General features: G+C 59.8%; 51 protein-coding genes, 1 tRNA gene and 1 pseudogene (2 of these 53 running past the window's edge). 33 read left to right on the top strand and 20 right to left on the bottom strand.

Translation table 11 applies throughout. From position 1 onward, the window contains the following. Window positions 1-1278, top strand: the 3' portion of a protein-coding gene (locus tag CX511_RS05970; protein ID WP_045185626.1) for a tripartite tricarboxylate transporter permease. The gene continues 237 nt to the left of window position 1, outside the view; only the last 1278 of its 1515 coding nucleotides appear in the window; its start codon lies beyond the left edge, outside the window; the stop codon is at window positions 1276-1278. After that, the gene (locus CX511_RS05965; RefSeq protein WP_101293716.1) at window positions 1271-2332 is read left to right on the top strand and encodes an AbrB family transcriptional regulator; all 1062 of its coding nucleotides are present in this window, start codon (window positions 1271-1273) and stop codon (window positions 2330-2332) included. The genes CX511_RS05970 and CX511_RS05965 overlap by 8 nt, the downstream gene beginning before the upstream one ends. Before the next feature lie 18 nt (window positions 2333-2350). Here the strand turns inward: CX511_RS05965 and ung are convergent, their stop codons facing one another. After that, entirely contained in the window at window positions 2351-3043 is a 693-nt protein-coding gene (gene ung, locus CX511_RS05960; RefSeq protein WP_045185622.1) for a uracil-DNA glycosylase, read from the bottom strand. Window positions 3044-3170: 127 nt separating this feature from the next. Between ung and dspII the strand changes: the two genes are divergently transcribed. Continuing rightward, window positions 3171-4277 carry an enoyl-CoA hydratase/isomerase DspII gene (gene dspII / locus CX511_RS05955; protein WP_045185621.1) on the top strand — a complete coding sequence of 369 codons (1107 nt, stop codon included), beginning with the start codon at window positions 3171-3173 and terminating at the stop codon, window positions 4275-4277. A 5-nt stretch (window positions 4278-4282) separates the two neighbouring features. On the opposite strand, the gene CX511_RS05950 is transcribed toward dspII, so the two are convergent. Further along, window positions 4283-4684 (bottom strand): hypothetical protein, encoded by a 402-nt coding sequence (locus CX511_RS05950; RefSeq protein WP_045185619.1) that lies wholly within the window; start codon window positions 4682-4684, stop codon window positions 4283-4285. 216 nt (window positions 4685-4900) lie between these two features. On the opposite strand from CX511_RS05950, the gene CX511_RS05945 reads away from it, so the two are divergent. The 9 genes from CX511_RS05945 to CX511_RS05905 all read left to right on the top strand — a co-directional run bounded on the left by CX511_RS05945 (window position 4901) and on the right by CX511_RS05905 (window position 13304). Then, window positions 4901-6391, top strand: coding sequence for a sensor domain-containing diguanylate cyclase (locus CX511_RS05945; protein ID WP_045185867.1), 1491 nt, complete (start codon window positions 4901-4903; stop codon window positions 6389-6391). Beyond that, the gene (locus CX511_RS05940; protein ID WP_045185615.1) at window positions 6384-6605 is read left to right on the top strand and encodes a cysteine-rich CWC family protein; all 222 of its coding nucleotides are present in this window, start codon (window positions 6384-6386) and stop codon (window positions 6603-6605) included. Before CX511_RS05945 ends, CX511_RS05940 begins: the two co-directional genes overlap by 8 nt. Before the next feature lie 27 nt (window positions 6606-6632). Further along, entirely contained in the window at window positions 6633-7325 is a 693-nt protein-coding gene (locus CX511_RS05935) for a pseudouridine synthase (protein WP_045185612.1), read from the top strand. Window positions 7326-7647: 322 nt separating this feature from the next. Next, window positions 7648-8532 (top strand): alpha/beta fold hydrolase, encoded by an 885-nt coding sequence (locus CX511_RS05930; protein ID WP_045185609.1) that lies wholly within the window; start codon window positions 7648-7650, stop codon window positions 8530-8532. 156 nt (window positions 8533-8688) lie between these two features. Beyond that, window positions 8689-8762, top strand: a tRNA-Gly gene (locus CX511_RS05925). Window positions 8763-9138: 376 nt separating this feature from the next. Continuing rightward, window positions 9139-9627, top strand: coding sequence for an Hcp family type VI secretion system effector (locus CX511_RS05920; RefSeq protein ID WP_101293717.1), 489 nt, complete (start codon window positions 9139-9141; stop codon window positions 9625-9627). A gap of 11 nt (window positions 9628-9638) precedes the next feature. Then, on the top strand, window positions 9639-10610 hold the full coding sequence (locus tag CX511_RS05915) for a hypothetical protein (protein ID WP_101293718.1): 972 nt from the start codon (window positions 9639-9641) through the stop codon (window positions 10608-10610). Window positions 10611-11070: 460 nt separating this feature from the next. Continuing rightward, on the top strand, window positions 11071-11463 hold the full coding sequence (locus CX511_RS05910) for a hypothetical protein (RefSeq protein WP_143527792.1): 393 nt from the start codon (window positions 11071-11073) through the stop codon (window positions 11461-11463). Window positions 11464-11597: 134 nt separating this feature from the next. Further along, the gene (locus CX511_RS05905) at window positions 11598-13304 is read left to right on the top strand and encodes a SulP family inorganic anion transporter (RefSeq protein WP_045185604.1); all 1707 of its coding nucleotides are present in this window, start codon (window positions 11598-11600) and stop codon (window positions 13302-13304) included. 195 nt (window positions 13305-13499) lie between these two features. Here the strand turns inward: CX511_RS05905 and CX511_RS05900 are convergent, their stop codons facing one another. After that, window positions 13500-14135 (bottom strand): LysE family translocator, encoded by a 636-nt coding sequence (locus CX511_RS05900; RefSeq protein ID WP_045185602.1) that lies wholly within the window; start codon window positions 14133-14135, stop codon window positions 13500-13502. Window positions 14136-14204: 69 nt separating this feature from the next. Continuing rightward, window positions 14205-15272, bottom strand: coding sequence for a glycerophosphodiester phosphodiesterase (locus tag CX511_RS05895; protein ID WP_082071364.1), 1068 nt, complete (start codon window positions 15270-15272; stop codon window positions 14205-14207). A 113-nt stretch (window positions 15273-15385) separates the two neighbouring features. Here CX511_RS05895 and CX511_RS05890 point away from each other — a divergent pair, with 113 nt between their 5' ends. The 5 genes from CX511_RS05890 to CX511_RS05870 all read left to right on the top strand — a co-directional run bounded on the left by CX511_RS05890 (window position 15386) and on the right by CX511_RS05870 (window position 21657). Beyond that, window positions 15386-16408 (top strand): DUF4917 family protein, encoded by a 1023-nt coding sequence (locus CX511_RS05890; RefSeq protein WP_045185599.1) that lies wholly within the window; start codon window positions 15386-15388, stop codon window positions 16406-16408. Between the two features lie 86 nt (window positions 16409-16494). Next, window positions 16495-17034: an RNA polymerase sigma factor gene (locus CX511_RS05885; RefSeq protein WP_045185596.1), complete on the top strand. Its 540-nt coding sequence runs from the start codon at window positions 16495-16497 to the stop codon at window positions 17032-17034. After that, complete coding sequence (locus CX511_RS05880; RefSeq protein ID WP_101293720.1) at window positions 17031-17981, top strand: FecR family protein; 951 nt, start codon at window positions 17031-17033, stop codon at window positions 17979-17981. The genes CX511_RS05885 and CX511_RS05880 overlap by 4 nt, the downstream gene beginning before the upstream one ends. A 117-nt stretch (window positions 17982-18098) precedes the next feature. Continuing rightward, window positions 18099-20651 carry a TonB-dependent receptor gene (locus CX511_RS05875; RefSeq protein WP_101293721.1) on the top strand — a complete coding sequence of 851 codons (2553 nt, stop codon included), beginning with the start codon at window positions 18099-18101 and terminating at the stop codon, window positions 20649-20651. Between the two features lie 106 nt (window positions 20652-20757). After that, window positions 20758-21657 (top strand): DMT family transporter, encoded by a 900-nt coding sequence (locus CX511_RS05870; RefSeq protein WP_101293722.1) that lies wholly within the window; start codon window positions 20758-20760, stop codon window positions 21655-21657. 74 nt (window positions 21658-21731) lie between these two features. On the opposite strand, the gene CX511_RS05865 is transcribed toward CX511_RS05870, so the two are convergent. The 4 genes from CX511_RS05865 to CX511_RS05850 all read right to left on the bottom strand — a co-directional run bounded on the left by CX511_RS05865 (window position 21732) and on the right by CX511_RS05850 (window position 25079). Beyond that, window positions 21732-22979 carry a class I SAM-dependent methyltransferase gene (locus CX511_RS05865; protein ID WP_045185589.1) on the bottom strand — a complete coding sequence of 416 codons (1248 nt, stop codon included), beginning with the start codon at window positions 22977-22979 and terminating at the stop codon, window positions 21732-21734. A 106-nt stretch (window positions 22980-23085) separates the two neighbouring features. After that, on the bottom strand, window positions 23086-23703 hold the full coding sequence (locus CX511_RS05860) for a TPM domain-containing protein (protein WP_045185586.1): 618 nt from the start codon (window positions 23701-23703) through the stop codon (window positions 23086-23088). Window positions 23704-23730: 27 nt separating this feature from the next. Beyond that, window positions 23731-24477: a TPM domain-containing protein gene (locus CX511_RS05855; protein ID WP_045185583.1), complete on the bottom strand. Its 747-nt coding sequence runs from the start codon at window positions 24475-24477 to the stop codon at window positions 23731-23733. Then, entirely contained in the window at window positions 24477-25079 is a 603-nt protein-coding gene (locus CX511_RS05850) for a LemA family protein (RefSeq protein ID WP_045185579.1), read from the bottom strand. The genes CX511_RS05855 and CX511_RS05850 overlap by 1 nt, the downstream gene beginning before the upstream one ends. 184 nt (window positions 25080-25263) lie before the next feature. Between CX511_RS05850 and bglX the strand changes: the two genes are divergently transcribed. The 6 genes and pseudogenes from bglX (at window position 25264) to CX511_RS05820 (ending at window position 33483) form a co-directional block, all read left to right on the top strand. Continuing rightward, window positions 25264-27555: a beta-glucosidase BglX gene (bglX, locus tag CX511_RS05845; protein WP_101293723.1), complete on the top strand. Its 2292-nt coding sequence runs from the start codon at window positions 25264-25266 to the stop codon at window positions 27553-27555. A gap of 60 nt (window positions 27556-27615) precedes the next feature. Further along, entirely contained in the window at window positions 27616-29367 is a 1752-nt protein-coding gene (locus CX511_RS05840) for a sensor histidine kinase (RefSeq protein ID WP_045185574.1), read from the top strand. Next, a complete protein-coding gene (gene mifR / locus CX511_RS05835) occupies window positions 29367-30710 on the top strand; it encodes a two-component system response regulator MifR (RefSeq protein WP_045185571.1) in 1344 nt (447 codons plus the stop codon). Before CX511_RS05840 ends, mifR begins: the two co-directional genes overlap by 1 nt. A gap of 164 nt (window positions 30711-30874) precedes the next feature. After that, complete coding sequence (locus CX511_RS05830) at window positions 30875-32194, top strand: MFS transporter (protein ID WP_045185568.1); 1320 nt, start codon at window positions 30875-30877, stop codon at window positions 32192-32194. A 354-nt stretch (window positions 32195-32548) separates the two neighbouring features. Then, window positions 32549-32755: pseudogene (locus CX511_RS05825) on the top strand (heme utilization protein); the annotation flags it as partial. 116 nt (window positions 32756-32871) lie between these two features. Further along, window positions 32872-33483, top strand: a complete 612-nt coding sequence (locus CX511_RS05820) for a flavin reductase family protein (protein WP_045185861.1) — start codon at window positions 32872-32874, stop codon at window positions 33481-33483. Window position 33484: 1 nt separating this feature from the next. On the opposite strand, the gene CX511_RS05815 is transcribed toward CX511_RS05820, so the two are convergent. After that, a complete protein-coding gene (locus CX511_RS05815; RefSeq protein ID WP_045185562.1) occupies window positions 33485-33715 on the bottom strand; it encodes a hypothetical protein in 231 nt (76 codons plus the stop codon). Window positions 33716-33753: 38 nt separating this feature from the next. Continuing rightward, window positions 33754-34062 (bottom strand): antibiotic biosynthesis monooxygenase family protein, encoded by a 309-nt coding sequence (locus CX511_RS05810; RefSeq protein ID WP_101293725.1) that lies wholly within the window; start codon window positions 34060-34062, stop codon window positions 33754-33756. A 202-nt stretch (window positions 34063-34264) separates the two neighbouring features. On the opposite strand from CX511_RS05810, the gene CX511_RS05805 reads away from it, so the two are divergent. Continuing rightward, window positions 34265-35194 (top strand): AraC family transcriptional regulator, encoded by a 930-nt coding sequence (locus CX511_RS05805; RefSeq protein WP_101293726.1) that lies wholly within the window; start codon window positions 34265-34267, stop codon window positions 35192-35194. Between the two features lie 75 nt (window positions 35195-35269). Here CX511_RS05805 and CX511_RS05800 read toward each other — a convergent pair whose 3' ends face one another. Next, window positions 35270-36709 carry an aldehyde dehydrogenase family protein gene (locus CX511_RS05800; protein ID WP_101293727.1) on the bottom strand — a complete coding sequence of 480 codons (1440 nt, stop codon included), beginning with the start codon at window positions 36707-36709 and terminating at the stop codon, window positions 35270-35272. Continuing rightward, on the bottom strand, window positions 36706-38343 hold the full coding sequence (locus CX511_RS05795) for a 5-guanidino-2-oxopentanoate decarboxylase (protein ID WP_045185549.1): 1638 nt from the start codon (window positions 38341-38343) through the stop codon (window positions 36706-36708). The genes CX511_RS05800 and CX511_RS05795 overlap by 4 nt, the downstream gene beginning before the upstream one ends. A 114-nt stretch (window positions 38344-38457) precedes the next feature. Between CX511_RS05795 and CX511_RS05790 the strand changes: the two genes are divergently transcribed. After that, complete coding sequence (locus tag CX511_RS05790; RefSeq protein WP_101293728.1) at window positions 38458-39345, top strand: LysR substrate-binding domain-containing protein; 888 nt, start codon at window positions 38458-38460, stop codon at window positions 39343-39345. On the opposite strand, the gene CX511_RS05785 is transcribed toward CX511_RS05790, so the two are convergent. Together CX511_RS05785 and CX511_RS05780 are read right to left on the bottom strand one after the other, a co-directional pair. Then, window positions 39339-39953, bottom strand: coding sequence for an NAD(P)-dependent oxidoreductase (locus CX511_RS05785; RefSeq protein ID WP_045185544.1), 615 nt, complete (start codon window positions 39951-39953; stop codon window positions 39339-39341). The genes CX511_RS05790 and CX511_RS05785 overlap by 7 nt on opposite strands. Before the next feature lie 30 nt (window positions 39954-39983). Beyond that, complete coding sequence (locus tag CX511_RS05780; protein WP_045185541.1) at window positions 39984-40868, bottom strand: MBL fold metallo-hydrolase; 885 nt, start codon at window positions 40866-40868, stop codon at window positions 39984-39986. A 105-nt stretch (window positions 40869-40973) separates the two neighbouring features. Here CX511_RS05780 and CX511_RS05775 point away from each other — a divergent pair, with 105 nt between their 5' ends. The 3 genes from CX511_RS05775 (at window position 40974) to CX511_RS05765 (ending at window position 43703) form a co-directional block, all read left to right on the top strand. After that, complete coding sequence (locus tag CX511_RS05775; protein WP_045185538.1) at window positions 40974-41882, top strand: LysR family transcriptional regulator; 909 nt, start codon at window positions 40974-40976, stop codon at window positions 41880-41882. Window positions 41883-41952: 70 nt separating this feature from the next. After that, complete coding sequence (locus CX511_RS05770) at window positions 41953-42126, top strand: hypothetical protein (protein ID WP_177327794.1); 174 nt, start codon at window positions 41953-41955, stop codon at window positions 42124-42126. A gap of 122 nt (window positions 42127-42248) precedes the next feature. After that, the gene (locus CX511_RS05765) at window positions 42249-43703 is read left to right on the top strand and encodes an MDR family MFS transporter (RefSeq protein WP_269216851.1); all 1455 of its coding nucleotides are present in this window, start codon (window positions 42249-42251) and stop codon (window positions 43701-43703) included. 53 nt (window positions 43704-43756) lie between these two features. Here CX511_RS05765 and CX511_RS05760 read toward each other — a convergent pair whose 3' ends face one another. Next, window positions 43757-44389 (bottom strand): TetR family transcriptional regulator, encoded by a 633-nt coding sequence (locus tag CX511_RS05760; protein ID WP_045185535.1) that lies wholly within the window; start codon window positions 44387-44389, stop codon window positions 43757-43759. Window positions 44390-44650: 261 nt separating this feature from the next. Between CX511_RS05760 and CX511_RS05755 the strand changes: the two genes are divergently transcribed. The 4 genes from CX511_RS05755 to CX511_RS05740 all read left to right on the top strand — a co-directional run bounded on the left by CX511_RS05755 (window position 44651) and on the right by CX511_RS05740 (window position 52023). Next, complete coding sequence (locus CX511_RS05755; protein ID WP_101293729.1) at window positions 44651-45802, top strand: efflux RND transporter periplasmic adaptor subunit; 1152 nt, start codon at window positions 44651-44653, stop codon at window positions 45800-45802. A gap of 3 nt (window positions 45803-45805) precedes the next feature. Further along, the gene (locus CX511_RS05750) at window positions 45806-48961 is read left to right on the top strand and encodes an efflux RND transporter permease subunit (RefSeq protein ID WP_045185529.1); all 3156 of its coding nucleotides are present in this window, start codon (window positions 45806-45808) and stop codon (window positions 48959-48961) included. Then, complete coding sequence (locus CX511_RS05745) at window positions 48958-50412, top strand: AdeC/AdeK/OprM family multidrug efflux complex outer membrane factor (protein ID WP_045185527.1); 1455 nt, start codon at window positions 48958-48960, stop codon at window positions 50410-50412. Before CX511_RS05750 ends, CX511_RS05745 begins: the two co-directional genes overlap by 4 nt. Before the next feature lie 363 nt (window positions 50413-50775). After that, complete coding sequence (locus tag CX511_RS05740) at window positions 50776-52023, top strand: OprD family porin (RefSeq protein WP_045185525.1); 1248 nt, start codon at window positions 50776-50778, stop codon at window positions 52021-52023. Here CX511_RS05740 and CX511_RS05735 read toward each other — a convergent pair. Beyond that, entirely contained in the window at window positions 52020-52718 is a 699-nt protein-coding gene (locus CX511_RS05735; RefSeq protein WP_101293730.1) for a Crp/Fnr family transcriptional regulator, read from the bottom strand. The genes CX511_RS05740 and CX511_RS05735 overlap by 4 nt on opposite strands. Before the next feature lie 91 nt (window positions 52719-52809). Between CX511_RS05735 and CX511_RS05730 the strand changes: the two genes are divergently transcribed. Next, window positions 52810-53334: an Mpo1 family 2-hydroxy fatty acid dioxygenase gene (locus CX511_RS05730; protein WP_045185521.1), complete on the top strand. Its 525-nt coding sequence runs from the start codon at window positions 52810-52812 to the stop codon at window positions 53332-53334. A 68-nt stretch (window positions 53335-53402) separates the two neighbouring features. Here CX511_RS05730 and pcaC read toward each other — a convergent pair whose 3' ends face one another. The 4 genes in view from pcaC to CX511_RS05710 are tightly spaced (at most 19 nt apart) and all read right to left on the bottom strand, a layout consistent with a single transcriptional unit that may run on beyond the window. Beyond that, on the bottom strand, window positions 53403-53795 hold the full coding sequence (gene pcaC / locus CX511_RS05725) for a 4-carboxymuconolactone decarboxylase (RefSeq protein ID WP_101293731.1): 393 nt from the start codon (window positions 53793-53795) through the stop codon (window positions 53403-53405). Between the two features lie 10 nt (window positions 53796-53805). After that, window positions 53806-54597, bottom strand: coding sequence for a 3-oxoadipate enol-lactonase (pcaD, locus tag CX511_RS05720; RefSeq protein WP_045185516.1), 792 nt, complete (start codon window positions 54595-54597; stop codon window positions 53806-53808). Between the two features lie 10 nt (window positions 54598-54607). After that, the gene (locus CX511_RS05715) at window positions 54608-55972 is read right to left on the bottom strand and encodes a 3-carboxy-cis,cis-muconate cycloisomerase (RefSeq protein WP_101293732.1); all 1365 of its coding nucleotides are present in this window, start codon (window positions 55970-55972) and stop codon (window positions 54608-54610) included. Between the two features lie 19 nt (window positions 55973-55991). Further along, a protein-coding gene (locus tag CX511_RS05710; RefSeq protein ID WP_045185510.1) for an MFS family transporter crosses the window boundary here: on the bottom strand, window positions 55992-56798 show its 3' portion. 483 nt of this gene lie beyond the right edge of the window; only the last 807 of its 1290 coding nucleotides appear in the window; its start codon lies off the right edge, out of view; its stop codon occupies window positions 55992-55994.

The following is a 56798-nucleotide window of genomic DNA, read 5'->3' as shown; positions in this document are numbered from 1 at the left end:
AGCTCGATCCTGTTGAATATTCCCGGTGAAGCGTCCACCGTCATGACCACTCTCGACGGATACCCCATGGCGCGCCAGGGCCTGGCCGGTGTAGCGCTGTCGTTGTCGGCATGGAGTTCGTTCATCGGCGCGTTCATCGCCACCTGTGGCATGGTGCTGTTTGCCCCGCTGCTGGCCAAATGGGCGATTGCCTTCGGGCCCGCTGAGTATTTCGTGCTGATGGTCTTCGCGATTGTCTGCCTGGGTGGCATGGCCGGCGACCGACCGCTCAAGACCTTCATCGCGGCACTGATCGGCCTGTTCCTCTCCAGCATCGGCATCGACGCCAACAGCGGCGTGTACCGTTTCACCGGTGACAGCGTGCACTTGGCCGACGGTATTCAGTTCGTGGTCTTGGTGCTGGGCCTATTCTCCATCAGCGAAATCCTCCTGCTGCTGGAAAAGACCCACCATGGCCACGCCGCAGTGAAAGCGACCGGACGCATGTTGTTCAACTTCAAGGAAGCCGCTTCAGTATTCGTGGTGAACATTCGCTGTGGTGTGCTCGGTTTCATCATGGGCGTGCTGCCTGGTGCCGGCGCAACCCTGGCCAGCGCCGTGGCCTACATGACCGAGAAGCGCATCGCCGGTGCCAGCGGCACCTTTGGCAAGGGTGACAAACGCGGCTTGGCCGCGCCAGAAACCGCGATTGGCGCTTCCTGCTGCGGCGCTCTGGTGCCCATGCTGACCCTGGGCGTGCCGGGGTCGGGAACCACCGCCGTGATGATCGGCGCGCTGACCTTGTACAACATCACCCCGGGGCCAATGCTGTTCGCACAACAACCCGACATCGTCTGGGGGCTGATCGCCTCGTTGTTCATCGCCAACATCATGTTGGTGATCCTCAACATCCCGATGATCCGCCTGTTCACCCGAATCCTCGCTGTACCTAACTGGGCCCTGGTGCCGGTGATCGCGATCATCACCGCAATCGGCGTCTATGCCGTGCATGCCACCACTTTCGACCTGTTTCTGATGATCGGCATCGGCATCTTCGGCTACATCCTGCGCAAGCTGGACTTCCCGCTGTCGCCCATCCTCCTCGGCTTCATCCTTGGCGGTTTGATGGAGCAAAACCTGCGCCGAGCGTTGTCGATCTCCAACGGTGCCCTGGACATCCTCTGGTCCAGCCCGATCAGCCTGAGTGTCTGGGGCCTGACCCTGGCCATGATGGTGCTGCCACTGCTACGCATCTGGCGCAAGCGCGCTATCCAGCGTCGTGCCCTGGCTGATGTCTGATCGGCCTTTGCAGCTGTGTTGGGCCACTGGGCTGGTCGGTCTGGCGGGCGGTTACCTCGCCAGCCTGGTCGGCTGGCCGCTGCCATGGATGGTCGGCTCATTGCTGGCGATCATCCTGGTACGCTGCCTGACGCCCTGGCAATTGAGCGAAATCCCCGGCGGGCGCAAATGCGGCCAGTGGATCATCGGCATTGGTATTGGCCTGCACTTCACCCCTGCGGTGGTGGAACAGGTGGCCAGCAACTTCGGTTTGATCTTTTGTGGTGCGCTGATCACCAGCGTCTCCAGCGTGGTCGGCATCTGGCTGTTACGCCGCACCGGTGAAGACCGCGCCACCGCATTCTTTTCCAGCATGCCGGGCGGCTCCGGAGAGATGGTCAACCTCGGCGCGCGCAATGGCGCGGTGCTCAGCCAGGTCGCTGCCGCACAGAGCCTGCGGGTGCTGGCGGTGGTGCTGTGTGTACCGGCGCTGTTCAAGTACCTGCTCGGTGACGGGGTGGCAATCACCCATGCCGGCAGTGTCAGCTGGCGCTGGCTGGCGCTGATCTGCCCACTGGGGATTGCCATGGCCTGGCTGTGGCAACGCTTCAAGCAACCCAACCCCTGGCTGTTTGGGCCGCTGTTGGTGGCAGCCATCGCCAGTGTTGGCGCCGATTTGCAAATAGCCCTGCCCGACGGCGCCAGCCAGATCGGCCAATGGCTGATCGGCAGTGGCCTGGGTTGCCACTTCAATCGAGCGTTCTTTCGCCGGGCGCCGTCTTTTTTGGGGCGCACCTTGGTCGCGACGGCGCTAAGCATGCTGATTGCCGCCGCGGCTGCCTGGACCTTGAGCCACCTGACCCAATTGGACCTACGCTCCTTGACCCTGGGCATGATGCCCGGCGGCATTGCTGAAATGAGCCTGACCGCCGAGACCCTTCAGTTGTCAGTACCGCTGGTGACCGCGTTGCAAGTGATGCGCTTACTGTTTGTGCTGTTTCTGGCTGAACCGCTGTTCCGTCACTGGATTGGCGAACATCAAGCAGCCGGGCCAGACAGTAAAAAAGGAAGCTAAGGCTTCCTTTTTTTGCTCTTACAACGGCGGCAAGGCCCATTCCACAGGCGTCAGTCCGTGCTGTTCGAGGAATTTGTTGGTGCGGCTGAAATGCCCACAACCCAGGAACCCACGATAGGCAGACAAGGGCGACGGGTGCACTGACTTGAGGACCAGATGCTTGGTCCCGTCGATCAGCTTCTGTTTGCTTTGCGCATGGGCGCCCCAGAGCAGGAATACCGTGTTGGGCTGGTGCTCACTGACCACTTCAATGACCCGGTCAGTGAAAAACTCCCACCCCTTCTTGGCATGCGAGGCGGCATTTGCGCGCTCCACGGTCATGGTGGTGTTGAGCAGCAACACCCCCTGATCGGCCCAATGCTGCAGGCAGCCATGTTTGGGAATCTCGATGTTCAGGTCGCGGTGTAACTCCTTGTAGATATTGACCAGCGATGGCGGCGTCGGGATCCCCGGCTGTACCGAAAAGCACAGGCCATGGGCCTGACCGGGGCCGTGATACGGATCCTGGCCGAGGATCACTACTTTCACCTGGCCCAGCGGCGTGGAGTTGAGCGCATTGAAAATCAACGGCCCCGGCGGGTAGATCTCTTTGCCCGCCGCATGTTCCTCGCGCAGGAACTCACGCAATTGCTGCATGTAGGGCTGCTCGAATTCGGCGCGCAGCGCTTCTTTCCAGCTCGGTTCAAGTTTGATGCGATCGTCGTCAGTCATGAGGCCATCCGTAAACAATGGCGCGACACTAGGAAAGCTGTCGGTACTTGTCAATCGATCCGACCAGCGACCGGCAGTTTCACCGACACCGACCATACTTGTCCGGATCAGACGAATGAGGTCGCCCATGGCCGTACAGTGCGAAGAACTCACCGGCGTCGATGGCGCCCGCATCGGCATCGCCACCCTGGATGCTGCCAAGACGCTCAATGCCTTGTCGTTACCGATGATCGAAGTGCTCGACCAGCAACTGGCTGAGTGGGCAGACAACCCGGAGGTTGTCTGCGTGCTGCTACGCGGGGCTGGCGCCAAAGCGTTTTGTGCCGGGGGTGATGTACGCAGCCTGGTCCAGGCCTGTCGCGATCATCCCGGGGAAGTACCGCCATTGGCCGCGCGCTTCTTCGCAGACGAGTATCGCCTGGACTACCGCCTGCACACCTACCCCAAGCCGCTGCTGTGCTGGGGCCACGGTCATGTGCTCGGTGGCGGCATGGGTTTGCTGCAAGGGGCCAACGTGCGCATCGTTACCCCAAGCAGCCGCCTGGCCATGCCCGAAATCAGCATCGGTCTGTATCCGGATGTAGGTGCCAGTTGGTTTCTTGCCCGTCTGCCGGGAAAACTCGGGCTGTTTCTAGGGATGACCGGCGCCGGTATCAATGCTCGCGATGCCTTGGATCTGGACCTGGCAGATCGCCTGTTGGGGGAAAACCAGCAAGAAGAACTGATCGACGACCTGTTGCAGCTGAACTGGCAAGAACAGACGGCACTGCAATTGAACAGCCTACTCAAGGCCCAGCAACATCGAACCCAAGTCGAAATGCCGCAAGCCCAATGGCTGCCACGCCGCCAACAGATCGATGCACTGCTCGATGTCAGCGATCCGGTCTGCGCCTGGCGTGCGATAGCCACCCTGCGTAACCACCCCGACACCTTACTGGCCAATGCCGCGCACACCATGCTCGAAGGTTGCCCGCTGACTGCGCACTTGGTCTGGCAGCAGATCCGACGGGCGCGGTACTTGTCATTGGTGCAAGTATTCCAGATGGAATACGCCATGAGCCTCAATTGTTGCCGACACCCGGAGTTCAGTGAAGGTGTACGGGCCCGTTTAATCGACAAAGACCAAAAACCACGCTGGCACTGGGCGGATATCGCCCAGGTGCCAGACGCTGTGATCAATGCGCATTTTTCCAAGGTATGGGAAGGCCGCCATCCCTTGGCGGACCTGGCCTGAAAGGCTCAACGCTGCCAACTGCCCTCTACGCGACCGCCACCGCGGCGATCGTAGCGGTCCTGACGTGAGGACCCTTGGCGGTAGCGCTCCTGCCCCCGCCCGGGATAGGCCTTGTAGTAACGGTCCGGTGCCGAGCGGTAATAATGCGGTGTTGAGCGATAGTAGTGGGGAGCGGGACGGTAGTAATGAGGTGCTGGACGATAGTGATTCGGTGGCGGCGAGTAGTAGCGTGGTTGTGGCGCCACATAGTAGCCACGGTTGTTGGGATAGACAGGCCGGTAATAGCCAGGATAGCCATAGCGATCAGCGGTATAGACTTCGCTTCGGTAGTACCCGTTATCTCCGTAAGGAACGCACGCGGTGGTCAGCAAACTCAGCACTGCAACAAGCAAAAGTCGGCGATACATAGCGGCCTCCTGGACCGCGAAACTGCCCATCCCAGCGGCGCTGGTCGGCGTCGATCAGCAAAGCGCAATCGGCATCAATTAAGACCATCCAAAGCACATCCGGTGCCATTGCAGCAATAATTTGAAACAACGCCAATACCCTTGATATTTGTCCAGTTATTTTCCGGCCGTCGCACTAGAATGAACGCCATTGGCCTATATCAAGGGACTGTCATATTGCCTCGCTCCGCCCTGTTTTCGCAGCGTTCGCTGATTCTGACCTTGCTCTTGCTGCTCGGCTGCGGCTTTCTCGCCACATCGCTGCTGAGTTATTTCGCCTCGCGCAGTTCGATCCGCGACAACATCGTCAATACCGAGCTGCCCCTGACCTCTGACACGGTCTACTCGGAAATCCAGAAGGATCTGGTGCGACCGATCCTGATCTCCTCGATGATGGCTCACGACACCTTCCTGCGGGACTGGGCGCTAGCCGGCGAGCGTGACCCGACGCAGCTCTCCCGCTATCTCAATGAAGTCATGGCGCAGTACCACGCCTACACGGCTTATTTCGTCTCCAGCGCCAGCGGCAACTATTACCAGGCACAAAAGGGTGTGCTCAAGCAGATCAACCCGCAGGAACCACGCGATGCCTGGTACTTTCGCGTGTTGGAAATGGAGGCGCCGTACGAAATCAACGTCGACCTGGACATGGCCAACCAGGACAAGCTCACGGTATTCATCAACTATCGCGTACACGACTACCATGGCAAATTTATCGGCGTTACCGGTATCGGCCTGAGCGTCGAAGCCGTGGTGCGGCTGATCGATGATTACCAACAACGCTACCAGCGCCAGGTGTACTTCGTTGATCGGCAAGGACAGGTGGTCCTGACCGGCTCCAAGGGTGGGGCTCATGGTGCCCGCACCGGCCAGGCGCTGCGCGAGCTGGACGGGGTACGCGAACTGCTCAAGCAGATGCCCACACCGGTCAGCGGTAGCTATGAGTACCTGAGCCGCAACGGTCACAGCCACTTTCTCAATGTACGTCTGGTGCCGGAACTGAACTGGTACCTGTTCGTCGACAAGCGTGAAGACGGCGCCCTGGACAACATCCGCCAGTCGCTGTACCTGAACCTGGCGATCTGCACCATTATCGGACTCGTCGTGCTGTCACTGCTCAATGCCATGGTCAAACGCCACCAGGACAACATTGAAACCCTGGCCACCCTCGACAGCCTCACCGGCCTGCCCAACCGTCGCGGCTTCGACTTGCTGGCCGCGCAGGCCCTGAACGAGGCCCTGCGTGAGCCCAAGCGCCTGGTTGCCTTACTGATCGACCTGGATCACTTCAAGCAGCTCAACGATACCCATGGCCATCTGGCCGGCGACGAAGTGCTGCGCCAGTTCGCCCATGTACTGGAAAACTGCTTGCGCCAGGCGGATATTATCTGTCGTTGGGGTGGTGAGGAATTCATCGTGCTGCTCAAAGACACCGACGCTACCCATGCCCAAGAAGTGGCCGAAAAAATCCGCCTGCACACTGAACAAAGGGCGTTCAACTTCGCCGACACAGTGATCCACTTGACCACCAGCATCGGCTTGAGCAGCCTGCAACCTGACGATACCCTGCACAGCCTGATCGCCCGCGCCGATCATGCGCTGTACCGTGCCAAGCAAAGCGGCCGCAATCGCGTCTGCGTAGAGATGTCCAGGTCCGACTATGAATGACCCGCAATGCTGTCCCGCCTGTGGCGCCAGCAACCGTTGCAGCCTTGCCGACCCGCGCACTGCGGCCCAGGCGTGCTGGTGCTACAGCGTCAGCATCGCCCCCGAAGTACTTGAGACATTGCCTGCCGAACAGCGCAACAAGGCCTGCCTGTGCCCGGCCTGCGCCCAGGTGCTGGAGCAACTGCAAGCGGCAAACAGCGTAAGCGCCGGTTAAACTGCAACGCCCAGCGTCTGGCCTTGTATGCGTCTCGATCGATTCCTCAGTAACCTGCCCTGCTTCAACCGTCAGCAAGTACGCCTACTGCTGGCCGAGCGACGGGTGCGTGTGGACGGCTATTGCGTCAGTGACCCGCGCCTGGAAGTGCGCGAATTCAGCCGCATCGAGGTCGATGATCAAGTGCTTCAGGACGGACGCGCAGCGCGTTATCTGATGCTGCACAAACCCCAAGGCTGCGTTAGCGCCACCCAGGACCCGGAGCACCGCACCGTGCTGGACCTGATCAGTGAGGCAGATAAACACGAGTTGCACATTGCCGGGCGCCTGGACTTCAACACTACCGGCCTGATGCTGCTGACCAACGACGGCCAGTGGTCACGACGACTGACGCAACCACAAACCAAGCTGGCGAAGATTTATTACGTCGAGACCGAGCAGCTTATCGAACCTCACTACATCGACAAGTTTCGCCAAGGCTTCTATTTCGCCTTCGAAGACCTCACCACCCAGCCCGCCGAACTGACCCTGCTCGGTCCGCGCAGCGCTCGCCTGAGCATCGTCGAAGGCCGCTACCACCAGGTAAAGCGCATGTTCGGCCACTTCGACAACAAAGTCGTGCGCCTGCACCGCGAATCCATGGGCCCGTTGCAGTTGGACCCGGGACTGCGTCCTGGCGAGTACCGTGCGCTCTATCCTGAGGAAATTCTGGCGATCTGAAGTCACGACCGCCTGGCGGAAAGATTTCGTCATTTTCCCCAAAGGCACTTGCGGGTTACTGAGCTGCCTGCTTGAATCCAATCGTCGGTCTGCATGTGACTTGCCAGTCACGCTCGTAGTCAAAGACACCTTTTTGCTGGCGACCCGTGCCTCGAAGCATTGGCGTCCAGCAGATTGCCCACCTAGAACAACACCGGTCGACCAGCGCAGCACACGGATCGACAAGGGCCCTCAGCTTCACTTCAAGGCGTATGCCTACCTGTCATAAAGAACGCGCATCCTTGCATGTGCGAACACCCTTTTTGCGCCAGGAGTCGACGACATGAGGCCAGAAATTGCTGTGCTTGATATACAAGGTCAGTATCGGGTTTACACGGAGTTCTATCGCGCAGACGCCGCTGAGAAGACGATCATCCTGATCAATGGCTCGCTGGCCACGACGGCCTCGTTTGCCCAAACAGTGCGTAGCCTGCATCCGCAGTTCAACGTGGTGCTTTACGATCAACCCTATGCCGGCAAGTCCAAGGCGCACAACCGCCACGAGCGCTTGCTGACCAAGGAAACCGAAGGGCAGATCCTCCTCGAATTGATCGAGCATTTCGCCGCCGACCACGTGATGTCGTTCTCCTGGGGCGGTGCCTGCACCCTGCTGGCACTGGCGCACAAGCCTCGGCGCATCGAAAAGGCCGTGGTCAGCTCGTTCTCACCGGTGATCAACGAACCGATGCGCGAATACCTCGAGCGCGGCTGCCAGTACCTCAGCGCCTGTGACCGATACCAGGTTGGCAACCTGGTCAACGACACCATCGGCAAACACCTACCGTCGCTGTTCAAGCGTTTCAACTACCGGCACGTCAGCAGCCTGGACAACCACGAATACGCGCAGATGCACTTTCACATCAACCAGGTGCTCGACCACGACCTGGACAATGCCCTGCGCTCGGCACGGGTGATCGACATTCCGGTGTTGTTCATGAACGGCGAGTGGGACGAATACACCACTACCGACGATGCCCGGCAATTCAGCCAGCATGTGCGTAACAGCCACTTCAGCGAGATCCGTGCCACCGGCCACTTCCTCGACATGGAGCACAAGGCCGCCTGCAATGCTACGCGTGATGCCTTGCTGGGGTTCCTGAAAGCGCCTGTGCGCGAATCGCGCGTTCGTAATCAGTACGTGCCGGGGCATCATGCGCTGGCGATCTGAATACCCTGGTTGGCGGTAGCGCAGCCTTATGCATCAGCGGCCCTATAGGGCAGAAGGAAGATGCCTGACCTCGCGCTACTGGCCGCCTAACGAGGCTTTTTTACCAGCCAAGGCTTCAAATCGCCGCGCACATCTGGTACAACGTCAGCCCTGAAAGCGGGTGTCGTATAATGGCATTACTCCAGCTTCCCAAGCTGATAACGAGGGTTCGATTCCCTTCACCCGCTCCAGCATTCCCCTGACTCGTTAGTCTTCTACAGTTCTTTGAACTGGAAGCGATGAGGCGCCTAGCCCTTTCACACGGGGCATCCGCAGGTTATCCAGCGCAACAGCCTCCACCGCCACTCGAGCGGTATTTAACTACTTTGCAGCACTACCCAGGCACGCTGTCGCCCTACATTCTCTCAGCCCATCTGTTCACCAAACTTGCCCACCGAGCCCATAACGCACCCTGTCCTTGTTTACAAAGTAGGCGGCATGGATAGCAGAATCCTACGTTGAAATATTCAGATAACAGGTCTCGCTCCTGAGCACCCCTACAGGGGTGGCGTTACCCGTTCAAAATGTTCTACTGTTCAAATGACATGCAGACAAGGACGATTGAACATGGCATTTGACGCTTTCCTCAAAATCGATGGTATCCCTGGCGAAGCCCTTGATGATCAACACAAGGACTGGATAGAAATCACCGGGTACCGATTCGGTACTCATCAAAGCACATCAGCTACCGCAAGTTCGTCTGGCGGAGCGTCTTCTGGACGCACAACCGTGAGCGACTTCACGTTCACCAAAAATCTAGACAAATCCAGCTGCAAGCTCATAGAGGCCAGCTGTGCAGGCGAACACTTAAAAGAAGTTGTCGTTACACTACATCGTGCCGGCGGTGAAAAACTCAAGTACTTTGAGATCACATTGGAAGAAGTGATTATTTCAGACTATTCGCAAAGTGCGAATGATGGCGTTCCAACTGAGTCCATCAGTCTAAATTACGGCCGGATAAAAACGACCTACACCCAGCAAAAACGAGGGGATGGTAGCGGCGGAGGTAACGTTGCTGGCGGCTGGGATCGAATCAATAATAAAAAGTACTCCTGAGGCAATCGCCGATGCCAGAAGTCAAGAGCTTCATAAACCCACACGTACAAAATTACTCATACCTTAAGTCAAATTTACAGCTAGGTAAAAACTCTAGCGCGAAATTCGACATATTGAATTCGCACATTGTTAACTCGGTAGTCTTACCAGGCGAGATTATAATCGTTGGAGACAACTCTACTCCCTCCTGTACAGCCGAAGAAGCTTTTTATATGAGGATGGCCGCCAATACCCATACGGCATTGATGACCAACGGCGCACAAAGCGATGGTTTTCTTATTGAGAACCATGAGCTTCTAACAAAAACGCTGGGATACTCCGCTCTTGGCATTGGCAGCATGAGCAGCTCTTGGAGCAAACATCTGGAAGGTATCAAGATAACGCTTGAAGAAATTGACATAGCCCATAAAGATCATCTTAGAAGTGGAACAATCCTCAGCCGGGAAGCCTTTTACGTAAAACGAAAAATCCTATTTGCAAAGCTCGAAAACCAACTAAAAAGCTTTGCCAGCTACGGGTCAGGCCTGCGCAACCAGGGGTCTATCAAGAAAACACTTGGGATTTCCACGAAAAGCTATTTACACTCTGGAGTAATCGCAGGGTACGCCGACACAATTAATGACGTGGCGAAAGCTTCAAATCTTTTGAAACACGGAACATACTTAGGCATAGGATTAGATATTACCGCAACCGGAATATCCATCAACAATGCGTGTTCAAGTGGCCGTGAAGACGAATGCAGGAAAGCAAAATATGTTGAAACAAGCAAGCTCGGAATTACCATACTAAGCGGATCGGCCGGGGGCGGCGTAGGCGCAATGGCCGCAACCAGCCTTTGCGTTATTGCACTCGGCATTGCAACTGGAGGACCTGGTGCATTTGCTTGTGCTTTTATAGGCTCAATCATTGGTGGAGCCGCCGCCGGCCATATAGGTGGTAAAGGCGGTGAACTGCTTGGCAATGCCATCTACGAGGCATTCTAAAAGTGAACCAAATAGAATTAGGATTTATCGTTGGCGCAATAAGCATAATGATGCTTTTGAATCTTGTCTTCATGGCGTATTTAGCAACCTTCAAGCTACCCATTGCTGAAAGCCACCTCCCCAACTCAAACTGGATACAAGACAACAAAAAAGCCCTAGCAAAAACAGGGTGGATAGGGTCCATTTACAAGCTAAATGCAATTGCAATAATGCTAGCCATGCCTAAATTAAGTAAAAAAAGAAATCTAGTCGACCTCCCCGAAATATTGGCATTTCCTAAAAAATTAAAGTTACTCATAATAAGCAATTATCTCTCTTTAATTTTACTACTGTGCTGCCTTACGATTACCGTGAGCTTATCAAAAACATAGCAAGTACATCTTAGCACCTGCACTGATGCAAGAACCGACGATTCTAAAAACTCGACCAACATTGGCGACAACTGATATTCACGAGACCTATGAGCACTACAAGATTTGAGCTTGGCATTATTGCTGGAGTGGTAATAGCAGCGATGCTTCTGAATTTGTTCTACATGGCCTATTTAATACGTTTCAAGCTAGAAAAAGCGGAGATCCATTTAGTCAATTCCGCCTGGATATCCAACAACAGAAAAATGCTGCTATACAGCGGATGGATAGGCGCCATTTACAGGCTTAACGCCATAGCTATAGTTTTAACCATGCCAGTCCTAAGCGCGAAAAGAGAACTTGGTTCATTACCTGAAATTTTGGCATTTCCTAAAAAATTAAAAACACTTATACTCACCAACTATTGTTTTTTGATCTTATCTACTTGTGCCCTCGCAGCTGTTGCAATCGTTTCAAAAACCTCCCTATCCCCCACCCCCTAGCCCGGACAAGCTGACGACAGCCGCCCAGCACAACCTTTTGATCTGACCCCCTACCCCGGTACTCGCAATACGCTTTAATAAAGGCAATTGCCTGTTTTTCAGCCCTGTCGCGCAACACTCGAAAGGACCCTTTCATGCTGCTGTCTCGCTGGCTCCCGGGCCTGGCCAATCTCTTGCGTTATCGTCGCGAATGGTTCCACGCCGACCTGCAGGCCGGGTTGTCGGTAGCTGCGATTCAAATACCGATTGCTATCGCCTATGCGCAAATTGTCGGCCTGCCGCCGCAGTACGGGCTATATGCGTGCATTCTGCCCATGATGGTTTATGCCCTGGTGGGCAGTTCGCGCCAGTTGATGGTCGGCCCAGATGCGGCCACCTGCGCCATGGTGGCAGGGGCCATTGCCCCGCTGGCGATGGGGGATCCCGCCCGACTGGCGCAGTTGTCGGTGATTATCACCCTCCTGGTGGGCCTGATGCTGATCGGTGCCGGGTTGGCCCGCGCCGGCTTTATTGCCAGTTTTTTCTCGCGTCCGATTCTGATCGGTTACCTCAACGGCATCGGTTTGAGCCTGCTGGCCGGTCAACTGGGTAAAGTGCTGGGGTTCAAGATTGAAGGTGATGGTTTCATCCTCAGCCTGATCAACCTGCTGCAGCGTCTGGGAGAAATCCACTGGGTAACGCTGAGCATCGGTCTGGCCGGTCTGGCACTGTTGATCTGGATACCCCGCCGTTTCCCGCGCCTGCCCGCCGCACTGGTCACCGTGGTGCTGGCGACGCTGGTGGTCGGCGTGTTTGGCCTGGACCACTTCGGCGTGGCGATTCTCGGCCCGGTACCTGCCGGTATTCCAGAATTGGCCTGGCCTGAAACCAACCTCAGTGAGATGAAAAGCCTGCTGCGTGACGCCCTTGGTATCGCCACGGTGAGCTTTTGCAGCGCAATGCTCACTGCCCGCAGCTTTGCCGCCCGGCATGGCTACGCGATCAATGCCAACCACGAATTCCTCGCACTTGGCGTAACCAACATCGCTGCCGGGATGTCTCAAGGTTTCGCCATCAGTGGCGCCGACTCACGCACCGCCGTCAACGACATGGTCGGTGGCAAAAGCCAACTGGTGGGCATTATCGCCGCCTTGGTGATCGCCATCATCCTGTTGTTCTTTACCGCGCCGATGGCCTGGATTCCTCAGGCGGCCCTGGGCGCGGTGCTGCTGATGGCCGGCTGGGGCCTGATCGACGTGAAATCCCTACGCAAAATCTACAAGCTCAGCCGCTTCGAATTCTGGCTGTGTGTGCTGACTACCGCAGGCGTGCTGGGGGTCGGGGTGCTGCCGGGCATTATCATTGCCGTGACCCTGGCGATCCTGCGTTTGCTCTACAGCATCTACCAACCCACCGATGCAGTGCTTGGCTGGATACCTGGCGTTGAAGGCCAGGTGGACATCCGTCAGCACAAGGAGGCACGCACGGTCAAAGGCCTGGTGGTGTATCGCTTCGATGATGCAATTCTGTTTTTCAACGCCGACTACTTCAAGATGCGCCTGCTCGAAGCGGTACAACAGGAGCTTGAGCCACGGGCAGTGCTGTTTGACGCTGAAGCGGTAAGTTCCATCGACGTCAGTGGCATTTCCGCGCTGCGCGAAGTGCGTGACACCCTTAGCGCGCGTGGTATCCACTTCGGGATCGCCCGGGCACGCGGACAGTTCTTGCGCATGCTGGTGCGCTCGGGGATTGCGCGGGAAATGGAGAGCGGCATGCTCTTTGGTTCGGTGCGTTCGGGGATTCGCGCGTACCGTTTGTGGCGTAATCGCAGCCGTAAGGAAGGCTTGCCCCAGCCGCTCTGATTGACTCCGAGACGGCAAGGTCGGCTCCCACAGGTGTAGCCGCTGCCGTGAGGCTGCGATCGGGCGGGAAACGGCCGCAAAACCTGACCACCGCGATTCCCAAGCCTAATGAGGTGACCGCATTGCGACTGCTCTGTAGTCGATCGCAGCCTCCTGCCTCGGCAGCGGCTACAAGATGTACTGCGGCGGCCGAATTCAGGAACGCGGCATCAACCCCGGCAGCGCATGCATCAGGGCATTGACGGCAAAGCCGATGAACATCACCCCGCAGGCGCGGGTGATCCACAGTTCATAGCGGGTGTAGAGGGTGCGTACATGCCGGGCGCCGACAATGGCAATCAGGATCACGTAAGCCAGCAGGCCACCGAGAAAACTCAGCGCAATCAACGCCGGCAACATCGACCACTCCAAGGTTTCGGCACGGCTGGAGATCAGCGCGGTGAAGGTGGCCACCGCCACCGGATACGCCTTGGGATTGGTCAGACCGAAAACGATGCCGTGCCAGAACGGTTTGCGCACCGGCCCCTGTTCACCGCCTGCATTACCCGGACGACTGCGCAATGCACGCAGGCCGAGCCAGAACAGGTACAAGCCACTGAGCAAACCGAGAATGTCGAACACTGAACTACCAATCTGGCGGGCACCGACAATCGCCACCAGGGCCGTGCTGCACCACAGCACGTCACCGAGCAGATGACCGCAGAGGAACCCGGCACCGGCACGCCGCCCGCGCGATGCGCCGATTCCCAACACCGCCAGCACGCCTGGCCCCGGGGTAATGCCATAAATGAATCCGGAAGCAAGCACAGCGAACAACAGTGAAAAGGTCATGGGAAACCGGTCCTGGGCGACTACGCAAAGGCCGAAGTCTACGGTAGCCGCTGATTCCAGACCAGAGACTCAATAACCGCCCGCGGCAAGGATCTGTGCTTCGCTCCGCGCGGGCGCACGGGATAAGTAGCGCAACAACTGACCACTGCGATTGGTGAAGATGCCATCGACACCCGCGGCCATGACCTTGGCGAAATCCACCGTCTCGTCAACCGTGTACACATGCACCAGCAACCCCTTGTCATGGCTCAGCTTATTCATCCAGGGTTGCACCAGGTCGGCATAGCTTTGCGCCCCACCCGCCGTCCGCAACGCCGAGGGCCCGGTGCCAATGGCACCGGCGTTCTTGGCGTAATCAAGCCAACGCGCAAACTCTGCAGTGTCCTTGGGTTGCTGGCGTGCATAGAAGGCCGCCTTGTCGGTCTCACCGGATTCGGCAAAGTTTTGCCCGGAGGCTGGCTCGATATAGCCTTTGCCAATCCACAACAGCAGCACCTTGGGCACCTGCGGCATGTGCTGATGCAGCAGTGTCAGGCTGTTGCGATCGAAACTCTGCAGTACCACGCGCCCAGGGTTGTCCAGCCAGCCACGCGCTTGCAGGCGGGCTTTGAGGTCTGCCTCGATACCTGGGAAAAACCTTGGTTCCTTGGTTTCGATATACAAGCCCGGGCGCTTGTCAGGGTGGCCTTCGGCGATGTCCATGACCTCGTCCAGGGTGAGGATCTGCAGACCTTTGAAGCGTTCTCGCGCCCGCTCGGGATAGGCTTGATTGAACCAGCTACCGGCATCCAGAGATTTGAGTTCAGCCACGGTGAACGCACTGACCGGGCTGTCCTGGCGTTCGGGAAAGCGCTGGACGACATCACTGGTGCGCTGCAGGTTTTCATCGTGCACCGCCACCAACACGCCATCTTTGCTGCGCTGCAGGTCCAGCTCAAGGTAGTCGGCGCCCAGATCGCGGGCTAATAGGTAAGCGGCAGCAGTCGATTCCGGGGCATCGAACGACGCCCCGCGATGAGCAATCACCGCCGGGTAAGGGATGCCTTGGCGGGCTGCCAGTTCACTGTCCTGACCAGCCTCGGCCAGCGTTGCAATGGGCAGTAAGAGCAGAGCCCACAGCCTACGAAACCCTTTCATAATCCCACTCCTCTTCATTGCCAGCGACACCAGCATAGTCACCAACACTGATGACAACCCGGTGGCATGCTAAAGTCGCGCCGATCCACAGACGCACCTGGAACACAGACCCCATGCCCCACGCCGACCTCGATGCCAGCCTTCACCTTTGGCCGGACCTCAATGCCACGCACCCCAGCTCCGGCCTCCTGCTGGGCAATGGTGCCAGTCGTGCGCTGTGGCGCCCCTTTACCTATTTTTCCCTGTTCGAAGAAGCCCAGCGCGTGCGCCACAAGCCCTTGAGCCTGACCGACCAGGCCTTGTTCAAGTCCTTGGGCAGTGAACTGTTCGAGCCGGTGCTCAGTGCCTTGAACACCACGGTACGCATCAATGCCGCCCTGGCGATCAGTTCATCGGCACCGTTGAACCGCTATTACGCTATCAAGGAAGCGTTGATTCACGCCGTGCGCAGCGTGCACATCCCCTGGCGCCTGCTGCCGATAGCGACCCTGCAGGTGATCAACAACGAACTGCGCAACTATCGCAGCGTCTATTCCAGCAACTACGACCTGGTCTGCCACTGGGCCGTCAGCCATGCTCCGGAAGGATTCCAGTCGTTGTTCAATGACGACGGCGATTTCGACATCCGCCATACACGCGGCCCCGGCACCCGCCTGCTATACCTGCACGGTGGCTTGCACCTGCTCAAGCAACAGGACGGCAGCAGCCGTCAACGCAGCGCCAGCGGCAGTCAGCTGCTCGATGGTTTTGCCGTGAACACCCCCGGCGATGTGCCGCTGTTCGTCAACGAAAGCAACAGCGATGACAAGCTCAAGGCAATTCGCAGCTCTGACTACCTGAGCTGGTGCCTGGGCGAACTGGCAGGTCATCAAGGTGGGTTGTGCCTGTTCGGCCAGCACCTGGACGCCAGTGATCGCCACTTGCTTGAGGCCATCAAACAGGCACGCCCGACGCACCTGGCGATTGCTATCAGAGCATTGAGCGAGGCGTCGATCATCAGTCAGAAGCAGCATTACGCTCAGCGCTTTGCCGACGCTCCACACATCCCGCTGTACTTCTTCGACGCCAGCAGCCATCCCCTTGGGCTCTGCGACCTGGAAGTAGCCGTGCCAACGCCGGTGCGCAAGCGACGCTGATAACGCCACAACATCGCCAATAGCAAATAACAATTATTATCGATAGTATTCGCAACTTTCTATTTGCTCCACCCTGGAAAGCTTGCATGCAGCGTCCCAAATCCGATCCGCTTGCCCATGACACCTGCCGCGGGTTCTACGCCGACATCCTGCATTTCCTGCGCAAGCGCATGGGCAATGCCAATGATGCCGCCGACATGACCCAAGACGTGTTCGCCCAATGGCTGGGCTATCGGGACCGATCACAGGTGGAACAACCGCGCGCGTTTCTGTTTCAGGTCGCACGCAACCTGCTCAACGACCACTGGCGCCGCCAACGCGTGCGCCATGCCGCGATTGATCAGCAGACACGAGCGGACGAAGAGGCAGGGCTCGACACCAACACCGATCCGTTGAATCACGCCCAACAGCAGCAACGCCTGGAGCACTTGAAAAGCGTCCTTGCCGAGCTCTCGCCGCGGCGCCGCGAAGCCCTTATGCTGCACCGCTTTGAAGGTTTGACGCAGGCACAGATCGGTGAGCGCATGGGCATTTCGGTGAGCATGGTAGAAAAACACATTGCCGCGGCCCTCCTGCATTGCAAACAACGCCTGGACAGTGACAACGGCATGGAGCAGCGACAATGAGTACCCTCCCCGATACCGATAATCGTTCGGTCGATGCCCAGGCGGCGAGCTGGTTCACCCGCAACCGCAACCATCCCTCACGGGCCTTGCGCAAAGACTTTGCGCTGTGGCTACAGACGCCTGAACATGCTCACGCCTACACCCAGTTCGAGCAGCTCTGGCAAGACCTGGCTGCGCTCAAAAGCCTCAACCAAGTGGTCGCCTTGCCGGTGCGCAAGGCACGCAACTGGCGTCCGGTGCTGGCCACGGCCGCAGCCCTGGTCTGCGCGCTACTGGCCGGTAATCTGGGGCTACCTGCCAATCACCATGTGCAAACCGTGGCAGCCAACAGCGACTATGCGCAAACGCTGACACTGCCCGACGGCAGCCAGCTTAGCGTCAATGCCCATACTCACCTGCGAGTGGAATTCGATGCCGAGCGACGACTGATTTACCTCGATAGCGGCCAGCTCTACATCGATGTTGCTGCCGACAAAGAGCGCCCGTTGTATGTCGATGCCGGGAGCGCTCGGGTGCGCGTAGTCGGTACGGCTTTCGACCTGCGCCGCGGCCGTCAGGAACTGGTACTGAGTGTCGCCCACGGCCAGGTCGCCCTGGACACGCCAGGTGAAAATCGCGATCCGCTGTTGCTCGGCGCACGCCAGCGCGCCACCTATGACCTGACCCGTGGCAGCTTGAGCCAGCAAGCCCTGAGCGATCAGGAAGTCGCCGACTGGCGCAGCGGCCATGTGGCCTTTCGCGACCGCGAGCTGAGCAGCCTGGTCGATGAAATCTCACTCTACCGCGCTGCGCCGATCCTGATTGCCGATCCAGCGCTGGGCCGCTACCGGGTTTCGGGCAACCTCGATGTCAACGACCCTGACGCCTTACTCAATGCCTTGCCCGCGCTACTACCGGTCAAGACCATGACCCTGGCCGATGGCAGCCTGCGTATCGAGCGCAAATAGAAATCTGAGAATATTTTTCATTCGCATATGAGGGTTTTCCACAGCACCGCGTCTTCCTCCCGTCTGCGTTAGTCACTGCAGGCCTTTTTGGCCTTTGTTGCCGTACTGGGGGATTTCATGTTGTCTGCGTTTCGTTCGTTCACACCCTTGTCTGCCCGCCCATCGCTGCTGGCAGCCTGTCTGGCCCTGAGCCTTCAGGCCGAAGCGGCGCCGGTAGAGCTGAACCTGCCGGCGCAATCGCTGGCGATATCGCTGAGCCAGTTGGCCCAGCAAGCCAAGGTGCAATTGCTGTTCGACGAAGCTCTGCTGCGCAGCGTGCCAGCCCCGGCACTCAAAGGCCCTTACGAAGCTCAGGAGGCCATCGATCATCTGCTGCGTAACAGCCGCTTCGCCGTGGTCAAAGTTGGCAGCACTTACGTCGTGCGCCTGCGCGAAGACGATCCGACCGCCGATAACGGTATTCAGTTGGGCGCCGTGAGCATCGTCGGCGACGGCCAGCAGGTGGATTCGAGCACGGTCGGCCGTTCGACCCTGACCCAGGAAGACATCGACCGCTACCAGCCCAGCAACATTCCCAGCGTGCTCGCAACACTGCCTGGGGTGAACATGGGCGGCTCAGCCAAACCCGGTGGCCAGACCATCAACATCTGGGGTCTGGGGGACGCCGAAGACGTCCCGATGAGCGTCGATGGCGCGACCAAAAGCGGCTTTGAGCGCTATCAGCAAGGCACCATCTTCATTGAGCCTGAACTGATCAAGAACATCGAGGTGGAGAAAGGCCCGCACTCGGTCTTCACCGGCAACGGTGGCTTCGGCGGCAGCGTCAACATGACCACCAAAGATGCCCCGGACCTGCTGCAGGAGGGCCGCAACAGTGGTGCCATGCTCAAGTACGGTTATGCCAGCAACGACCATCAGCAGGTCTACAGTTCAGCGCTGTTCGGTCGTACCGATGATGGTCGCATGGATGCCCTGGTCTACCTGACCAAACGTGACGGCGGCGACATGAAACTGGCCGACACCCTGCCTGACCCGGACAACGACTACCCGATAAATCCCAAGCGCCTGCCCAACAGCGCCCTGGACCTGGACGGCGCGTTGCTCAAGTTCAACATGCAGCTGACGGACGAGCACAGCCTGGGCTTTTCCTGGTCGCGTTCGCAAAGCGAGCGCTGGGCGCCGTTCTCGTCTACCGCCTACCCGACGCCGCCAACCCAGTCAGACATCGACAGGTTCGGCTACGACAATGCCCTCAAGCGCTTCCTGGCCCAGCGCACCACCACCGATACCACCTGGTCGACCACCTACAAGTACCAGCCGATCAACAACCCGCTGGTGGACCTGCAGGTGAAGTACTCGCTGTCCGATACCGAGCAGACCGACGAGCGTGATGCCACTGCCTACTTCCAGCCCTCCACCGGCGGGCGCAAGATGGACACCGAATACAGCGACCAGATGCTCGACGTGCGCAACACCAGCCTGTTTGCCACCGGCCCGTTGGAACATGCCTTCACCGCTGGCTTCCAGGTACGCCGCCACGAACGTGACACGCAGATGTGGATGCCCGGCAAGAAATACGAAACACCTCTGTACAACAATGGCAACTACCAGCCGTACTTCATGCCCAGCGGTAGCGTCGACAGTCAGGGTTATTTCATCCAGAACGCGATCACTCTGGGTGACGTGACCCTGACCCCTTCCCTGCGCTACGACCACGTTGCCAACAAGGGCAAAGACAACGACGCGCCGTTCTACAACAATGCCAAGCTGGGCCACGACTACAGCGAGAAGACCTACAGCGGCTGGTCGCCACGTTTGTCGATTTTCTGGAAGACCAACGAACAGACAGCCTTCTTCGCCGACTACAGCAAAACCTGGCGCGCGCCGGTACTCGATGAACAGTTCGAGGTCCAAGGCATGGGCAGCCGTACTGCCACCAGCCGCAACCTCGACCCTGAGCGCATCACCGCCCTGCGCGCCGGTAACATCACTAACCTGTCGAATGTCTTTACCGACCAAGACATGGTGCTGATCCGCACCACCCTGTTCCGTAATGAAATCGACGACGAGATATTCAAAGCCACCGGCATCGGTTGCCCAGAGCAACTGGTCACCGGTGAAAGTATTTCCAAATCCTGCGGCGGTGGGCTGATGTCCAACTACCGCAATATCAACAGCGTGACCATCAAAGGCTTTGAGGTCGAAAGTTTTTACGATTCCACCTATCTGTTCGGTTCGCTGTCGTACTCATGGATGACTGGTCGCCATGAAGGCGCCTACACCAACCCGTGGGGGCCGGACGTCTGGGCCAAGGACATTCCGGCACCGAAATGGATCACCACCCTAGGCGTGAAAATCCCCAGCTGGGACGCCAAAGTGGGCTGGCAGGCACAATTTGTGCGCAAGACCGACCGCCTGCCGAGCGACAGCTACCGCGAAGGTCCGGCAAGTTCTCTGGGTGACCGCTACTACGATCACTACGCTAATGACGACTACCAGATCCATGGCCTGTTCGCTAACTGGAAGCCGCAGCAGCCGTACCTCAAAGGCACAGAGGTCAACCTGACCGTCGATAACCTGTTCAACAACGACTACCGCGCCGAACTCAGCGGTGCCTATGCCTACAGCCAGGGGCGCAATGCCAAGGTGAGCATTTCCCGCTTCTTCTGAGCCTGCCCCTGCGCAACTGTACGGATGATCTTGTGACCAACTGTAACAAGATCATCCCCGTCAGCTGTGGCTCAATGGCTGGACTTACCCGCCACAGGCGTTTGCTATGTCCAGCCGCGAAAACACCGGGATGGCCCTTGGCCTTCTGGGTGTCATCATTTTCAGCCTGACCCTGCCGATGACGCGAATCGTCGTACAGGAACTGCATCCTTTGCTCAACGGCCTGGGGCGTGCCTTGCTGGCGGCAATTCCAGCGGCGGCGCTGCTGTTGTGGCGGCGCGAGAAGTGGCCGACCTGGCAGCAGATCAAGGGCCTAAGCCTGGTGGCGCTGGGAGTTATCCTGGGCTTTCCGGTGTTTTCCGCCTGGGCCATGCAAACCGTACCGGCCTCCCATGGCGCGCTGGTCAATGGCCTGCAGCCCTTGTGCGTGGCCTTCTATGCCGCCTGGTTGTCCCATGAGCGACCGTCGAAAGCCTTCTGGGCCTGTGCGGCGCTGGGCAGTGCACTGGTACTGGTGTACGCAATGATCATGGGGGCCGGACAGATTCAGGCCGGTGACCTGTTGATGCTGGCAGCGATTGCCGTCGGTGGGCTGGGCTATGCCGAAGGCGGAAGGCTGGCGCGAGAGATGGGCGGCTGGCAAGTGATCTGCTGGGCCCTGGTGTTGTCCAGCCCGCTGCTGATTGGCCCGGTGGTGTACCTGGCTGTGCAACATCAAGGGCCGGTCAGCGCACAGACGTGGTGGGCGTTTGGTTACGTGTCGCTGTTTTCCCAGTTCATTGGCTTCTTTGCCTGGTATGCCGGCCTGGCCTTGGGTGGCATTGCCCGGGTCAGTCAGATCCAGTTGCTGCAGATCTTCTTCACCATCGCCTTTTCGGCGTTGTTCTTTGGCGAGCAGGTCGAGCCGATTACCTGGGTGTTTGCTGCCGGGGTCATCGGCACCGTGGTGCTGGGGCGCAAGACCCGTGTACACCCGGCGCCCTCAACAATCCCTGCCCAACACTAAACGTGTTTGCCAGGGATTGCTGATAAACGGTGGGAGACGCCTTGCTGGCGATACAATCGGCGCAGTATCAGCTGTTACGCAGCGCCTGCATCACTGGCAAGGCCAGCTTCCACAAAAAAACCATCGGCACGTAGCAAGGTTTCCAGGCAGTGTTCCTTGACCCCGTAGAATGCCTTGAGCTGCTGGATCTTCTCCAGCAACGCCGTTGAATCCACCGGCGTCTGGCGCTTCACCGCAAGGATCATCTTGTTCTTGTTGGTGTGCTCAAGCGAGATGAACTCGAACACCTTGGTCTCGTAGCCACAGGCCTCCAGGTACAACGCGCGCAGGCTGTCGGTAAGCATCTCGGCCTGCTGCCCCAAGTGCAGTCCATACTGCAGCATCGGCTTGAGCAGACCCGGGCTGTGCAGTTGCGGGCGTATCTGTTTGTGGCAGCACGGTGAACACATGATGATCGCTGCACCACAACGAATACCGGTGTGGATCGCGTAATCGGTAGCGATGTCACAGGCATGCAGGGCGATCATCACATCGATGGTGCTAGGTACCACGCTGCGCACATCACCGCACTCGAACACCAGCCCCGGATGCTCCAAGCGGGCGGCAGCGCCATTGCACAACTCGACCATGTCCGGACGCAACTCGACGCCGGTGACCTGGGCCTCACGCTGCAAGGTATTGCGCAGGTAATCGTGAATGGCGAAGGTCAGGTAACCCTTGCCCGAGCCGAAGTCAGCCACGCGCAAGGATTGATCGGCGGCCAGCGGCGCCGAGTTCAGTGCATGAGAAAACACTTCGATGAACTTGTTGATCTGTTTCCACTTGCGTGACATCGCCGGGATCAAGGCCTGCTGCTTGTCAGTGACCCCCAGGTCATGCAAGAACGGCCGACTCAGTTCCAGGTAGCGCTTTTTCTCCCGGTCATGCTCACCCGCCGCAGCCTGACGCTCCTGCTGCACGGCACTGCGATGGAGCATTGGCTTGCCCTTCTTGCTGAACTCCAGCTGCGCTTCATCGCTCAGGCTCAACAGGTGGGCATTACGAAACGAGCCCGGCAACAGTTCAGCCACCAACGCCAGGGCTTCTTCATTGGCCAGGTTCCGGGTGATGTCGCGGGTCTGGTAACGGTAGACAAACGACAGGCAGGCCTGCCCCTTGACCATCAAGGGTTTGGCGATAATCCGCTGCAAGGCTTGTTCAGTGCCGACATGGCGCGCCAGCACCAGTTTGATCAGCGCGTTCTGTTGCAGGCTGGTGGCGAGCAGGCTCAGAAACTGCGCACGCGCATCCGGCGCGGCCTGGGCGGTGGGGGAATCGGACATCGGGGGTGGGTGCCTCGGGTTGCGAAGGGAGCGGCTAGGCGCAATGCCGGGCATTTTACGTGGATGACCGGCCTGCGCACAGCTTTTGTCGATCAGCGTTCGCCGCTCACGCCAACACCACCAGACGGTTGGGCAGTTCGTTACGCTCATGGGTCAAGGGCACATGCTCGGTCAATACCCGCCCACAGGCCTCAATGCAGGTGACAAAACCCTGCAAGGTCTGGCCCTGGCGTACCTGTTCGGTAAAGCGCTGGACGATAGCGTCCCAGACCTGGTTGTCCAGACGCCGCGAAATGCCTTCATCAACGATGATTTCAACATAGCGCTCGGCCTCACTGACGAAGATCAGCACCCCGGTACTGCCTGCGGTGTGGTGCAGGTTCTGCTCGAGAAACTGCCGCCGGGCCAGGTTCGAGGCGCGCCAATGGCGTACCGATCGGGGGATCAGCCGCGTTGTCAGGCTGGGCAAGCGAAACAACAGGCACAGGGCAATGAAGGTCAGCCACTGGGCAATCAGCAAGCCGTCGACGCTAATCCAGCCGCCCAGGTAATACACCGCACCAGGCACCAGCAAGGCCAACAGGCTGGCCCAAAGCAATGGGATATAGGCGTAGTCGTCGGCGCGGGTTGCCAGGACTGTCACCAGTTCGGCGTCAGTGCGTCGCTCGACCTGAGCAATTGCCTCGGCCACCTGGCGCTGTTCAAATTCACTGAGCAATGTCATGCACGGGATATCTCGTTGATTATTGTTTTACCAGCCACCGGAAGAGCCACCGCCACCGAAGCCGCCTCCACCGCCACTGAATCCACCGCCGCCACCGCCCCCCCCAAAGCCGCCATAGCCACCACCGAAACCACCGCCCATGCCACCCATGCCGCCACGGCCACCGCGCCCGCCGCCCAAGCCCATGGACTGCGCAGCGAAGACGACGATGATCAGCAGCACAAACAGGCCGACGGCCCAGGCTGGAGCGCCCTCTTCATCACTACCACCCTGGGCCCGTGACGGTTCGGCCAAGGGATTGCCGCCCAGTACCTGAAGGATCGCTGCAGTCCCCTGGACGATGCCCTGGCTGAACTCACCCCGCCGAAACGCCGGGGTGATGATGCCGTTGATGATCACCGAGGCCTGGGCATCGGTCAGGCGCTCTTCGAGGCCATAGCCGACCTCGATGCGCAGCTTGCGCACCTGCGGTGCAACGATCAACAGCGCGCCGTTGTCCTTGCCCTTCTGGCCGATCCCCCAGTGGCGACCGAGTTGATAGCCAAAATCCTCGATGGGCAAGCCTTGCAGATCATTCACCGTGACCACCACGACCTGCTCGCCAGTGGCCTGTTCATGGCCTGTGAGCATGCGGTCAAGCTGCTCGCGGCTGCTGGCGTCAAGCAATCCGGCATTGTCCACCACCCGCCCGGTCAAGGTTGGGAAGCTGGGCTCGGCGCGCAGCGGAGTGACAATCAACAGCGCCAGCAGCAACAACCAGTGCAACAGACGCATCAGAATTTCACTTCAGGCGCTTTGTCTGCATCGCTGGCAGTGGCCTCGAAATTTTCCCGTAGCGGCAGGTTGCTGTACATCACGGTGTGCCACAGGCGACCAGGAAAGGTGCGAATCTCGGTGTTGTAGCGCTGCACCGCAGCGATGAAATCCTTGCGCGCTACGGCAATGCGGTTTTCCGTGCCTTCAAGCTGCGATTGCAAGGCCAGGAAGTTCTGGTTCGACTTCAAGTCCGGATAACGCTCGGAGACCACCATCAGGCGGCTGAGCGCACCGGTCAGTTGCGACTGCGCCTGCTGGAATTGCTGCAACTTCTGCGGATCGTCCAGGGTGCTGGCATCGACCTGAATCGAGGTGGCCTTGGCCCGTGCTTCAATGACCGCAGTCAGGGTTTCCTGCTCCTGTTTGGCATAGCCTTTGACCGTTTCCACCAGGTTGGGGATCAGGTCAGCGCGGCGCTGATACTGGTTCTGCACCTGGGCCCAGGCGGCCTTGACCTGCTCATCGTAGTTGGGAATGTTGTTGATTCCGCAACCGGCCAACAGACTGGTGAGCACCAGCAACAGCCACACCTTTGCGCCCTTGAACTGGATGACCTGCATAGTTGCCCTACTCCTTGATCAGCGTGAACCCTGGTACTTGAGGCATAATCCGTCACCGCCGCTGGATCGTAATGGCCCAATCGGCTAAAAGATGCCCCAGCAAACTACAACAATAGCCGCTTCCCCCATTTCGGCTGGGCAGTATCACCGTGAATACTGCCCTGAGCCTTGAGAATAGAACTTCATGAACAAGCTGTGTTTGCTGGGCCTCCTCGTCAGCCTGGCCAGTCAGTCGGCCTTTGCCGACACCCCTGCAGATCCGTTGAAGAACAAACAGGTATTTATTGCCGACCTGATGGGCCAGATGACCCTGGACGAGAAAATCGGCCAGTTGCGCCTGATCAGCATCGGCCCGGAAATGCCTCGCGAAATGATTCGCAAAGAAATCGCAGCGGGGCGCATCGGCGGTACGTTCAACTCGATCACCCGCGCCGAGAACCGTCCGATGCAGGACGCAGCCGGGCGCAGTCGCCTGAAGATTCCGATGTTCTTCGCCTATGACGTGATCCACGGCCACCGCACGATCTTCCCGATCAGCCTGGCCCTGGCCTCGAGCTGGGACATGGACGCAATCGCCAAGGTCGGCCGAGTCTCTGCGCTGGAAGCGGCCTCCGACGGTATCGACATGACCTTCGCGCCCATGGTCGATATTGCCCGAGATCCGCGTTGGGGCCGCACCAGCGAAGGCTTTGGTGAAGACACCTACCTGGTCTCGCGCATCTCCAAGGTCATGGTCGAGTCCTTCCAGGGCAAAAGCCCGGCAGAGCCGACCAGCCTGATGGCCAGCGTCAAGCACTTCGCCTTGTACGGCGCCGTTGAAGGCGGGCGCGACTACAACACGGTCGACATGAGCCCGACCAAGATGTTCAACGACTATCTGCCGCCCTACCGCGCCGCCATCGATGCTGGCGCCGGTGGCGTGATGGTCGCGTTGAACTCGATCAACGGCGTACCCGCCACGTCCAACACCTGGTTGATGCACGACCTGCTGCGCAAGGACTGGGGCTTCAAGGGCGTGACTGTCAGCGACCACGGGGCAATCACCGAACTGGTGCGCCACGGCGTCGCCCGTGATGGCCGTGAAGCGGCAAAACTGGCTATCAAGGCCGGCATCGACCTGAGCATGAATGACTCGCTGTACGGTGAACAACTGGCCAGCCTGCTCAACGCCGGCGAAATCAACCAGGCGGACATCGACAATGCCGTGCGCGAAGTCCTCGGTGCCAAGTACGACATGGGTCTGTTCGCCGACCCGTACCGTCGCATCGGTAACGCCAGCGACGATCCGGCCGACACCTACGCCGACAGCCGCCTGCATCGCGCCGAAGCCCGTGATGTGGCGCGCCGTAGCCTGGTATTGCTGGAGAACCGCGAGCAGACCCTGCCGCTGAAAAAGTCCGGCACCATCGCCCTGGTCGGTCCATTGGCCGATGCACCCATCGACATGATGGGCAGTTGGGCCGCCGCTGGCCGCCCGCAGCAGTCGGTGACCGTGCGGGAAGGCATGCGCCAGGTGCTCGGTGACAAGGCCAAGGTGATCTACGCCAAAGGTTCCAACGTTACCCACGACAAGGCGATCCTCGACTACCTTAACTTTCTCAACTTTGATGCCCCGGAAATCATCGATGACCCACGACCGGCCGCCGTACTGATCGACGAAGCCGTCAAAGCAGCCAAACAATCCGATGTAGTGGTTGCCGTAGTCGGTGAGTCACGGGGCATGTCCCATGAATCGTCGAGCCGCACCACCCTGGAAATCCCGGCAGCCCAACGCGAGTTGATCAAAGCGTTGAAAGCCACCGGCAAGCCGCTGGTGCTGGTGCTGATGAACGGCCGACCGCTGTCGCTGAGCTGGGAGCGCGAGCAAGCCGATGCCATCCTCGAGACCTGGTTCAGTGGCACCGAAGGCGGCAATGCCATTGCCGACGTGCTGTTTGGCGACTACAACCCGTCGGGCAAACTGGCCATCACCTTCCCACGCTCGGTGGGGCAGATCCCGATGTACTACAACCACCTGAGCATTGGCCGCCCCTTCACCCCGGGCAAGCCTGGCAACTACACCTCGCAATACTTCGAGGAACCCAACGGCCCGCTCTACCCGTTCGGCTACGGCTTGAGCTACAGCGATTTCAGCCTGTCGCCGTTGACCCTGTCGAGCAAGACCCTGAAAAAGGGCCAGACCCTCGAAGCCAGCGTGCGGGTCAAGAACACTGGCAAGCGTGACGGCGAAACCGTGGTGCAGCTGTACGTCCAGGACATCGCCGCGTCAATGAGCCGCCCAGTGAAGGAGTTGAAGAACTTCCAGAAAGTCATGCTCAAGGCCGGTGAAGAACGCACCCTGCGCTTTCAGATCAATGAAGATGACCTGAAGTTCTACAATACCCAGTTGCAGTGGGCAGCCGAGCCCGGCGAGTTCAATGTCCAGGTCGGACTGGACTCCCAGACCGTGCAGCAACAGCGCTTCGAATTGCTGTAAACCGTTGCCACGCTCCAAGGGAAGGCCAGGAGGCCTTCCCCCTCTGCCGGGATCCGCCCCATGCCTTATTCCTTTCGTGCCCTGCGTCTGGGGTTGATCATTTTCTTCATCCTGGCTGGCACCTTGTTCAGCGCAGGCTGGGCCATGCATCAGGCCAAACGCCAAGCGATGGTCGAAGATGCTGGCCGTGCCAACCAGCAGTTGGGCCTTTATGCCAACTCGTTGCACACCCTGATCGAACGCTACCGCGCCCTGCCCGCCGTATTGGCCCTGGACCCGGAGCTGATCAGTGCCCTCAATGGTCCGGTCAGCAACCAGGTACAGGACGCCCTAAACCGCAAACTCGAACGCATCAACGGCGCGGCCAACTCGTCGACTCTGGAACTGCTGGACCATACCGGACTTGCCGTAGCGGCCAGCAACTGGCGCCTGCCCAGCACCTATGTCGGCTCCAACTATGGTTTCCGCCCTTATTTCAAACAAACCCGCAGCCAGGGCAGCGGACGCTTCTATGCCGTCGGCGTGACCAGCGGCGTGCCCGGCTACTTCCTCTCCAGCGCGGTGCAGGATGAGAACAGTCGCTTTCTCGGCGCCATGGTGGTCAAGCTGGAGTTCCCGGAGCTGGAGCGCGAATGGCGCCAAGGCAGCGATATCCTCCTGGTCAGCGACGCCCGCGGGATCATCTTTATCGCCAATCAGGACGGTTGGCGTTACCGCGAACTCAATCCACTGACCGACGCCGACCGGGCCGAACTGGCGGCCACTCGCCAATACGACAAGCAACCACTGGTGCCCTTACAACATCAGGTGCTCAGCCGTTTCGACGACAACAGCCACCTGATGCGCGTACAGGGGCCTGAAGGCAGCACCGACTACCTGTGGGAAAGCTTGCCGCTGGAAGCCGAGGGTTGGACCCTGCATCTGTTGCGCAAACCGCAGGTCAGCGACGACGGGCGCAATGCCGCCCTCGCCGCTGCTGCCGTGTGGTTGAGCCTGGTCTTCGCGCTGCTGTTCATCAGTCAGCGTCTGCGCCTGGCGCGCCTGCGCCAACGCAGCCGTGACGAGCTCAAGCGCCTGGTCGAGGAACGTACCCGTGAGTTGCGCACGGCCCAAGAAGGCCTGGTGCAATCGGCCAAGCTCGCGGCCCTGGGGCAAATGTCGGCAGCCCTGGCGCACGAAATCAATCAGCCGCTGACCACCCAGCGCATGCAGCTGGCGACCCTGCGCCTACTGCTCGACAACCAGCGCTACGATGAAGCACGTTTGGCCCTGGAGCCGCTGGAGCAGATGCTCAAGCGCATGGCGGCACTCACCGGCCACTTGAAGACCTTCGCCCGCAACAGCCCCAGTGGCTTGCGTGAACGTTTGGACCTGGCCACCGTGGTCGACCAGGCGCTCCAGTTACTGGAGGCACGAATTCGCGCCGAACAGGTTGAAGTCTCGCTGTACCTGGCTCGCCCGGCCTGGGTGCGCGGTGATGCCATCCGCCTGGAGCAAGTGTTGATCAACTTGTTGCGCAATGCCCTGGACGCGATGCTCGGTAAGAGCTACAAACGCCTGGAAATCCGCATCGAAGCCGAGGCTGAGCAATGGCGCCTGAGTGTGCTCGACAGCGGTGGCGGCATTGCCGCCGAACACCTGACCAATGTCTTTGACCCGTTCTTCACCACCAAACCTGTGGGTGAAGGGCTGGGCCTGGGCTTGGCGATTTCCTATGGCATCATTCATGAAGCTGGTGGGCGCCTTACGGTCGACAATCAACCGGGCGGCGCGCGCTTCAGCCTGACCCTGCCCTGTGATCTGGAGCCCTGATGTTCAATTCGGTAATGGTCGTCGACGATGAAGCCAGCATCCGCACAGCGGTCGAGCAGTGGCTGAGCCTGTCCGGTTTCACGGTGCAACTGTTCAGCCGTGCCGAAGACTGCCTGAGCCAGCTGCCCGTGCATTTTCCCGGGGTGATCCTCAGTGATGTGCGCATGCCCGGCATGGACGGCCTGCAGCTGCTTGAGCAACTGCAGGCGCGCGATGCCGACTTGCCCGTGATTCTGCTGACCGGCCACGGTGATGTACCGATGGCCGTCGAAGCCATGCGCACCGGTGCCTATGATTTTCTCGAAAAACCCTTCAGCCCGGAAAGCCTGCTGGGCAGCCTGCGCCGCGCCCTGGAAAAGCGCCAACTGGTGCTGGAGAATCGCCGCCTGCACGAGCAAGCCGACCTCAAGGCGCGCCTGGAACTGAACCTGTTGGGCATGTCGCAAGGCATGCAGCAACTGCGCCGGCAGGTGCTGGACCTGGCCAGCCTGCCGGTCAATGTGCTGATTAGGGGTGAAACCGGCAGCGGCAAGGAACAAGTCGCGCGCTGCCTGCACGACTTCGGCCCACGGGCTGGCAAACCCTTCGTCGCACTCAACTGCGCCGCCATCCCGGAGCAGTTGTTTGAGGCCGAGCTGTTCGGCCACGAAAGCGGTGCCTTTACCGGCGCCCAGGGCAAGCGCATCGGTAAGCTGGAATACGCCAACGGCGGCACGGTGTTCCTCGACGAAATCGAGAGTATGCCGCTGGCCCAACAAGCCAAACTGCTGCGCGTACTGCAAGAGCAGAAACTGGAGCGCCTTGGCGCTAACCAGAGCATTGCCGTTGATTTGCGAATCATCGCCGCCACCAAGCCAGACCTGCTCGAAGAGGCCCGTGCCGGACGCTTTCGTGAAGACCTGGCCTACCGCCTTAACGTTGCCGAACTGCGCTTGGCGCCGTTGCGCGAGCGGCGTGAAGACATTCCCTTGCTGTTCAACCACTTTTCCCGCCTGGCCGCCGAGCGTGTCGGTCGCAGCGCGCCACTGCTCAGCGGTGCGCACCTTGGCCGCTTGCTCAGTCACGACTGGCCCGGCAACGTTCGCGAACTGGCCAACGCTGCAGAACGTCACGCCCTCGGGCTGGGGGAACCGGCCATTGCCGAGGTCGAGTCCGGGCAGTCGCTGGCCGCCCAGCAGGAAGCGTTTGAAGCGCAATGTCTGCGCGCCGCCTTGAGTCGGCACAAAGGTGAGATCAAGTCAGTGATGGAAGAGTTGCAACTGCCGCGTCGTACCCTCAACGAAAAGATGCAGCGCCATGGTCTGTTGCGCGAAGACTTTCTCGGCGCAGACCATCGGCACTAAGCAAAATTTTGCCGATCACCCTTAAACCGATGAGCGGATTTCCGCTTATCGGTTTGCGCAACCCCTTCTAATCCGGGCTTTCAGCACCTGGCACAGCTCCTGCTATAGCTCTGGCAGGCTGCGTTTCGGCGCGCTCCACAAAAACAACTATGAAGGTCCCTTCGATGGATAACTCCACCACCCTGCCAGCCGGGGCGGCCGTTGCGCCCGCCGCGGAAAAAACCACCCGAAGCCGACTCAAGTCGATTTTCAGCGGTTCGATCGGCAACATGGTCGAATGGTACGACTGGTACGTTTACGCCGCGTTTTCCCTGTATTTCGCCAAAGCCTTCTTCCCTGCCGGCGACACCACCGCACAACTGTTGAACACCGCTGCGATCTTCGCCGTGGGCTTCCTGATGCGCCCGATCGGTGGCTGGCTGATGGGCATCTACGCCGACCGCAAAGGCCGCAAGGCCGCACTGATGGCCTCGGTACTGCTGATGTGCGCCGGCTCACTGGTCATTGCCCTGACCCCGGGTTATGAAACCATCGGCGTTGCCGCCCCGGTCCTGCTGGTAGTTGCTCGCTTGATGCAGGGCCTGTCGGTGGGCGGTGAATACGGCACCTCGGCCACCTACCTCAGTGAGATGGCGACCAAGGAGCGTCGTGGCTTCTTCTCCAGCTTCCAGTATGTGACCCTGATCTCCGGCCAACTCATCGCTCTGGCCGTGCTGATCATCCTGCAGCAGACCCTGACCACCGAGCAGCTGTATGCCTGGGGCTGGCGCGTACCGTTCGTGATCGGCGCGCTGTGTGCGGTCGTGGCCCTGTACTTGCGTCGTGGTATGGAAGAAACCGCCTCCTTCACCAAGAAGGAGAAGTCCAAGGAAAGCCTGATGCGCACCCTGATGCGCCATCCCAAGGAACTGGCAACCGTGGTCGGCCTGACCATGGGCGGCACCCTGGCCTTCTACACCTACACCACCTACATGCAGAAGTACCTGGTCAATACGGTGGGCATGAGTATCAGCGACTCGACCACCATCTCGGCGGCGACCCTGTTCCTGTTCATGTGCCTGCAACCGATCGTAGGCAGTCTCTCCGACAAGATTGGGCGGCGTCCGATCCTGATCGCCTTCGGCGTTCTGGGCACCGTGTGCACCGTACCGATCCTGACCACCCTGCACACCATCGAAACCTGGTGGGGCGCGTTTTTCCTGATCATGGCAGCGCTGATCATCGTCAGTGGCTACACCTCGATCAATGCCGTGGTTAAAGCCGAACTGTTCCCCACCGAAATCCGCGCTCTGGGCGTCGGCCTGCCTTACGCACTGACCGTATCGATCTTCGGTGGCACCGCCGAATACGTGGCGCTGTGGTTCAAGAGCATCGGCATGGAAACTGGCTACTACTGGTACGTAACTGCCTGTATTGCCTGCTCGTTGCTGGTGTACGTGTTCATGAAGGACACCCGCAAGCATTCGCGGATTACGACTGACTAACCGCATCGTTTGAGTGTGTAGAAAAGGGGGCGTCCAGCAGTGGACGCCCCCTTTTTTCGTTTAACGACCCATTAATCCGGGGCGCTCATTCTTCTTCAATCGCCAGGCGCCTAAGTAGTCGCTGCCGCCAGGCTGCGATCGGGCGTGAAACGGCCGTGATCACGGTGATTGGATGACGGCCGCTGCGCAGCCGATCGCAGCCTGGCGGCAGCGGCTACGACTGCCCAGCCATATTTACATATATCGAATATATCGATTTATAGGCGCTATTTTTTGCGCTTTTTAATCAATTTAATTGGCGTAGCATTAAACCCATAGCAACAAACAACCCCTCACCACCCCGGAGCAACAACCATGAAAAGCAAACTGATCCTGACCCTGGCCTTCTCGGTACTGGCTGCCAACGCTTTCGCCGAAGACGGTTTCGACCGCACCAACGCCCACAGCTTCAACGCCGTACAAACCCAGTCGGCTACCGTTGCAGAAGATGGTTTTGATCGCACTGGCGCGGCCAAATTCGCTGAAGATGGTTTCGATCGCACCCAGGCCCACCGCATCAGCTAATCGCTGCTGCGACGCAATCAGCCCGGCTTCGGCCGGGCTTAATCGTTTTCAGCCAGGCAAAGCCTTGGCACACTAGGCGCCTACTCACAGGGAAGGCCCTTGGGCCAATGCAGATGTATTACTACGAACCCGCAAAAGGCCACGGCCTGCCCCACGACCCGTTCAACGCCATCGTCGGCCCACGCCCGATCGGCTGGATTTCCTCCCAGGACGAGCAAGGCCGCCTGAACCTGGCGCCTTACAGCTTCTTCAACGCGTTCAACTACATTCCGCCAATCATCGGTTTCTCCAGCGTCGGGCGCAAAGACAGCCTGAACAACATCGAGAAAACCGGCGAGTTCGCCTGGAACCTGGCTACCCGGCCACTGGCCGAGGCCATGAACCAGAGCTGCATCGCGGTCCCGGCCGATGTCGATGAATTTACGCTGAGCGGCCTGACCCCGGTGGCCTCGAACGTCATCGCCGTGCCGCGGGTACAGGAAAGCCCGGTGTCGTTCGAATGCAAGGTGACCCAGATCATTCAGCTGCAGCGCGCCGATCAAGCGCTGGTGCCGAGCTGGCTGATCCTCGGTGAGGTGGTAGCGGTGCATATCGCCGAGCATCTGCTCAAGGACGGCATCTACGACACCGCTGCCGCGCAACCGATCCTGCGCGGCGGTGGGCCTGCGGACTATTTCGAGTTGGGCAACCTGTTCAAGATGGCCCGCCCACAGGTCAACGGCTGAGTTACCAGACCAGTTCGGCGTCGTCGTTGACGCCCTGCAGGCGTTCAAGTTCGGCACAGGCGGCCTCGTCAGCCGCCAGGGCGGTCTTGAACGTCTGCCCGTCGAGGACTTTGTGAAAGCGGGGTGCGCCGCTGGCGCCCAGGCCTTTCACGGCGATTGCCGCGCAATAGCCCTCGTCGCCGCGAACCGCTGCCGATACGGCCTCAAACTGCGAAAATTCTTTACGTGCCATGTGCCTCAAATCCACATCGATTGCCGAAAAACGCCATTCTAACCCGCAGACGGCTCAGCGAAGGTATGCAGGTCAAGACTGGCAACCACCTGGGCCTGCACCAGCTCGCCGAACAGGTCCAAGGTGGGCGACGCGAAATAGCCACTCATCGCCTGTTGATCGCGCCAGAATCCGCTGAGCAGCCAAAGGTCGGCATCGGCCTGGGACTGTTGCAGATTGAAGTGCAGACAACCCGGCGCCCGTCGCGAAGGTTCGAGCAATTGACGCAAACGCGTGCCCAGTTCCACTGAGCGACCGCTGCTGGCCCGGATAAAAGCAAGGTGGGTAAGCGCGTGTGGCGAGGTCATGAGCGTTTCTCCTAGAGCAGCCTGTTGTTATTGCCAGGTTGCACAGGTTAGGCGACGCTTCGCGCGTGCCGTTAGGTCATTCCTGTCGCCCGCTTGCCTGATCCTGCGCGCTGCAGGATCAGGCAAGCGGGCGACAGTATTCTGCTAGCGCCACTGCTTGCACAAACCTATGCTGCACAGGTCCTTGTCTGGAAGTACCGCGATGTCTATCCCCACCTGCGATCGGCAGGTTCTCGATCCCGCCCTGGAGCAGCAGCGCCTGGAGCTGGCCGACCTGGTGCGTCGTCATGCGCCACACAGCAGCAATGTCGAGTCGGCTATCGAAGACCTGTTCGTGGTCAGTTACCAGGAAAGCGTGCGCTCAATGCCAGCGCTGGCTCAACCGGCCTTGTGCATCCTCGCCCACGGCAGCAAGGAAATCTGTCTGGGGGATGAACGTTACGTCTATGACCCGTTGCACTACATGGTGCTCTCGGTGGCCTTGCCGATCAGTGGCGTGTTGCTTGAGGCAAGCCCGGAGAACCCGAGCCTAGGGGTGCGAATGAACATTGACCCGGCGCAGATCAATAGCTTGATTGCCGAAGCCGGGCCGATGGGCGTTCCGGCGCTGCCTTCGGGTCGCGGGCTGTATGTCGAGCGCACAGATCCGCTGTTGCTCGATGCCTTGCTGCGTTTGATCCGCCTGCTCGACACACCGAAAGACATCGCGGTGTTAGCGCCGTTGATTCGTCGGGAAATACTCTACCGCTTGCTGCGGGGGCCGCAAGGCTATCGGCTCTACGAAATTGCCATGTCCAGCAGCCAGACCCATCGGGTTTGCCAGGCGATTGAATGGCTCAACCAGCACTTCCATCGCCCGCTGCGTATCGATGACCTGGCCCGTGAAGTGAACCTCAGCAGCTCGACCCTGCATCACCGCTTCAAGGCGGTGACTTCGATGAGCCCGTTGCAGTACCAGAAGCAGTTGCGTCTGCAGGAAGCGCGACGGCTGATGCTCAATGATGGGCTCGAAGCTGCAGTGGCCGGGTATCGGGTGGGCTATGAGAGCCCATCGCAATTCAGCCGTGAGTACAGTCGACTGTATGGCGCGCCGCCCGCGCGGGATCTAGCGCGGTTGCGCAGTGCACTGTAGACCGGCACCGACAAAGACGCCCTCCTGTGGGAGCCGGACTTGTCGGCGATGGGCTGCAAAGCAGCCCCGAATACACTACCGCGCTGTCACCACATGCTTGATTTCCTGAAAGGCACTCAACCCCCAAGGCCCAAGTTCGCGGCCAATACTGCTCTGCTTATAGCCACCCCAGGCCGTCTGCGGAAAAATCACCTGGGGTGCGTTGACCCACACCAAGCCTGCCTCAAGTGCGTTGGCCACCCGCTGCGCTGCGCCCAAATCCCGGCTTATGACGCTGGCAACCAAGCCAAACTCACTGTCATTGGCCAGGGCCACCGCCTCGGCCTCGCTGGCCACCGAGCGTACACACAACACAGGACCAAAGATTTCCTCACGCCACAGCGCACTGTCCAACGGCACCTCGGTAAACACCGTAGGGCTGATGAAGTACCCGCACGGCAGTTCAGCCGGGCGTGAACCACCGCAAAGCAATTGCGCGCCAGCGTCCAGCCCGGCAGCAATGTGTTTGTGCACACGCTGATACTGCGCGTGGTTCACCAGTGGGCCCATGTCACTTTCGCCGGCAAGCGGATCACCCAGTCGAATCGACTCGGCCTGGGTCTTGAGCCGGACGATAAAGTCCGCATACAAGGCCTCCGCCACCAACACCCGACTGGTGGCCGAGCACATTTGCCCGGCATTGAAAAAGCCACCCAGGCAGGCCAGTTCCAGCGCCAATTCGAGGTCCGCTTCCTCCAGCACCAACAAAGAGGATTTGCCGCCCAATTCCAGGCTCACGCCCTTGACCGTCTCGGCGGCACGCTGCATGACCTGCACGCCCACCGCATTGCTGCCGGTGAAGGAGATTTTGGCGATCCGTGGATCCGCCGCCAGCGCAGCGCCCACCGCAATCCCGGTGCCACAGACCAGGTTGAAGACACCGTCCGGCAAACCGGCTTCAGCAATCACTGCGGCCAGTTCCAACTCCGCCAGTGGCGTGACTTCAGACGGTTTCAACACTACGCAGCAACCGGCAGCCAAGGCCGGCGCCAGTTTCCATGCGGTGGTGACCATGGGGAAATTCCACGGCACAATCAACCCGACTACACCGCATGGCTCGCGCCGTAACCGTGCTACAAAATCGTCAGTGGGCAACGCCACCGCACAGTCCTGTCCCGCGTCGAAACCGTCGGCAAGGTCGGCGTAATAGCAGAAGGTGGCAATGACATCGTCCACATCCAGCTGCGCTTCGGCCAACGGCTTGCCGTTGTTGCTGGCCTGCAAAGTGACCAGACGCTCGCGACGCGCCTCGACCCCCTCGGCAATCGTGCGCAGCACCTTCGCCCGCTCACTACCGGTACTGCTCGACCAGCCGCTGAACGCCTTGCGCGCGGCCAGGGTCGCACGCGCCACCGCTGCGCCGTCGCCGCCGGCCACTTCAGCCAACTGTTGTTCGTTGCTTGGGTTTATCACGCTAAGCGGGCACGGGCCGTGCTGCCAGACACCTTCGATATAAACACCGGCAAGCTTCATCATGCGGGTACCGCCTGCTGCCATTGGTTCTGGTCGATTTCAATCAGGCTCGGCCCCCTGCGGTCGCAGGCTTGACGTAGCGCTTCACGTAGCTGCTCCACATCACCTACGGCTTGGGCTGCACAGCCCAAGGCCTTGGCCACGCCGATAAAGTCCGGGGTGTAAATGTCCACGCCCACCGGCTCGATGGCGCGGTTGACCATGTATTTCTTGATTTCCTCGTAGCCCTGGTTGTTCCACAACAGCACGATCAGCGGTACCTGCGCCTCGGTGGCACTGGCCAGCTCCGGCAAGGTGAACTGCAGGCCGCCGTCACCGATCAGGCAGATGACCGGCGGGCGCGCTTCGATTGCTTGAGCACTGCCCAACCAGGCGCCCATCGCCGCCGGCAAGGCGTAACCGAGCGTGCCGTAGCCGGTGGAGGCATTGAACCAGCGCCGTGGCTGGTCCATATCCAGGGTCAGGTTGCCGGTGTAGACCGGTTGGGTCGAGTCACCCACCAGCACCGCGTTCGGCAGGGTCTCGAGCAAGGTTTTGAGCATGCGCGTCTGGCTGTGCATCGGCAGGTCCCAGTCGGCCAGCAACCGCTCGCGCAAGCAAGCTGCGCGGCTGGCGCCCCACTCGGTACTGCGTACCGGTGCCGGTTGATCAGCCAACGCAACCAACAGGGCATCGGTGGCCACTGTGGCGTCTGCTACCAAGGCAATTTCCGGCGGATAGTTACGTACGGTCTGGTCTGGATCGATGTCGATGCGCAGCAAGCGACCTGGGATCTCGAAGCCACCTTTGAAGGTCACGTCATAGTCGGTTTCGGCAAGTTCGGTACCAATCGCCAAGACCACATCCGCTTCGGCCACCAGCTCACGGGTTGCCACCAGCGACTGGGTGGAACCTATCTGCAGTGGATGGTTGGCGGGCAATACCCCCTTGGCGTTGATGGTCAGTGCCACGGGTGCCTGCAGGTATTCCGCCAGGCGGGTCAGCGCCGCACTGGCAGCAATCGAACCACCACCGGCGAGAATCAACGGACGCCGGGCGCTGGCCAACAGGGCCGCCATCTGCGCCACTGGCGCCGGTGCGGCGCCAGCACGGGCAATTCGTACCGGGGTGCTGGCCAGCAGATGGTCAGCGTCCTCGACCAGTACATCCAGGGGAATCTCGATGTGCACGGGACGTGGGCGGGCCCCCTCGAACACGGCGAAGGCGCGAGCCAACACCACTGGCAGGTCATCAGCGCTCATTAATGTGTGAGAGAACGCCGCGACGCCGGCAACCAGGCCACCCTGGGCCGGCAGCTCGTGCAGTTTGCCGCGCCCGCCCCCCAATTGATTGCGCGACTGGACGCTGGAGATCACCAGCATCGGAATCGAGTCAGCGTAAGCCTGGCCCATGGCGGTAGTGATGTTGGTCATGCCTGGGCCGGTGATGATAAAGCAGACGCCCGGTTTGCCACGGGTACGCGCATAGCCGTCAGCCATGAAGCCGGCACCTTGCTCGTGGCGTGGGGTAATGTGGCGGATAGAAGAACGTGCCAGCCCGCGGTAGAGCTCGACGGTATGTACGCCAGGAATACCGAAGACATGGTCAACACCATAGCCTTCAAGGAGTTTTACCAGTACTTCGCCACAAGTTGCCATGTTCGTCTGCCTGTTATTGTGCTGAAACCAGGCGTTATTGGACCGCTGCCTCGCTACCGGCACAATGCAAAAAAGCTCATACTAGCCATGTCCTCAGATCATGGCTTATACCCGATGAAGCGCCTGCCGCCGTTGCCCGCCCTGCATACCTTTCTGGTCACGGCCCAATGCTGCAACTTCACTCGCGCCGCGCAATTGCTGCACATCACCCAAGGCGCAGTCAGTCGTCAGATTGCCGGGCTTGAAGAGCACCTAGGTTATGCGTTGTTCCTGCGCCAGGCCCGTGGCCTGAGCCTGACCCGCGAAGGCCAGGACTGGTTGCCACGGGTGCAGCAGGTGTTCGCGTTGATCGAGGAAGGCGTGCAGCACGTCGGTGCACGCAGTGCCATCTTGCAACTCAAGGCGCCGACCTGCGTGATGCGCTGGCTGTTGCCACGGCTGATGGAGTGGCAGGCGCTGCGCCCGGAAGTGCCAGTGGAACTGACAACTACGGTGCAGCACGGCGTGGACTTTCGTCGGGAAGTATTCGATGCAGCAGTGGTCTATGGCGCCGCGCCCCAAAATGGATTGCACACGCTAAAGTTGTTCGATGAGCAACTGACACCGGTGTGTGCCCCGCAGCTACTGGCAGGCCCTGTGCCTTTGCGGCAGTTAGCGGACCTTGAGCAACACATGCTGCTGCACCCGACCCGCGACCAGCACGACTGGAACGTCTGGCTGAATGCGGCCGGCGCGGCCCTGCCCCGGCACGGCAAGGCCCAACATTTCGAGACCTTGGACATGGCCATGTCCATGGCCTCTCAGGGTACCGGAGTGGCGATAGGCGACTGGTCGCTGATCGGAGATGACCTCAGTTGCGGGCGCCTGGTAGCGCCCTTCCCGCTCAAGGTCAGCACCGGTCAGGCCTACTACCTGGTCCGCCCGCAGGGAGCATCGTCAACAGCCCTGACCGAGTTGCTCGACTGGCTGTGCGATCAGGCCACAGGTGCCAGGGCTCAGTAACCGACCGTAAAACGCTGACGCGAATGGGCAGGCTTTTCCACTTCGTCGAGCATAGCAATTGCGTAGTCGGCAAAGCTGATCCAGCTCTTGCCATCGTCACCGATCAGCAAGTGGTCCTTACCGAGGTGATAACGGCCTGTACGCGCGCCTTCAACGAACTCGGCCGACGGTGACAGGAAGGTCCAGTCCAGTTCCTTCTCCTGACGCAAGGTATCGAGGTAATGCCCACCGGCAGTGGCCTCGGCTTTATACGCTTCGGGAAAGTCCGGGCTATCGATCACTTTGTGCCCCGAAGGCAGTTGCAGGCTGCCCGCCCCTCCGACCACCAGCAGTCGCTTGACCCCGGCTTTCTTCGCCGGCTCGATAATGGCCTGTGGCTTGATGCCGGAGAAGTGTGCAGCACTAAGCACCACATCATGTCCGCTCAACGCCAGTTCCAATGCAGCGCCATCGTTGACATCCAAGGCTACGGTAGTCACGCCGTCACGCCCCTGCAGCGTGGCCGGATTGCGTGCGATGGCGGTGACGCGGTGGCCACGGCGCAGGGCCTCTTCCAGCAACTGGCTACCGGCACGGCCGGTTGCCCCGATGATTGCGATCTTGCTCATAGCAATGCTCCTGTCAGGATTGAACAACACTTACCACTTCATTTCGCCCTTGGCGACCTTGGCACTGAGCGCCAGCGAGCTCTCTTCGCCGAGGTTCGGGTAACGCTTTTTCATCGCTGCGATCAGTTCGGCGGCGTTGTCAGCCTTGGCGGTTTCCTCGTCGAAGGCACGGATGTAGTCTGCGCTGAAGCGCACGGCTTCAAGTGACTCGCCGGGCTGGCCCAGGTAGTGCCCTGGCACCACCACCTGCGGCTTGAGCTGTTCAATGCGGTTGAGGGTCGCCAGCCAATCCTGGTGCGATTGCGCCGTCTGGGTGTCGGCCATCCATACGTGCAGGTTATTGGCCACCACCACGCCGCCGACCACCGCTTTGATTGACGGAATCCAGACAAAACTGCGATCCGGTTGCGGACCGTCCAGGCCAAGCACTTCAAGGCTTTGCCCTTCCAGCTTCAACTGATTGCCTGAGAGCACCTGCGGGACGACCAGTTGCGCAGGCTTGTCCGCCCCCATCTGCGGCCCCCAATAGGCCAGTTTGGCAGCCATGGTCTGTTTGATATGGGCAACCGTTGCCGCAGACGCAACGACTTTGGCCTGGGGATAGGCATCGGTCAGGGTCTGCAGGCCGAAGTAGTAATCCGGGTCACCATGACTGATATAGATAGTGGTCAACCGCTTGCCACTGGCGCGAAGTTTGTTCAGCACCTGCTCGGCCTGGGCTTTGCCGAATTGGGCATCCACCAGGATGGCATCGTGCTGGCCGCTGACGATTACCGAGCTGACCGGGAACAAGGCCGCACTGCCGGGGTTATAGACATCCAGTTGCAGCGCCTGCTCGGCGGCCTGAACCTGGGCCAAGGCCCCAAGGGTGGCGAACGCCAGAAAAAAACCGCGCAGGGACAATGAACGACGCATCAAGGCAATTCCTGTGAGAGAGGCAATGTGCAACAGCTTAGTTGCACGAACCAAGGCAAAAAATGCGATGCTGGGACATAGTTTGTTTCTGAAAGCGGGCAAATCATGGATCGTCTGACAGCAATGCGGGTCTTCGTTAGTGTGGTGGACCTTGGCAGCCAGTCCGCTGCAGCTGATCACCTTGACCTGTCGCGCCCGGTGGTCTCCCGCTACTTGGCCGAGCTGGAAGGCTGGGTCGGCGCACGCCTGATGCAACGCACTACCCGCCGCCTGAGCCTGACGGCTGCCGGCCAGGAAACCCTACCGCGTTGCCGGCAGATGCTCGAACTTGCCGGCGATCTGCAAGCAGCTGTCAGCGCACCGGACGAGGCGCCGCGAGGGGAACTGCGTATCAGCGTCAGCACCTCGTTCGGCCAGGCCCAACTGATGGATGCCATCGCCATTTACGTCAAACGCTACCCCGGGGTGAAGATTGATCTGCAGATGCTCGATCGCACGGTGAATCTGGTGGATGAACGCATCGACCTGGCGATCCGCACCAGCAACGACCTGGACCCCAACCTGATCGCCCGTCGCCTGAGCGTGTGCCGCTCAGTGATCTGCGCCTCCCCGGCGTATCTGCGCGAACACCCGGCGCCGTTGCAGGTCGAGGAGCTGGTGCAGCACAACTGTCTGACCCACTCCTACTTCGGCCGGAGCCTCTGGCACTTCGAGGTGGACGGCGAAACGCTCTCGGTGCCGGTGCAAGGTTCTATCAGCGCCAATGAAGCCATGACCTTGCAGCGGGCGGCACTGGCCGGTGCCGGTATTGCGATGTTGCCCACCTACCAGACCGCAGCGGCGCTGCGCAGTGGCGAGTTGGTGCGCCTGTTGCCTCAGGCCAAACCGCAGGCGCTTAACCTCAACGCCGTTTACACCTCGCGCAAGCACATGCCCGCGACCTTGCGCAGCATGCTCGACTTTCTTGCCGAGCGCTTCACCGCTGAGCCGGAGTGGGACCGCGACCTGCTCTAGCCCGGGCAGCTTCGGCAAAGCGCAGCTATGCTTTAACTAGCACCTGTGCAGGTTGAAAGAGGTGAGCATCATGGGCCTCAAATCCAGGAAGTGCGCTGTCGTCTGTGCCATTGCCGCCGTCGTCGGGCTGTATGCCACTGCGGCTTACCGGGTTGAACAGACCCGTCACCAGCCCTACTCCGCCGCCAGTTGCAGCTTGGCCCATTGCGTGCCACACACTGCGACCTTGAGCGCCCTCAGGTAAAGCAACGCCGATCGTCACGACGTACGCATCGAAGCAGACGCTTAGCAAGCTATCGAGTACACTGGCCAGCACTTGCTTTCGCAGCACAGCCTGCGAAATAACCCTGCCTTTCGAGCTGGCCTGTGACGCAACTGAACACTCCGCAACCGGTCCTGCGCAGCGTGCTTGTCGCGTTGATGCTGGCAATTTTCCTTGGTGCCTTGGACCAGACCATCGTTGCTGTGTCGATGCCGGCGATTTCTGCGCAATTCAATGATGTAGGCCTGCTGGCCTGGGTGATCTCTGGCTACATGGTGGCCATGACGGTGGCCGTGCCGATCTACGGCAAACTTGGCGACCTGTACGGTAGGCGGCGGATGATCCTTACCGGCACCGCGCTGTTCACCCTGGCCTCACTGTTCTGCGCCTTGGCGCAGAACATGGAGCAACTGGTGTTGGCCCGCGTACTGCAAGGCATCGGCGCTGGCGGCATGGTTTCGGTCAGCCAGGCGATCATCGGAGACTTTGTTCCACCGCGCGAACGCGGCCGCTATCAAGGCTATTTCAGCAGCATGTATGCCCTGGCCAGCGTCACCGGGCCCGTGCTGGGTGGTTATCTCACCGAGTACCTGTCTTGGCGCTGGGTCTTCTGGTTGAACCTGCCACTGGGGCTGGTGGCCTGGTGGGTGACTCGCCGTGCGCTGCGGACCCTGGCAGTGCCACAGCGTCAGGTGCAGGTCGACTACATGGGCGCGGCGTTGTTGATTTTCGGTCTGGCAAGCCTGTTACTGGGCATCACCCTGATCGGTCAGGGTCACCCTTGGCATTCCTCGCAAGTGAGCGCCTTGCTGTTGTGTGCGCTGGGCGGATTACTGGTGTTTGTCCTGCACGAACGCCGCGCGCCGGAGCCGTTGTTACCGCTAAAACTGTTCGCCAATCCGGTTGCCACCTTGTGCTGGTGCACGCTGTTCTTCACCAGTTTTCAGGCCATTTCCCTGACGATGCTCATGCCGCTACGCTATCAGAGCATCACCGGTGCCGGTGCCGACAGTGCCGCCCTGCATCTGCTGCCGTTGGCCATTGGCTTGCCGATCGGTGCCTACTGCGGTGGCCGCCTGACCAGCTTCACCGGTCGCTACAAACCGCAGATTCTTGGTGGTGCGTTGTTGATGCCGTTTGCCATAGTCGGCATGGCCTTCACGGCGCCTCAGGCTGCCTGGCTCAGTGGCCTGTTCATGGTCTTGACCGGTATTGCCTCGGGTCTGCAGTTTCCCACCTCGCTAGTCGCTACCCAAAGCGCCGTAGAACCTCGAGATATCGGCGTGGCCACCAGTACCAGTAACCTGTTTCGCTCGCTCGGGGGTGCCATGGGGGTTGCTTGCATGTCGGCGCTGTTACTGGCGATGTTGCCGCAGGGAGGCCTGAGCATGACGGGCGATGCCTTGCTCGGCAGCCTCCAGGCCGGTGCGCCGAGCGCGCAGATGCATGAGGAATTGCTACTGACATTTCGTCATCTATTGCTCGGCAGTGCTATGGTGTCTCTGCTCGGGCTGACGGCGGCATTGGCGTTGCCTGACAGACAACTACGCGGGCGGTAGTAGGATACAAGTGAAGGCCGTGGAAACAATTCATCACAAACCTTCACAAATAGTCATTTGCGCAAGGCCGGGCTCAAGCGCAGCATATCCAGCCCGGTATCGACCCACAGCTCAGCTTCACCCAATAGGTCGAAGCTTTCCGGCAGCAGCAGCCAGCGGCGGATCAGGCCGTCTATATAGGCATAGATCGCCAGCGCCGCACGCTCAGGGTCTACATCTGCGGGTAACTGCCCGCGCTTGACTGCATTGCCCAGCGATAACGCGATATGGGCGTGACACTCCACTGTCGAGGTCTGTCGTTGCTGGCGGATCTCACACATATCATCGGTGAACTCGCATTTGTGATGCAGAATTTCATTGATTCGTCGGGTTTTCGGGTCAAGCACCATTTGGTGCATCAACTGGACCAGCAGCTTGCGCATGCAGCCGAGCGGATCAAGCTCCTCTTCGCTTTCACTGGCGCGGGCCAAGGCATCAAGCGGCTCGTGCAGGCTTTCGAGCATGGCTTCGACCAGCGCGGCCTTGTCGTTGAAGTGCCAGTAGATCGCGCCGCGGGTCACGCCCGCCAGCTTGGCGATATCCGCCAGTGTGGTACGCGCTACCCCGCGCTTATAGAAGGCCTTCTCCGCAGCCTCAAGAATCTGGGTGCGGGTTTCCTGGGCTTCTTCTTTGGTTCGACGGACCATGGCAGTACCACCTCATCAAGACCCAGGCACGTCTATAGGCACCTGGGAGCTAGGCCGGATCAACCTCTAACAGGCTGTTACCGGGGGATTAATTTCAAGGCTTGCGACGCGCTCTGGCATCGTCGCCAAGGTATTTACAAACAACCATGAATGTAAGTATATTCCTTAGCAAGCTATTTATCCACTCGACAACATTTTTTCTATTCACACACTTTCCCTTTATTCTTGAGCGTCTTCAGCTCTTGCGACCCGAGGATCTTCATGCAATTCAAGCCAGCTGTTACCGCTCTGGTATCCGCCGTCGCCCTGGCAACTCTGCTCAGCGGCTGTAAAAAGGAAGAGGCGGCGCCCGCAGCGCAAGCTCCTCAGGTCGGCGTCGTGACCCTGCAAACCCAGGCCTACACCTTGACGTCCGACTTGCCGGGGCGCACTACCGCTTACCGCATCGCCGAAGTTCGTCCGCAAGTTAACGGCATCATTCTCAAGCGCCAGTTCAAAGAAGGCACTGAGGTCAAGGAAGGCCAGCAGCTGTACCAGATCGACCCGTCGGTGTACGAGGCGACCCTGGCCAGTGCCCAGGCCAACCTGCAGTCGACCCGTTCGCTGTCCGAGCGCTACAAGCAACTGGTTGCCGAACAGGCCGTCAGCCGTCAGGAATACGACGACGCGCAAGCCAAACGTTTGCAGGCTGAAGCGGCACTGCGCAGCGCCCAGATTGACCTGCGTTACACCAAGGTCCTGGCTCCGTTGAGCGGTCGTATCGGTCGTTCTGCGGTCACCGAAGGTGCCCTGGTCAACAATGGCCAGGCTGACGCCATGGCGGTGATCCAACAGCTTGACCCAATCTACGTCGACGTCACCCAGTCCTCGGCCGAGATGCTCAAGCTGCGCCGCGAGCTGGAAAGCGGTCAGTTGCAGAAGGTCGGTGACAACGCCGCCAAGGTCACCCTGACCCTGGAAGATGGCAGCACCTACCGTCAGGAAGGTCGCCTGGAGTTCTCCGAAGTCTCGGTTGACCAGACCACCGGTTCCGTGACCCTGCGGGCCGTGTTCCCTAACTCTGAGCACAACCTGCTGCCGGGCATGTTCGTACACGCGCGCCTCAAAGCCGGGGTCAATGCCCAGGCCATCCTCGCCCCACAACAAGGCGTTACGCGTGACCTGAAGGGCCAGCCAACGGCACTGATCGTCAACAAAGAGAACAAAGTCGAGCTGCGCCAGCTCAAGGCCAGCCGTACTGTCGGTAACGAGTGGCTGATCGAAGAAGGCCTGAACGCCGGTGACCGTGTCATCACCGAGGGCCTGCAGTTCGTCAAGCCGGGCGTTGAGGTCAAGGTCAGCGAAGCCACCAACGTCAAGCCTGCTCAGCCAGCCCAGGCCAATGCAAAACCTGCAGGGGCCAAAGGGGAGTAAACCATGTCGAGATTCTTTATCGATCGCCCGATCTTTGCTTGGGTGATCGCCTTGGTGATCATGTTGGTCGGCGCCTTGTCGATCCTCAAGTTGCCAATCAACCAGTACCCGAGCATCGCGCCACCGGCCGTGGCAATCTCCGTGACCTACCCGGGCGCCTCGGCGCAAACCGTGCAGGACACCGTGGTACAGGTGATCGAGCAGCAGCTCAACGGTATCGACAACCTGCGTTATGTCTCGTCGGAAAGTAACTCCGACGGCACCATGACCATCACCGCGACCTTCGAGCAGGGGACCAACTCCGACACTGCCCAGGTTCAAGTGCAGAACAAGCTGAACCTGGCGACCCCGTTGCTGCCGCAAGAAGTGCAGCAGCAGGGTATCCGTGTTACCAAGGCGGTGAAGAACTTCCTGTTGGTAATCGGTCTGGTCTCGGAAGATGGCAGCATGACCAAGGACGACTTGGCCAACTACATCGTGTCCAACATGCAGGACCCGATCTCGCGGACCGCCGGTGTCGGTGACTTCCAGGTCTTCGGTGCCCAGTACGCCATGCGTATCTGGCTGGATCCGGCCAAGCTGAACAAGTACCAGTTGACCCCAGTCGACGTGCGCACCGCGGTCGCGGCGCAGAACGTCCAGGTGTCCTCCGGTCAGCTCGGCGGCCTGCCCGCCCTGCCAGGCACCCAGCTCAACGCCACCATTATCGGCAAGACCCGTCTGCAAACCGCCGAGCAGTTTGAAAAGATCCTGCTCAAGGTCAACCGTGACGGCTCGCAGGTACGCCTGAGTGATGTTGCTACCGTCGGCCTTGGCGGTGAAAACTATGCGGTCAGCGCCCAGTTCAACGGCAAGCCGGCTTCCGGTCTGGCGGTCAAGCTGGCAACCGGGGCCAACGCCCTGGACACGGCCAAAGCCTTGCGCAAAACCGTCGCCGATCTGGAACCGTTCTTCCCAGAAGGTATGAAGGCGGTATTCCCGTATGACACCACCCCAGTGGTGACCGAATCGATCAGCGGGGTAATCCACACCCTGATCGAAGCGATCGTGCTGGTGTTCCTGGTGATGTACCTGTTCCTGCAAAACTTCCGCGCCACCATCATCACCACGATGACGGTACCGGTGGTACTGCTCGGCACCTTCGGCATCCTTGCCGCCGCAGACTTCAGCATCAACACCCTGACCATGTTCGGTATGGTGCTTGCCATCGGCTTGCTGGTGGACGACGCCATCGTCGTGGTGGAGAACGTTGAGCGGGTAATGGCCGAAGAAGGGCTATCACCGAAGGAAGCCACCAAGAAGTCCATGAGCCAGATCCAGGGTGCCCTGGTCGGTATTGCCATGGTGCTCTCGGCGGTACTGCTGCCAATGGCGTTCTTCAGTGGTTCCACCGGGGTGATCTACAAGCAGTTCTCGATCACCATCGTTTCGGCCATGGCGCTGTCGGTACTGGTTGCCTTGATCTTCACCCCGGCCTTGTGTGCAACCATGCTCAAGCCGATTGCCAAAGGTGAGCATCACGTTGCCAAACGCGGGTTCTTCGGCTGGTTCAACCGCAACTTCGACCGCAGCGTACAGAGCTACGAGCGTGGCGTGGGCAACATCCTGCGCAACAAAGCCCCGTACATGCTGGCCTACCTGTTGATCATGGTCGGCATGATCTGGCTGTTCACCCGCATCCCCACCGCCTTCCTCCCCGAGGAAGACCAGGGCGTACTGTTTGCCCAGGTACAAACCCCGGCCGGCTCCAGTGCCGAACGGACCCAGGTGGTGATCGATGAGATGCGCAGCTACCTGCTGGACAAGGAAGCCGATACCGTTGCCTCGGTGTTCACCGTAAACGGCTTCAACTTCGCCGGTCGCGGTCAGAGCTCGGGTATGGCCTTCATCATGCTCAAGCCATGGGAAGAACGTTCCGCCGAAAACAACGTGTTCAACCTGGCGGCACGTGCCCAGCAGCACTTCTTCAGCTTCCGTGATGCGATGGTGTTCGCCTTTGCCCCGCCTGCGGTACTGGAGTTGGGTAACGCCACCGGTTTCGACGTGTTCCTGCAAGACCGTGCCGGTGTCGGTCACGAAAAGCTGATGGAAGCGCGTAACCAGTTCCTCGGCATGGCCGCCCAGAGCAAGATTCTCTCGGCAGTGCGCCCGAACGGTCTGAACGATGAACCGCAGTACCAACTGACCGTCGACGACGAGCGCGCCAGTGCCTTGGGCGTGACCATCGCTGACATCAACAACACCCTGTCGATTGCCTTGGGTGCCAGCTACGTCAACGACTTCATCGACCGCGGTCGCGTCAAGAAGGTGTACATCCAGGGTGAGTCGGCCTCGCGCATGAGCCCGGAAGACCTGCAGAAGTGGTACGTGCGCAACGCCGCCGGTGAGATGGTACCGTTCTCCTCCTTCGCTACAGGCGAATGGATCTACGGGGCACCGAAGCTTGCCCGTTACAACGGTGTTGAGGCGATGGAAATCCTCGGTGCGCCAGCCCCTGGCTACAGTACCGGTGAAGCCATGCTCGAAGTCGAGCGCATTGCCGCACAACTGCCTAAAGGTATCGGCTACTCCTGGACCGGCCTGTCGTACGAGGAGCGCCTGTCGGGCTCCCAGGCACCAGCATTGTATGCCCTATCGCTGCTGATGGTATTCCTCTGTCTGGCCGCCCTGTATGAAAGCTGGTCGATTCCGATCGCGGTCATGCTCGTGGTGCCATTGGGGATTATTGGTGCGCTGCTGGCCACCAGCCTGCGCGGTCTGTCCAACGACGTGTACTTCCAGGTGGGTCTGTTGACCACCATTGGTCTGGCGGCGAAGAACGCGATCCTGATCGTCGAATTTGCCAAGGAACTGCACGAGCAGGGCCGCAGCCTCGCTGATGCCGCGATCGAAGCCTGCCGGATGCGTCTGCGCCCGATCATCATGACCTCGCTGGCGTTCATTCTCGGCGTGGTACCGTTGGCTATCTCCACCGGTGCAGGCTCGGGTAGCCAGCACGCGATCGGTACCGGGGTAATCGGCGGCATGCTGACGGCCACCGTACTGGCGATCTTCTGGGTACCGCTGTTCTTCGTAACCGTGTCGTCTATGTTCACCAGCAAGAAGACTGAAGAAGAAGACGCCACACCTGAAACTCCACGCTTAGAGGGCGGGCAATGAGTAAGTCCCTGTTGTCCCTGGCGGTAACCGCTTTCATTCTTGGCGGCTGCTCGCTGATCCCTGACTACCAGACCCCGGAATCGCCGGTGGCCGCGCAGTGGCCGCAAGGCCCTGCCTATTCGCCGACCGAGTCGGCGGATGTGGCTGCCGCCGAGCAAGGCTGGCGTCAGTTTTTCCATGACCCGGCGCTGCAGCAACTGATCCAGACCTCGCTGGTCAACAACCGTGACCTCAAGGTCGCGGCGTTGAACATCGATGCCTACCGGGCGCAGTACCGCATTCAGCGGGCTGACCTGTTCCCGGCGGTCAGCGCCAATGGCAGCGGCAGCCGTCAACGGATGCCTGCCGACATGTCGCAGACCGGCGAGTCGGGGATCACCAGTTCGTACTCGGCGACCCTCGGCGTGAGCAACTATGAACTCGACCTGTTCGGTCGGGTTCGCAGCCTCACCGAACAGCAACTGGAAATCTACCTGTCCAGTGAACAGGCCCGACGCTCGACCCAGATCGCTCTGGTCGCTAGCGTTGCCAACGCCTACTTCACTTGGCAGGCCGACCAGGCCCTGCTCAAGCTGACCGAAGAGACCCTCAAGACCTACGAGCAAAGCTATGCGCTGACCTTGCGCAGCAATGAAGTGGGTGTCGCTTCGGCCCTGGACCTGAGCCAGGCGCGCACGTCAGTTGAAGGCGCTCGGGTCAAGTTGGCACAGTATCAGCGCCTGGTAGCCCAAGACCTGAACAGCCTGGCTGTGCTGCTCGGCACCGGTGTGCCGGCCAACCTGCCTGCGGCGCAGAGCCTGGACAGCGACCTGTTGGCCGAAGTGCCTGCTGGCCTGCCGTCCGACCTGCTGCAGCGCCGTCCGGACATTCAGGAAGCCGAGCACCTGCTCAAGGCCGCCAATGCCAACATTGGCGCGGCCCGCGCAGCGTTCTTCCCGAGCATCAGCCTGACCGCCAATGCCGGGACCCTGAGCCCGGACATGAGCGGGCTGTTCAACGGTGGTTCGGGTACCTGGCTGTTCCAGCCGCAGATCAACCTGCCGATCTTCAACGCCGGTGCCCTGCGTGCCAGCCTCGATTACTCGAAGATCCAGAAGGACATCAACGTCGCGAAGTACGAGAAAACCATTCAGACCGCCTTCCAGGAAGTCTCCGATGGCCTCGCCGCACGCAAGACCTTCAACGATCAGTTGCAAGCCCAGCGCGATCTGGTCGCCGCCAACCAGGACTACTACCGCCTGGCCGAGCGTCGCTACCGCATTGGTGTCGACAGTAACCTGACCTTCCTCGACGCTCAGCGTCAGCTGTTCAACACCCAGCAGTCGTTGATCAGCGACCGCCTGTCGCAGTTGGTCAGCGAGGTCAACCTGTACAAGGCCCTCGGTGGCGGTTGGTACGAGCAGACCGATCAGGCGCAGCAGCAGGCTGCGGCTGAAACGCCGAAAGGCTGAAGCTGGTTTGTGGTTCACAAGCCCACCCTTGCGGTGGGCTTTTTTATGCTGCTCGACTTAACACCTTAGCGCTGCCATCGCCGGCAAGACCGGCTCCCAGAGGTGCGCAGTTGCACAGATCTATGGTGGGAGCCGGCCTTGCCGGCGATAGGGACACCGAGGTTCTAAACCAAAACTAACTATTCAGTTAGTGTTCGGTTATCGCCCAATACCCGCTGTAACGAATTGATTCACACCCTCCCCCCGCCGCACCATCGCTTCGCAGCGTTTCCAACGTATTCCCCAAAGACTGTTGCCCGGCCTGCGCCTTTTACACGTCGCAGCGGATGGCTTCGGCTTGAATAAAAACAAGAGACACAGACAATGAGCACACCCGCACGACACCTGCTTCCCGGCTTGTTGGCCATGACTTGCACCCTCCCCGTCCTGGCCGCTGATGGTGGCTTTGTCGAAGATGCCAAGGTCAATCTCAACCTGCGCAACTTCTACATCAACCGCAATTTCGTCGACCCGGCCAACCCCCAAGGCAAGGCTGAGGAATGGACCCAGAGCTTCATCCTCGACGCCCGCTCCGGTTTCACCCAAGGCATCGTCGGCTTCGGCGTTGATGTACTCGGCCTGTACTCGGTCAAGCTCGATGGCGGTAGGGGTACTGCAAATACCCAACTGTTGCCGGTGCATGACGATGGCCGCCCTGCCGACGATTTCGGCCGCCTGGGTGTGGCGCTCAAGGCCAAGGTGTCCAACACTGAACTCAAGGTGGGTGAGTGGATGCCAGTGCTGCCGATCCTGCGCTCGGATGATGGCCGCTCTCTGCCACAGACCTTTCGCGGTGGACAGGTCACTTCCCAGGAAATCGAAGGTCTGACCCTATACGCCGGCCAGTTTCGCGCCAACAGTCCGCGCAACGACGCGAGCATGGAAGATATGTCGATGAACGGCAGAGCGGCGTTCACCTCCGACCGCTTCAACTTTGCCGGTGGTGAATATACGTTCAACGACAAGCGCACCCTCATTGGCCTATGGAATGCTGAACTCAAGGACATCTACAGTCAGCAGTTCATCAACTTGGTGCACAGCCAGCCGTTGGGTGACTGGACGTTAGGCGCTAACCTCGGTTACTTCTTCGGCAAGGAAGACGGTGCCGAACGCGCCGGTGAGCTGGACAACCGCACGGCCTCGGCACTGCTCTCAGCCAAGTACGGCAGTAATACCTTTTATGTCGGCCTGCAAAAGGTCAGTGGCGACGATGCCTGGATGCGGGTCAATGGCACTAGTGGCGGCACCCTGGCCAACGACAGCTACAACTCCAGTTTCGACAACGCCAAAGAGCGCTCCTGGCAACTGCGCCATGACTTCAACTTTGCCGGCGTCGGTATCCCCGGCTTGACCCTGATGAACCGCTATATCAGCGGTGACGACGTCCAGACGGCAACCGTCAGCGACGGCAAGGAGTGGGCGCGTGAATCTGAGCTGGCCTACGTGATCCAGTCGGGCACGCTGAAAAACCTGTCATTCAAATGGCGCAACTCGACCATGCGTCGTGACTTCAGCAGTAATGCCTTTGACGAGAACCGTCTGATCGTCAGCTACCCGATCAGCATTCTCTAGACATTGACCGGGCAAGCCAGTGCTTGCAGACGGGCGAGGTCGAGAATCTCGATCTCGCCATACCCCAAACGTAACGCCCCTTCCTGTTGCAGCGATTTGAGAACTTGATTGGTCGTCTGGCGCGATAGCGACAGCATCAACGCCAGCTGCTCCTGGGACAGTTGCAATAAACGCCGACTGCCCTCCATCTCACCATAACCGGCGGCGACCTGCAGGAGTCGATGAGCCACCCGCGGACCTGCGGTCAATAAGCTCTGCTGCTCCAGCGCGATAAACACCAGGCGCAATTTCTGGCTCATCAGCAAGGCGAAGTCGCGCCAGTACGCGGGCTGCTGCGCCAAGCATGCCATTAGCGCTGCCTGAGGTATCCACAGTAGGCGAGTCGCACCCTCTGCCAGGGCATCGTGGGTGCGCGGCTGGCCATCGAACAGACTGATCTCACCGAACCACTGCGGCGCCTCGATCAGCGTCAGCAACGCCTCCTTGCCTTCGCTGCTAATTGCACCGACGCGCATGCTGCCCGTCAGCACCGCATACAAGCCACAAGGTGCATCGCCCCGCTGGAACAGGTACTGCCCGGCTGCCAGTTCACGCGGGCGGGCCAATTCCAACAGACTATCCTGAAGCAAAAGGGGCAGGTGCTTGAACCAGTGCCCCTGGAGCAAGGAGGTCCGCCAGGCGGGATCAGTAGTCATATTGCCTCAACGATCAACTCTGTCGGCTAGCCGACAGACAGCCAGAATGTCTGCAGGGCATGCTCAGCGCCACCCTACAGGAGGAACAATAATGAAAAACCTGGTCGAACACCTCAGTCAATATGCGGCCTATCACCGTGACCCGCGCAATATCGCCACCCACTTCGTCGGCATTCCCATGATCGTGCTGGCGGTCACTGTGCTGCTGTCACGCCCAGGCTTGGAGCTGAGTGGAATCTGGTTGTCGCCGGCGTTGCTGGTTGCGCTGGTGACCGGGTGGTTCTACCTGTGTCTGGATCAGCAATTTGGCCTGATCATGGCCCTGCTGCTGGGGCTGTGCCTCTGGGCCGGACAAGTGCTGGCGCTGCAAAGCACCCTGGTCTGGTTGAGCGCGGGCTTGGGGCTGTTTGTGCTTGGCTGGGCGATACAGTTTGTCGGGCACCACTATGAAGGACGCAAACCTGCCTTTGTCGATGATCTGAGCGGGTTGATCATCGGACCATTGTTTGTGGTGGCGGAACTGGGGTTTCTGCTGGGGATGCGCCCGGCGTTGAAACAGGCCATTGAGCGCAATGTCGGGCCTGTGGCTGTTCGGCAGAAGAAAGCGCGGGTGTGAATCCACGCTTTCACAGTCTCTGCTAGCTGTAGCCTGCGCCGGCATTGCCGGCGCAGGGGTGCTAAAGGTCAAACGCGCGACTCAACCCCCAACTCATCCCACACCGACTCGGCCAGGTGGAAGGTGGCATTGGCCGCCGGAATGCCGCAATAGATCGCGCTCTGCATCAGCACTTCCTTGATCTCTTCGCGGGTCACGCCATTGCTGGCGGCGGCGCGCAAGTGCAACTTGAGTTCTTCGTTACGGTTCATGCCGATCAGCATGGCGATGGTGATCAGGCTGCGGGTATGGCGCGGCAGGCCTGGACGGGTCCAGATATCACCCCAGGCATGGCGGGTGATCATCTCCTGAAACTCGCTGTTGAACGCGGTCAGGTTGTTCAGGCTGCGGTCGACATGAACATCGCCAAGCACTGCACGACGTACCTTCATGCCTTCTTCGTACCGTTGTTTTTCGTCCACGAAATGCTCCTCATCGGGCCAGCAGGAAATCGATCACCCGACGGCTGAACGGCTCGCCGACTTCGACATTGGACAGGTGCGCGGCATGGAACTCGGCGTATTCGGCGCCCGCCACGTTTTCCTGAATGAACAGCCCACCCGCAGGCGGCGTTACCGCATCGTGGCTACCGGAGATGACCAAGAGGGGCGCTTTGATCTCGCCCAGTTGTCCACGGAAATCGGCATCACGTACTGCGCCGCAGTTGGCCGCATAGCCTTCTGGCGAGGTGGCGGCGAGCATGTCGGTGATGCGCTTGGCCTGGTCAGGATTACTCGACGCATAGCCCGAGGTGAACCAGCGTTCGATCGAAGCATCGCGCAGGCCAACCATCGCCGCCTGGCCATCACGCAAGACCATTTCAATACGTGGATTCCAGGTGTCCGGCGAGCCAATCTTGGCTGCGGTGTTGCAGACGATCAAACGGTTCAGGCGCGCGCCAGCATTGATCCCCAGCCACTGGCCGATCAGACCGCCCATGGACAGGCCACAGAAATGCGCGCGCTCGATCTTCAAGGCATCAAGCAGTGCCAACACATCCTGGCCTAACTGTTCGATGCTGTAAGGACCTGCGGTGACCAGCGAGCGGCCATGGCCACGGGTGTCGTAGCGCAGCACGCGAAAATGCGCGGCAAATGCCGGGACCTGGGTGTCCCACATGTGCAGATCAGTGCCCAGCGAGTTGGACAACACCAATACCGGCGCGCCTTCAGGGCCGTCGAGTTGATAGTTGATTACGCCATCGGCGAGTTGTACCTGTGCCACTGCAGCCTCCTCAGGCATTGAAACGGTGATGTTCAGCCAACGCCCGCTCGACCCAGACGCAGGCCTGGCCAAGGTAGTGGGCTGGGTCAAGCAGACGATCGAGTTCGTCTGCCGAGAGTTCGGCGCTGACCAGTGGATCGTCGCCAAGCACCGCGCGCAGGTGACGTTGTTCAGCGACTGCACGCTTGCAGCAGGTTTCCAGCAGATGATGGGCAGCGTCGCGGCCCAGGCGCTGGGCAAGGACAATGCTCACCGCTTCGGCCAGTACGAGGCCCTGGGTCAGGTCGAGGTTCTGGCGCATGCGCGCAGCGTCGACCTGCAAGCCATCAGCAATGATCTGCGCCTGACGCAAGGCACCGGATACCAGACAGCAGATCTCCGGCAGGGTCTCCCACTCGGCATGCCACAGCCCCAGGCTACGTTCGTGTTCTTGCGGCATGGCGCTCAACAGGGTCGAGACCAGGCCCGGCACCCGCGTTGCCGCACTGATGAGTACTGCGGCGCCCACCGGATTACGCTTGTGCGGCATGGTCGAGGAACCGCCTTTGCCCGGCGCCGAAGGCTCGAACACTTCCGCCGCTTCAGTCTGCATCAACAAACTGATGTCACGACCCAACTTGCCCAGGCTGCCGGCAATCAGACCGAGTACCGAAGCGAACTCCACCAAACGGTCGCGCTGGGTGTGCCAAGGCTGCTCCGGCAGTTGCAGGTTCAGTTGTTTGGCCAGGGCCTCCGCCACCGGCAGCGCTTTATCGCCGAGCGCCGCCAGGGTCCCGGATGCACCGCCGAACTGCAAGGTTAGCAAGCGCGGCTTGAGCTCCTGCAGACGCTGACGATGACGGGTCAATGCGCCGAGCCAGCCAGCAATCTTCATGCCCAGGGTCACTGGCGTGGCATGCTGCAGCCAGGTGCGTCCGGCCAATGGTGTATCGGCATGGGCTTGGGCCTGACGGGCCAGAGCATCCGACAGGTGGTGCAGGTCGGTTTCGATCAGGTTCAGCGCGGCCCGCAGTTGCAGGACCAGACCGGTGTCCATTGCGTCCTGGCTGGTGGCGCCAAGATGCACATAACGCTCGGCTTCGGGTACGCCACTGGCGATCACCTTGCCCAAGGCCTTGACCAGCGGGATAGCCGAATTGCCGGCACTGCCGATGGCTTCTGCCAGCGCCGCAAAATCGTAGCGCTCCGCCTGGCAGGCGGTCTCGATGGGAGCCACCGCGACCTGGGGAATCAACCCCACGGACGCTTCGGCGCGCGCCAGGGCAGCCTCGAAATCGAGCATACCCTGCACCCGGCCACGGTCGGAAAACACTTCGCGCATGGCTGCTGCGGTGAAGTAGGCATCGAACAACTGATTGCCCGGTCGCGGGTTCATCTGCAAATCCTTCAACAGGTCAATGATCGTGGTGCAGGTACGCTGCCTGTTTCGGCAGACGCAGGCTGAACAGGAAAGCAATCGCCATCATCGCGGTAACGTACCAGTAAAAGGTGTTCTCCATGCCCATGGACTTCAAGCCCAAGGCGACATATTCAGCCGAACCCCCAAACATCGCGTTGGCCACTGCATAGGCCAGCCCCACACCCAGCGCGCGAACCTGCGGCGGAAACATCTCGGCTTTGACCAGGCCGCTGATAGAGGTATAGAAACTGACGATACACAGCGCGAAGGTAATCAGCACGAAGGCCAGAAACGGGCTGGTGACGGTTTTCAATGCCAGCAGGATCGGTACCGTGAACACGGTGCCCAGGGCGCCGAACAGCAGCATCGAATTGCGTCGGCCAATACGGTCGGAGAGCATGCCGAACAACGGCTGCATGCACATATACAGGAACAATACGCCGGTCATGATGAAGCTGGCGGTCTTGGCGCTCATGCCAGCGGTATTGACCAGGTACTTCTGCATGTAGGTGGTGAAGGTGTAGAAAATCAGCGAGCCGCCGGCGGTGTAGCCGAGCACGGTAATGAACGCTGCCGAGTGGTGACGGAACAGCCCGGAAATACTCCCGGCCTCTTTGTCGTTACGGGTTTCGGCGCTGCTCGTCTCTTCCAGCGAACGGCGCAGGAACAGGGAAATAACCGCCGCAACAGCCCCCACTACAAACGGAATCCGCCAGCCCCAGGCACGCAGTTCGTCCTCGCTGAGCAGTTGCTGGAGAATCACCACCACCAGCACGGCCAATAACTGGCCGCCGATCAGGGT

The organism is Pseudomonas sp. S06B 330 (genome assembly GCF_002845275.2).
Taxonomy (GTDB): Bacteria; Pseudomonadota; Gammaproteobacteria; order Pseudomonadales; family Pseudomonadaceae; genus Aquipseudomonas.
This window is presented reverse-complemented; position numbering and strand designations above follow the sequence as displayed.

Bases quoted from the DNA above. Each gene is read 5' to 3' on its own strand.
- CX511_RS05965 (WP_101293716.1), top strand. From the start codon at position 1,271: ATGTCTGATCGGCCTTTGCAGCTGTGTTGGGCCACTGGGCTGGTCGGT.
- ung (WP_045185622.1), bottom strand. From the start codon at position 3,043: ATGACTGACGACGATCGCATCAAACTTGAACCGAGCTGGAAAGAAGCG.
- dspII (WP_045185621.1), top strand. From the start codon at position 3,171: ATGGCCGTACAGTGCGAAGAACTCACCGGCGTCGATGGCGCCCGCATC.
- CX511_RS05950 (WP_045185619.1), bottom strand. From the start codon at position 4,684: ATGTATCGCCGACTTTTGCTTGTTGCAGTGCTGAGTTTGCTGACCACC.
- CX511_RS05940 (WP_045185615.1), top strand. From the start codon at position 6,384: ATGAATGACCCGCAATGCTGTCCCGCCTGTGGCGCCAGCAACCGTTGC.
- CX511_RS05935 (WP_045185612.1), top strand. From the start codon at position 6,633: ATGCGTCTCGATCGATTCCTCAGTAACCTGCCCTGCTTCAACCGTCAG.
- CX511_RS05930 (WP_045185609.1), top strand. From the start codon at position 7,648: ATGAGGCCAGAAATTGCTGTGCTTGATATACAAGGTCAGTATCGGGTT.
- CX511_RS05920 (WP_101293717.1), top strand. From the start codon at position 9,139: ATGGCATTTGACGCTTTCCTCAAAATCGATGGTATCCCTGGCGAAGCC.
- CX511_RS05915 (WP_101293718.1), top strand. From the start codon at position 9,639: ATGCCAGAAGTCAAGAGCTTCATAAACCCACACGTACAAAATTACTCA.
- CX511_RS05910 (WP_143527792.1), top strand. From the start codon at position 11,071: ATGAGCACTACAAGATTTGAGCTTGGCATTATTGCTGGAGTGGTAATA.
- CX511_RS05905 (WP_045185604.1), top strand. From the start codon at position 11,598: ATGCTGCTGTCTCGCTGGCTCCCGGGCCTGGCCAATCTCTTGCGTTAT.
- CX511_RS05900 (WP_045185602.1), bottom strand. From the start codon at position 14,135: ATGACCTTTTCACTGTTGTTCGCTGTGCTTGCTTCCGGATTCATTTAT.
- CX511_RS05895 (WP_082071364.1), bottom strand. From the start codon at position 15,272: ATGAAAGGGTTTCGTAGGCTGTGGGCTCTGCTCTTACTGCCCATTGCA.
- CX511_RS05890 (WP_045185599.1), top strand. From the start codon at position 15,386: ATGCCCCACGCCGACCTCGATGCCAGCCTTCACCTTTGGCCGGACCTC.
- CX511_RS05885 (WP_045185596.1), top strand. From the start codon at position 16,495: ATGCAGCGTCCCAAATCCGATCCGCTTGCCCATGACACCTGCCGCGGG.
- CX511_RS05880 (WP_101293720.1), top strand. From the start codon at position 17,031: ATGAGTACCCTCCCCGATACCGATAATCGTTCGGTCGATGCCCAGGCG.
- CX511_RS05875 (WP_101293721.1), top strand. From the start codon at position 18,099: ATGTTGTCTGCGTTTCGTTCGTTCACACCCTTGTCTGCCCGCCCATCG.
- CX511_RS05870 (WP_101293722.1), top strand. From the start codon at position 20,758: ATGTCCAGCCGCGAAAACACCGGGATGGCCCTTGGCCTTCTGGGTGTC.
- CX511_RS05865 (WP_045185589.1), bottom strand. From the start codon at position 22,979: ATGTCCGATTCCCCCACCGCCCAGGCCGCGCCGGATGCGCGTGCGCAG.
- CX511_RS05860 (WP_045185586.1), bottom strand. From the start codon at position 23,703: ATGACATTGCTCAGTGAATTTGAACAGCGCCAGGTGGCCGAGGCAATT.
- CX511_RS05855 (WP_045185583.1), bottom strand. From the start codon at position 24,477: ATGCGTCTGTTGCACTGGTTGTTGCTGCTGGCGCTGTTGATTGTCACT.
- CX511_RS05850 (WP_045185579.1), bottom strand. From the start codon at position 25,079: ATGCAGGTCATCCAGTTCAAGGGCGCAAAGGTGTGGCTGTTGCTGGTG.
- bglX (WP_101293723.1), top strand. From the start codon at position 25,264: ATGAACAAGCTGTGTTTGCTGGGCCTCCTCGTCAGCCTGGCCAGTCAG.
- CX511_RS05840 (WP_045185574.1), top strand. From the start codon at position 27,616: ATGCCTTATTCCTTTCGTGCCCTGCGTCTGGGGTTGATCATTTTCTTC.
- mifR (WP_045185571.1), top strand. From the start codon at position 29,367: ATGTTCAATTCGGTAATGGTCGTCGACGATGAAGCCAGCATCCGCACA.
- CX511_RS05830 (WP_045185568.1), top strand. From the start codon at position 30,875: ATGGATAACTCCACCACCCTGCCAGCCGGGGCGGCCGTTGCGCCCGCC.
- CX511_RS05820 (WP_045185861.1), top strand. From the start codon at position 32,872: ATGTATTACTACGAACCCGCAAAAGGCCACGGCCTGCCCCACGACCCG.
- CX511_RS05815 (WP_045185562.1), bottom strand. From the start codon at position 33,715: ATGGCACGTAAAGAATTTTCGCAGTTTGAGGCCGTATCGGCAGCGGTT.
- CX511_RS05810 (WP_101293725.1), bottom strand. From the start codon at position 34,062: ATGACCTCGCCACACGCGCTTACCCACCTTGCTTTTATCCGGGCCAGC.
- CX511_RS05805 (WP_101293726.1), top strand. From the start codon at position 34,265: ATGTCTATCCCCACCTGCGATCGGCAGGTTCTCGATCCCGCCCTGGAG.
- CX511_RS05800 (WP_101293727.1), bottom strand. From the start codon at position 36,709: ATGATGAAGCTTGCCGGTGTTTATATCGAAGGTGTCTGGCAGCACGGC.
- CX511_RS05795 (WP_045185549.1), bottom strand. From the start codon at position 38,343: ATGGCAACTTGTGGCGAAGTACTGGTAAAACTCCTTGAAGGCTATGGT.
- CX511_RS05790 (WP_101293728.1), top strand. From the start codon at position 38,458: ATGAAGCGCCTGCCGCCGTTGCCCGCCCTGCATACCTTTCTGGTCACG.
- CX511_RS05785 (WP_045185544.1), bottom strand. From the start codon at position 39,953: ATGAGCAAGATCGCAATCATCGGGGCAACCGGCCGTGCCGGTAGCCAG.
- CX511_RS05780 (WP_045185541.1), bottom strand. From the start codon at position 40,868: ATGCGTCGTTCATTGTCCCTGCGCGGTTTTTTTCTGGCGTTCGCCACC.
- CX511_RS05775 (WP_045185538.1), top strand. From the start codon at position 40,974: ATGGATCGTCTGACAGCAATGCGGGTCTTCGTTAGTGTGGTGGACCTT.
- CX511_RS05770 (WP_177327794.1), top strand. From the start codon at position 41,953: ATGGGCCTCAAATCCAGGAAGTGCGCTGTCGTCTGTGCCATTGCCGCC.
- CX511_RS05760 (WP_045185535.1), bottom strand. From the start codon at position 44,389: ATGGTCCGTCGAACCAAAGAAGAAGCCCAGGAAACCCGCACCCAGATT.
- CX511_RS05755 (WP_101293729.1), top strand. From the start codon at position 44,651: ATGCAATTCAAGCCAGCTGTTACCGCTCTGGTATCCGCCGTCGCCCTG.
- CX511_RS05750 (WP_045185529.1), top strand. From the start codon at position 45,806: ATGTCGAGATTCTTTATCGATCGCCCGATCTTTGCTTGGGTGATCGCC.
- CX511_RS05745 (WP_045185527.1), top strand. From the start codon at position 48,958: ATGAGTAAGTCCCTGTTGTCCCTGGCGGTAACCGCTTTCATTCTTGGC.
- CX511_RS05740 (WP_045185525.1), top strand. From the start codon at position 50,776: ATGAGCACACCCGCACGACACCTGCTTCCCGGCTTGTTGGCCATGACT.
- CX511_RS05735 (WP_101293730.1), bottom strand. From the start codon at position 52,718: ATGACTACTGATCCCGCCTGGCGGACCTCCTTGCTCCAGGGGCACTGG.
- CX511_RS05730 (WP_045185521.1), top strand. From the start codon at position 52,810: ATGAAAAACCTGGTCGAACACCTCAGTCAATATGCGGCCTATCACCGT.
- CX511_RS05715 (WP_101293732.1), bottom strand. From the start codon at position 55,972: ATGAACCCGCGACCGGGCAATCAGTTGTTCGATGCCTACTTCACCGCA.